Origin of the sequence: Brooklawnia propionicigenes (assembly GCF_030297015.1) — a bacterium.
Classification (GTDB): Bacteria; Actinomycetota; Actinomycetes; order Propionibacteriales; family Propionibacteriaceae; genus Brooklawnia; species Brooklawnia propionicigenes.
This window is the reverse complement of sequence record NZ_AP028056.1, coordinates 3,045,469-3,102,853: the sequence shown is the minus strand read 5'-3', so window position 1 is coordinate 3,102,853 and position 57,385 is coordinate 3,045,469. Positions and strand designations below refer to the sequence as shown.

General features: G+C 65.7%; 53 protein-coding genes and 1 pseudogene (2 of these 54 running past the window's edge). 14 read left to right on the top strand and 40 right to left on the bottom strand.

Annotation, left to right across the window (positions count from 1 at the left end; translation table 11 throughout):
• The 7 genes from gltB to hisI form a co-directional block, all read right to left on the bottom strand.
• Positions 1–3,718 carry the 5' portion of a glutamate synthase large subunit gene (gene gltB / locus QUE25_RS14235; protein ID WP_286266145.1) on the bottom strand. It extends 806 nt beyond the left edge of the window, so only the first 3,718 of its 4,524 coding nucleotides appear in the window; the start codon lies at positions 3,716–3,718; its stop codon lies off the left edge, out of view.
• Between the two features lie 85 nt (positions 3,719–3,803).
• Positions 3,804–4,682: a prolipoprotein diacylglyceryl transferase gene (lgt, locus tag QUE25_RS14230; RefSeq protein ID WP_286266142.1), complete on the bottom strand. Its 879-nt coding sequence runs from the start codon at positions 4,680–4,682 to the stop codon at positions 3,804–3,806.
• Positions 4,679–5,494, bottom strand: a complete 816-nt coding sequence (gene trpA / locus QUE25_RS14225; protein ID WP_286268588.1) for a tryptophan synthase subunit alpha — start codon at positions 5,492–5,494, stop codon at positions 4,679–4,681. Before trpA ends, lgt begins: the two co-directional genes overlap by 4 nt.
• 38 nt (positions 5,495–5,532) lie before the next feature.
• Positions 5,533–6,777 carry a tryptophan synthase subunit beta gene (gene trpB, locus QUE25_RS14220; RefSeq protein ID WP_286266140.1) on the bottom strand — a complete coding sequence of 415 codons (1,245 nt, stop codon included), beginning with the start codon at positions 6,775–6,777 and terminating at the stop codon, positions 5,533–5,535.
• Between the two features lie 2 nt (positions 6,778–6,779).
• Positions 6,780–7,580, bottom strand: a complete 801-nt coding sequence (gene trpC, locus QUE25_RS14215) for an indole-3-glycerol phosphate synthase TrpC (protein ID WP_286266138.1) — start codon at positions 7,578–7,580, stop codon at positions 6,780–6,782.
• Positions 7,577–9,136, bottom strand: coding sequence for an anthranilate synthase component I (locus tag QUE25_RS14210; RefSeq protein ID WP_286266137.1), 1,560 nt, complete (start codon positions 9,134–9,136; stop codon positions 7,577–7,579). The genes trpC and QUE25_RS14210 overlap by 4 nt, the downstream gene beginning before the upstream one ends.
• Positions 9,136–9,531 carry a phosphoribosyl-AMP cyclohydrolase gene (gene hisI / locus QUE25_RS14205; RefSeq protein WP_286266135.1) on the bottom strand — a complete coding sequence of 132 codons (396 nt, stop codon included), beginning with the start codon at positions 9,529–9,531 and terminating at the stop codon, positions 9,136–9,138. The genes QUE25_RS14210 and hisI overlap by 1 nt, the downstream gene beginning before the upstream one ends.
• A gap of 107 nt (positions 9,532–9,638) precedes the next feature.
• Between hisI and QUE25_RS14200 the strand changes: the two genes are divergently transcribed.
• Entirely contained in the window at positions 9,639–10,001 is a 363-nt protein-coding gene (locus QUE25_RS14200) for a PadR family transcriptional regulator (protein WP_286266134.1), read from the top strand.
• The gene (locus QUE25_RS14195) at positions 9,998–11,371 is read left to right on the top strand and encodes a permease prefix domain 1-containing protein (RefSeq protein ID WP_286266132.1); all 1,374 of its coding nucleotides are present in this window, start codon (positions 9,998–10,000) and stop codon (positions 11,369–11,371) included. Before QUE25_RS14200 ends, QUE25_RS14195 begins: the two co-directional genes overlap by 4 nt.
• A 20-nt stretch (positions 11,372–11,391) precedes the next feature.
• Here QUE25_RS14195 and QUE25_RS14190 read toward each other — a convergent pair whose 3' ends face one another.
• The 5 genes from QUE25_RS14190 to QUE25_RS14170 form a co-directional block, all read right to left on the bottom strand.
• Entirely contained in the window at positions 11,392–12,441 is a 1,050-nt protein-coding gene (locus QUE25_RS14190; RefSeq protein WP_286266130.1) for a winged helix DNA-binding domain-containing protein, read from the bottom strand.
• A 43-nt stretch (positions 12,442–12,484) separates the two neighbouring features.
• Complete coding sequence (gene gatB / locus QUE25_RS14185; protein ID WP_286266129.1) at positions 12,485–13,987, bottom strand: Asp-tRNA(Asn)/Glu-tRNA(Gln) amidotransferase subunit GatB; 1,503 nt, start codon at positions 13,985–13,987, stop codon at positions 12,485–12,487.
• Positions 13,984–15,510 (bottom strand): Asp-tRNA(Asn)/Glu-tRNA(Gln) amidotransferase subunit GatA, encoded by a 1,527-nt coding sequence (gene gatA, locus QUE25_RS14180; protein ID WP_286266127.1) that lies wholly within the window; start codon positions 15,508–15,510, stop codon positions 13,984–13,986. The genes gatB and gatA overlap by 4 nt, the downstream gene beginning before the upstream one ends.
• Complete coding sequence (gene gatC, locus QUE25_RS14175; RefSeq protein ID WP_286266125.1) at positions 15,510–15,806, bottom strand: Asp-tRNA(Asn)/Glu-tRNA(Gln) amidotransferase subunit GatC; 297 nt, start codon at positions 15,804–15,806, stop codon at positions 15,510–15,512. Before gatC ends, gatA begins: the two co-directional genes overlap by 1 nt.
• Positions 15,807–15,910: 104 nt before the next feature.
• Positions 15,911–17,326, bottom strand: a complete 1,416-nt coding sequence (locus QUE25_RS14170; protein WP_286266122.1) for a sugar porter family MFS transporter — start codon at positions 17,324–17,326, stop codon at positions 15,911–15,913.
• Positions 17,327–17,445: 119 nt separating this feature from the next.
• Between QUE25_RS14170 and QUE25_RS14165 the strand changes: the two genes are divergently transcribed.
• Complete coding sequence (locus QUE25_RS14165; protein WP_286266121.1) at positions 17,446–18,123, top strand: ACT domain-containing protein; 678 nt, start codon at positions 17,446–17,448, stop codon at positions 18,121–18,123.
• Between the two features lie 16 nt (positions 18,124–18,139).
• Positions 18,140–18,643 carry a hypothetical protein gene (locus QUE25_RS14160; protein WP_286266117.1) on the top strand — a complete coding sequence of 168 codons (504 nt, stop codon included), beginning with the start codon at positions 18,140–18,142 and terminating at the stop codon, positions 18,641–18,643.
• A 30-nt stretch (positions 18,644–18,673) separates the two neighbouring features.
• Here the strand turns inward: QUE25_RS14160 and QUE25_RS14155 are convergent, their stop codons facing one another.
• From QUE25_RS14155 to QUE25_RS14140, 4 genes are all read right to left on the bottom strand, one after another.
• Complete coding sequence (locus QUE25_RS14155) at positions 18,674–18,913, bottom strand: hypothetical protein (protein ID WP_286268605.1); 240 nt, start codon at positions 18,911–18,913, stop codon at positions 18,674–18,676.
• Between the two features lie 20 nt (positions 18,914–18,933).
• Positions 18,934–19,929: a uroporphyrinogen decarboxylase/cobalamine-independent methonine synthase family protein gene (locus tag QUE25_RS14150; RefSeq protein ID WP_286266115.1), complete on the bottom strand. Its 996-nt coding sequence runs from the start codon at positions 19,927–19,929 to the stop codon at positions 18,934–18,936.
• Positions 19,929–21,020: a tRNA 2-thiouridine(34) synthase MnmA gene (mnmA, locus tag QUE25_RS14145; protein WP_286266114.1), complete on the bottom strand. Its 1,092-nt coding sequence runs from the start codon at positions 21,018–21,020 to the stop codon at positions 19,929–19,931. The genes QUE25_RS14150 and mnmA overlap by 1 nt, the downstream gene beginning before the upstream one ends.
• Before the next feature lie 65 nt (positions 21,021–21,085).
• Positions 21,086–22,255 (bottom strand): cysteine desulfurase family protein, encoded by a 1,170-nt coding sequence (locus QUE25_RS14140; protein WP_286266111.1) that lies wholly within the window; start codon positions 22,253–22,255, stop codon positions 21,086–21,088.
• A 108-nt stretch (positions 22,256–22,363) separates the two neighbouring features.
• On the opposite strand from QUE25_RS14140, the gene glgX reads away from it, so the two are divergent.
• Positions 22,364–24,496 (top strand): glycogen debranching protein GlgX, encoded by a 2,133-nt coding sequence (gene glgX, locus QUE25_RS14135; RefSeq protein ID WP_286266109.1) that lies wholly within the window; start codon positions 22,364–22,366, stop codon positions 24,494–24,496.
• A gap of 3 nt (positions 24,497–24,499) precedes the next feature.
• Here the strand turns inward: glgX and glgP are convergent, their stop codons facing one another.
• Positions 24,500–27,025, bottom strand: a complete 2,526-nt coding sequence (gene glgP / locus QUE25_RS14130; RefSeq protein WP_286266106.1) for an alpha-glucan family phosphorylase — start codon at positions 27,023–27,025, stop codon at positions 24,500–24,502.
• Positions 27,026–27,174: 149 nt separating this feature from the next.
• Here glgP and QUE25_RS14125 point away from each other — a divergent pair, with 149 nt between their 5' ends.
• From QUE25_RS14125 to QUE25_RS14115, 3 genes are read left to right on the top strand one after another with little or no spacing between them, the layout of a single operon-like run.
• The gene (locus QUE25_RS14125) at positions 27,175–29,184 is read left to right on the top strand and encodes an alpha-1,4-glucan--maltose-1-phosphate maltosyltransferase (protein WP_286266104.1); all 2,010 of its coding nucleotides are present in this window, start codon (positions 27,175–27,177) and stop codon (positions 29,182–29,184) included.
• Positions 29,185–29,196: 12 nt separating this feature from the next.
• The gene (glgB, locus tag QUE25_RS14120; protein WP_286266103.1) at positions 29,197–31,098 is read left to right on the top strand and encodes a 1,4-alpha-glucan branching protein GlgB; all 1,902 of its coding nucleotides are present in this window, start codon (positions 29,197–29,199) and stop codon (positions 31,096–31,098) included.
• 11 nt (positions 31,099–31,109) lie between these two features.
• Entirely contained in the window at positions 31,110–31,889 is a 780-nt protein-coding gene (locus QUE25_RS14115; protein WP_286266101.1) for an NUDIX domain-containing protein, read from the top strand.
• A gap of 6 nt (positions 31,890–31,895) precedes the next feature.
• Here QUE25_RS14115 and QUE25_RS14110 read toward each other — a convergent pair whose 3' ends face one another.
• Entirely contained in the window at positions 31,896–32,810 is a 915-nt protein-coding gene (locus QUE25_RS14110) for a co-chaperone YbbN (protein ID WP_286266099.1), read from the bottom strand.
• 74 nt (positions 32,811–32,884) lie between these two features.
• Here QUE25_RS14110 and pgm point away from each other — a divergent pair, with 74 nt between their 5' ends.
• The 3 genes and pseudogenes from pgm to QUE25_RS14945 form a co-directional block, all read left to right on the top strand.
• A complete protein-coding gene (pgm, locus tag QUE25_RS14105; protein WP_286266097.1) occupies positions 32,885–34,519 on the top strand; it encodes a phosphoglucomutase (alpha-D-glucose-1,6-bisphosphate-dependent) in 1,635 nt (544 codons plus the stop codon).
• Positions 34,520–34,574: 55 nt separating this feature from the next.
• Entirely contained in the window at positions 34,575–35,018 is a 444-nt protein-coding gene (mce, locus tag QUE25_RS14100; RefSeq protein ID WP_286266095.1) for a methylmalonyl-CoA epimerase, read from the top strand.
• Between the two features lie 92 nt (positions 35,019–35,110).
• A pseudogene (locus QUE25_RS14945) lies at positions 35,111–35,540 on the top strand (DivIVA domain-containing protein); the annotation flags it as partial.
• 1,076 nt (positions 35,541–36,616) lie between these two features.
• On the opposite strand, the gene nucS reads toward QUE25_RS14945, so the two are convergent.
• Entirely contained in the window at positions 36,617–37,330 is a 714-nt protein-coding gene (gene nucS, locus QUE25_RS14090) for an endonuclease NucS (RefSeq protein WP_286268587.1), read from the bottom strand.
• Between the two features lie 140 nt (positions 37,331–37,470).
• Between nucS and QUE25_RS14085 the strand changes: the two genes are divergently transcribed.
• Together QUE25_RS14085 and QUE25_RS14080 are read left to right on the top strand one after the other, a co-directional pair.
• Positions 37,471–37,746 carry a hypothetical protein gene (locus tag QUE25_RS14085; RefSeq protein ID WP_286266091.1) on the top strand — a complete coding sequence of 92 codons (276 nt, stop codon included), beginning with the start codon at positions 37,471–37,473 and terminating at the stop codon, positions 37,744–37,746.
• A 2-nt stretch (positions 37,747–37,748) separates the two neighbouring features.
• Entirely contained in the window at positions 37,749–38,537 is a 789-nt protein-coding gene (locus tag QUE25_RS14080) for an alpha/beta fold hydrolase (RefSeq protein ID WP_286266089.1), read from the top strand.
• Here the strand turns inward: QUE25_RS14080 and QUE25_RS14075 are convergent.
• Positions 38,524–39,264, bottom strand: a complete 741-nt coding sequence (locus QUE25_RS14075; protein ID WP_286266087.1) for a peptidylprolyl isomerase — start codon at positions 39,262–39,264, stop codon at positions 38,524–38,526. The two genes, QUE25_RS14080 and QUE25_RS14075, sit on opposite strands and share 14 nt — an antisense overlap.
• A 45-nt stretch (positions 39,265–39,309) precedes the next feature.
• On the opposite strand from QUE25_RS14075, the gene QUE25_RS14070 reads away from it, so the two are divergent.
• On the top strand, positions 39,310–39,939 hold the full coding sequence (locus tag QUE25_RS14070; RefSeq protein ID WP_286266085.1) for a cob(I)yrinic acid a,c-diamide adenosyltransferase: 630 nt from the start codon (positions 39,310–39,312) through the stop codon (positions 39,937–39,939).
• Here QUE25_RS14070 and QUE25_RS14065 read toward each other — a convergent pair.
• From QUE25_RS14065 to QUE25_RS13970, 20 genes are all read right to left on the bottom strand, one after another.
• Complete coding sequence (locus QUE25_RS14065; protein WP_286266083.1) at positions 39,924–40,973, bottom strand: lipoate--protein ligase family protein; 1,050 nt, start codon at positions 40,971–40,973, stop codon at positions 39,924–39,926. The two genes, QUE25_RS14070 and QUE25_RS14065, sit on opposite strands and share 16 nt — an antisense overlap.
• Positions 40,974–41,003: 30 nt before the next feature.
• Positions 41,004–41,468 (bottom strand): DUF2550 domain-containing protein, encoded by a 465-nt coding sequence (locus tag QUE25_RS14060; RefSeq protein WP_286266081.1) that lies wholly within the window; start codon positions 41,466–41,468, stop codon positions 41,004–41,006.
• Positions 41,469–41,509: 41 nt separating this feature from the next.
• A complete protein-coding gene (locus QUE25_RS14055) occupies positions 41,510–41,935 on the bottom strand; it encodes a F0F1 ATP synthase subunit epsilon (protein WP_286266079.1) in 426 nt (141 codons plus the stop codon).
• Position 41,936: 1 nt separating this feature from the next.
• Complete coding sequence (gene atpD, locus QUE25_RS14050) at positions 41,937–43,391, bottom strand: F0F1 ATP synthase subunit beta (protein ID WP_286266077.1); 1,455 nt, start codon at positions 43,389–43,391, stop codon at positions 41,937–41,939.
• 16 nt (positions 43,392–43,407) lie between these two features.
• Complete coding sequence (locus QUE25_RS14045) at positions 43,408–44,337, bottom strand: F0F1 ATP synthase subunit gamma (RefSeq protein ID WP_286266075.1); 930 nt, start codon at positions 44,335–44,337, stop codon at positions 43,408–43,410.
• 6 nt (positions 44,338–44,343) lie between these two features.
• Positions 44,344–45,978 carry a F0F1 ATP synthase subunit alpha gene (gene atpA / locus QUE25_RS14040; RefSeq protein ID WP_286266073.1) on the bottom strand — a complete coding sequence of 545 codons (1,635 nt, stop codon included), beginning with the start codon at positions 45,976–45,978 and terminating at the stop codon, positions 44,344–44,346.
• Positions 45,979–46,004: 26 nt separating this feature from the next.
• Positions 46,005–46,781: an ATP synthase F1 subunit delta gene (atpH, locus tag QUE25_RS14035; protein WP_286266072.1), complete on the bottom strand. Its 777-nt coding sequence runs from the start codon at positions 46,779–46,781 to the stop codon at positions 46,005–46,007.
• Positions 46,782–46,783: 2 nt separating this feature from the next.
• Positions 46,784–47,374 carry a F0F1 ATP synthase subunit B gene (locus QUE25_RS14030; RefSeq protein WP_286266071.1) on the bottom strand — a complete coding sequence of 197 codons (591 nt, stop codon included), beginning with the start codon at positions 47,372–47,374 and terminating at the stop codon, positions 46,784–46,786.
• Positions 47,375–47,394: 20 nt separating this feature from the next.
• Positions 47,395–47,616, bottom strand: coding sequence for an ATP synthase F0 subunit C (gene atpE / locus QUE25_RS14025; protein ID WP_286026669.1), 222 nt, complete (start codon positions 47,614–47,616; stop codon positions 47,395–47,397).
• 36 nt (positions 47,617–47,652) lie between these two features.
• Positions 47,653–48,426 (bottom strand): F0F1 ATP synthase subunit A, encoded by a 774-nt coding sequence (gene atpB, locus QUE25_RS14020; RefSeq protein WP_286266066.1) that lies wholly within the window; start codon positions 48,424–48,426, stop codon positions 47,653–47,655.
• Positions 48,423–48,659, bottom strand: a complete 237-nt coding sequence (locus tag QUE25_RS14015) for a hypothetical protein (RefSeq protein ID WP_286266065.1) — start codon at positions 48,657–48,659, stop codon at positions 48,423–48,425. The genes atpB and QUE25_RS14015 overlap by 4 nt, the downstream gene beginning before the upstream one ends.
• On the bottom strand, positions 48,656–49,108 hold the full coding sequence (locus QUE25_RS14010) for a hypothetical protein (RefSeq protein WP_286266063.1): 453 nt from the start codon (positions 49,106–49,108) through the stop codon (positions 48,656–48,658). Before QUE25_RS14010 ends, QUE25_RS14015 begins: the two co-directional genes overlap by 4 nt.
• Before the next feature lie 87 nt (positions 49,109–49,195).
• Positions 49,196–50,305 carry an MraY family glycosyltransferase gene (locus QUE25_RS14005; RefSeq protein ID WP_286266061.1) on the bottom strand — a complete coding sequence of 370 codons (1,110 nt, stop codon included), beginning with the start codon at positions 50,303–50,305 and terminating at the stop codon, positions 49,196–49,198.
• The gene (locus tag QUE25_RS14000; protein WP_286266060.1) at positions 50,298–51,038 is read right to left on the bottom strand and encodes an L-threonylcarbamoyladenylate synthase; all 741 of its coding nucleotides are present in this window, start codon (positions 51,036–51,038) and stop codon (positions 50,298–50,300) included. The genes QUE25_RS14005 and QUE25_RS14000 overlap by 8 nt, the downstream gene beginning before the upstream one ends.
• Positions 51,031–51,891: a peptide chain release factor N(5)-glutamine methyltransferase gene (prmC, locus tag QUE25_RS13995; protein ID WP_286266058.1), complete on the bottom strand. Its 861-nt coding sequence runs from the start codon at positions 51,889–51,891 to the stop codon at positions 51,031–51,033. Before prmC ends, QUE25_RS14000 begins: the two co-directional genes overlap by 8 nt.
• Complete coding sequence (prfA, locus tag QUE25_RS13990; RefSeq protein ID WP_286266057.1) at positions 51,888–52,973, bottom strand: peptide chain release factor 1; 1,086 nt, start codon at positions 52,971–52,973, stop codon at positions 51,888–51,890. Before prfA ends, prmC begins: the two co-directional genes overlap by 4 nt.
• Positions 52,974–53,069: 96 nt before the next feature.
• Positions 53,070–53,279 carry a 50S ribosomal protein L31 gene (rpmE, locus tag QUE25_RS13985; protein WP_286266055.1) on the bottom strand — a complete coding sequence of 70 codons (210 nt, stop codon included), beginning with the start codon at positions 53,277–53,279 and terminating at the stop codon, positions 53,070–53,072.
• A 100-nt stretch (positions 53,280–53,379) separates the two neighbouring features.
• Positions 53,380–55,176 carry a transcription termination factor Rho gene (gene rho / locus QUE25_RS13980; protein ID WP_286266053.1) on the bottom strand — a complete coding sequence of 599 codons (1,797 nt, stop codon included), beginning with the start codon at positions 55,174–55,176 and terminating at the stop codon, positions 53,380–53,382.
• A 280-nt stretch (positions 55,177–55,456) separates the two neighbouring features.
• Positions 55,457–56,074, bottom strand: coding sequence for a bifunctional phosphoserine phosphatase/homoserine phosphotransferase ThrH (thrH, locus tag QUE25_RS13975; RefSeq protein WP_286268585.1), 618 nt, complete (start codon positions 56,072–56,074; stop codon positions 55,457–55,459).
• Positions 56,074–57,385, bottom strand: the 3' portion of a protein-coding gene (locus QUE25_RS13970; protein ID WP_286266051.1) for a homoserine dehydrogenase. 11 nt of this gene lie beyond the right edge of the window; the window shows 1,312 of its 1,323 coding nt (coding positions 12–1,323); the start codon falls outside the window, past its right edge; the stop codon is at positions 56,074–56,076. The genes thrH and QUE25_RS13970 overlap by 1 nt, the downstream gene beginning before the upstream one ends.

Genomic DNA, 57,385 nt, shown 5'->3' with positions numbered 1-57,385 from the left:
CGGGCGCGGCGATCTTGATCATCTCCACGTCCAGAGCCTGATCAAGTTCGTGATCTTGCTCGATGACCTGGTGACGAACGGTTCCCTCGGGAACCACCACCTGGTGGAGCACCGGCGACAGATCCAAGCCCCGCGCCTTGTAGTGGCCGACGGCTGCCCGGGTTTCCAGCATGTCGACTCGTCCGACTGCCTCTTCGAGCGTGCGGAAGCCGAGCAGCGCCAGGTATTCGCGCACCTCCTGGGCGATGAACTCCATGAAGTTGACGACGTACTCGGGCTTGCCGGCGAACTTCGCGCGCAGTTCCGGGTTCTGGGTCGCCACGCCCACCGGGCAAGTGTCCTTGTGGCAGACGCGCATCAGGATGCATCCCGAGGTGACCAGGGCGGTCGTCGCGAAACCGAACTCCTCGGCTCCCAACAGCGCCGCGATGATGACATCGCGTCCGGTCTTCAACTGACCATCGCACTGCACCACAATGCGGTCGCGCAGGCCATTGAGCAGCAGGGTCTGCTGGGTCTCGGCCAAGCCGAGCTCCCACGGGCCGCCCGCATGCTTGATCGAGGTCAACGGAGCCGCACCGGTACCACCGTCGTGGCCGGAGATCAGCACCACATCGGCCTTCGCCTTGCTGACGCCGGCGGCGACCGTGCCCACACCGATCTCGGAGACCAGCTTGACGTGCACCCGAGCCGACGGATTGGCGCACTTGAGGTCGTGGATCAACTGCTTGAGATCCTCGATCGAGTAGATGTCGTGGTGCGGCGGCGGGCTGATCAGGCCGATACCAGGTGTCGAATGCCGGGTCCTCGCGATCCACGGGTACACCTTCGGGCCGGGCAGCTGACCGCCCTCGCCCGGCTTGGCACCCTGCGCCATCTTGATCTGCAGATCTCGGGCATAGCTCAGGTACTCCGAGGTCACGCCGAAGCGACCGGAGGCCACCTGCTTGATCGCGGAGCAGCGCTCCGGATCGTGCAACCTCTCGGGATCCTCGCCACCCTCACCGGTGTTCGAGCGAGCGCCCAGCCGGTTCATCGCGATGGCGAGCGTCTGGTGAGCCTCCAGGCTGATCGAGCCGTAACTCATCGCGCCGGTGCTGAACCGCTTCACGATGGACGAGACCGGCTCGACCTCATCGATATCGATCGGCGTGGCAGCGGGCTTCAGCTCCAGCAAGGCACGCAACGTCATGAGCCGCGACGACCGGTCGTCGACCCGCGCGGTGTAGCGCTTGAACACGTCATAGCGTCCGGTCCGGGTGGCGTACTGCAAGCGGAAGACGCTTTCCGGATCGAACAGATGCTGTTCGCCCTCGCGACGCCACTTGTACTGGCCACCGGTGATCAGGGTGCGGTGCGGCAGCGCATTGGTCGCCGGGTAGGCGTTGCGGTGATGCTCGGCGATATCGTGAGCCAGTTCGTCCAAGCCGATGCCCTCGACCCGCGAACTCGTGCCGGGGAAGAACTCCGCCATGAACTCACTGTTGAGGCCGACGGCCTCGAAGATCTCCGCGCCGCCGTAGGACGCCATCGTGGACACGCCCATCTTGCTCATCACCTTGAGCAGGCCGTGCTCGAGCGCACTGATCACGTTGTGAATGGCCTTTTCAGGTGGCACCGTCACCAGCAGCTCGCGGCGAGCCAGATCTTCGGCGCTCTCGAAAAGCAGGTAAGGGTTGACCGCCGCCGCGCCGTAGCCGACCAGCAGGGCAAGATGATGCACCTCCCGCACATCACCGGCCTCGACGATCATGCCGATATTGGCGCGCATCTTCAGCCGCACCAGGTGGTGATGCATGTTCGCCGTGGACAGCAGGGACGGAATCGGAGCCCGCGAATCGTTGGAATGCCGGTCGCTGAGCACGATGTACAGCGCGCCGTCCTCGATGGCCGCGGTGATCTCGTCACGCATCTCGGCCAAGCGATCACGCAGCGCCTCGGGGCCGCCGGCGGCATCGTAGAGGCAGGTGATGACCCTGGTCAGCCCGTTCGGGTTGTCGGCGCGCTCGGCCAGGTGAACGATCTTCGACAGCTGCTCCGAGTCGATCACCGGGGAGCTGATGACCAGCTGGTTGGCCGATTCGGGCCCCGGCGACAGCAGATTGCCCTGCGGACCGGTGCGCACCTCGAGCGAGGTGACCAATTCCTCGCGGATGGCGTCCAGCGGCGGGTTGGTGACCTGAGCGAAGAGCTGGCTGAAGTAGTCGAACAGCGAGCGCGGCTTGTCCGACAGCACCGGCAGCGGAGTGTCGGAGCCCATCGAGCCGATCGGTTCGGCGCCCGTGTTGGCCATCGGCGCGATGATCATGGCGAGCTCTTCGTGCGAGTAGCCGAAGACCTGCTGGCGGCGCGCCACCGAACTCGAACCGTGCACGATGTGGGTACGCTCGGGCAGATCGTTCAAGAAGACCCGGCCCTGCTTCAGCCATTCACCGTAGGGGTGCTCGGCAGCCAACTGGTCCTTGATCTCCTGATCGTCGATCAGCCGGTGGCTGGCCAGGTCGACCAGCAGCATCCGGCCCGGCGTCAGGCGTCCCTTCTCGCGAACCTGTGCGGCCGGCACATCGAGCACGCCGGCTTCGGACGCGAAGATCACCCGGTCGTCGGTCACCCAGTAGCGAGCCGGACGAAGCCCGTTGCGGTCCAGCGTCGCCCCGATCAAGGTGCCGTCGGTGAAGCTGATACATGCCGGGCCGTCCCACGGCTCCATCAAGCAGGCGTGGTAGTCGAAGAAGTCGCGGTGAGCCTGCGGGAGGTCGTCGTTGTGCTGCCACGCTTCGGGCACCATCATCATCACGGCATGCGGCAGCGAGCGTCCGCCCAGATGCAGCAACTCCAGCACCTGATCGAAGGACGCAGAGTCGGAATCACCGGGCTCACAGATCGGGAACAGCCGGTCCAGATCGCCGGGAATCAGATCGCTGGCCAGCAGCGATTCGCGGGCGCGCATCCAGTTGCGGTTGCCCTTGACGGTGTTGATCTCGCCGTTGTGCGCGATCATCCGGTACGGGTGAGCCAGCGGCCACGACGGGAACGTGTTCGTCGAGAAGCGCGAATGCACCAGCGCGATGGCCGAGGTGAAGCTCTCGTCGGTCAGATCGGGGTAGACCTCGGACAGCTGAGAGGTCGTCAGCATACCCTTGTAGACCAGCGTGCGGGCCGACAGCGACGAGAAATAGATGCCCGCCTCGAAACGTGCCCGGCGGCGCAACGGGAAGACCAGCCGGTCGAGATCGATGCCGCTGGCGTGTTTGCGGTCGCTGACGAACAGCAACATCATGTGCGGCATGACGCCCAACGAGATCGGGCTGAGCGTCTCGGTGCGCACCGGCACCTCACGCCAGCCGTGTACCTTGAGGCGTTCCTCGAGGGCGATCTTCTCGATCGAGATCATCGCCATCTCGCGTTCGGCTTCGTCGGTGGGCAGGTAGGCCATACCCACCGCGTACTCCCCCACCGGGGGCAGCATGAAATCGACTCGTTCGCGCAGGAAAGCGTCCGGAATCTGGACGAGAATACCCGCGCCGTCACCGGCCGCCGCGTCGGCGCCGGTCGCGCCGCGGTGGTCGAGATTGGCCAGAGCCGTCAGGCCGTCCAGAACCAGCTCATGGGTGGGCTTGCCGTCGAGCTTGGCAACGAAGGCTACGCCGCACGCGTCGTGCTCGTAGCTGGGATCGTAGAGCCCCTGCCTGCTGGGTACCGAACTTGTCGAAGTCATCTGCACTCCTGTCTGGGCGCCGCCCGGTAGACACGGTCCAGTCCTGAAGAGTAACCCGGATGTGTTACAGGTTGTTTTCAATGTGTTACAGACTCTTTTCAGCGCGTGGTCGAGCCGGTGCCAATCCTGCGCCCGCGGCGGGGAAACCGAAGGGCCACAACATGACACCGGGCCGTTTGCGCAACTGCCAGATCAACAAGACCAGCGCACCGACAAAGCAGATCACCGAGACGTAGCTGTTGACCCGCCAGCCGCCGACATGATTCACCGGGTCGATGCGGACGGCCTCGATGAAGAAGCGCCCGAACGTGTACCACAGGACATAGCAACTAAAAAGTTTACCCCGGCCGAGCTTGAAACGACTCTCGGCCCACAGCAGGACGAAACCGCCGATGGTGTTCCAGACCATCTCGTAGGCGAAGGTGGGTTGAAAGGTGTCGTAGGACTCGTAGCCGACCGGCCGGTACTGCGGATCGACGTAGAGCCCCCACGGCAGATCGGTGGGACGCCCGAACAGCTCCTGGTTGAACCAGTTGCCGAGCCTGCCGATCGCCTGCGCGAACAGCAACCCCGGAGCCAGTGTGTCGGCGAAGGCCGGGAAGTCGAGCCGGTAGCGGCGGCAGACCAGCCAGGCGGCCAGCGCGCCGACCATCACTCCACCCCAGATCCCCAGCCCACCGTTGCGGATGTTCAGGGCCTGCCAGGGATTGCGTCCGGGACCGAAATAGAGCTGATAGTCAGTGATCACGTGATACAGCCGGGCGCCGATTATGCCGGCGATCACGATGATGAAGACCGCCGAATCGAAGCGATCGGTGTCGCCCCCGCGTGCGGCGAAGCGTTTGCGGCTCAGCCAAGCGGCCACCACGATCCCGGCCAGCACGCAGATCGCGTAGAAGTGAATCACCAGACCGCCCAGCGAGAATCCGCTGATCGGCGGTGCTGGAATCTCCAGCGAAATCATCGGCCGGTCCGACGCACTCCGGCCGCCAGATCGGCGACCTTCTCGCGCAGCGGACGAAGGTCGTCGTTGCCCGCCTCTTCGGCGGAGATGAGGCAGCTGACCAGCGCCGAGCCGACGATGACCGCGTCGGCGTAGGCGCCGACTTCGGCCGCTTGGTCGCTGTTCGACACTCCGAGGCCAACGCCCACCGGAAGGCTGGGATCGGCGGCCCGGGCACGCTCGACGATGACCGGGGCGGCCGACGAGGTCTGAGCACGTGCTCCGGTGACTCCCATCACCGACGTCGCGTAGACCCAGCCGCGGCAGGCGCCCATCGTCGTGGTGATGCGCTCATCCGACGAACTCGGCGCGATGAGGAAGATCCGGTCCAGCCCGTGGGCGTCCGAAGCCGCCACCCACTCCCCGGCCTCGTCGGGAGTCAGATCGGGGGTGATCAGTCCCGCACCTCCGGCGGCGGCCAGATCGCGTGCGAAGGCCTCCACCCCATAGCGGTAGACCAGATTCCAGTAGATCATCACCATCGGGGTGGCGCCGGCTGCGGCGACGGTCTCCACCGCGGTGAACAGATCGTGGGTGTGCACTCCGCGTTCGAGAGCCTTGGTGGTGGCGTGCTGGATGACCAGCCCGTCCATCATCGGGTCCGAATAGGGCATGCCGATCTCGACCAGGTCGACGCCCACGCCGTCGGTGCCTTCCACCAGGGCGCGCATGGCCGCAAGCGAACCGGGCACGGTCGGGTAGCCGACCGGCAGGTAGCCGACCAAAGCGGAGCGCCCTTCGTCCTTGGCGGCCTTCAGTACCTGACCCGAGATGCCGAGCCGGGCATCGAGCACGTTCGTACCAGCTGTGTTCACTTCAGGGCTCCCGTCGAATGATCGGCCTCACCGCGGATGCCGAAATACTTCATCGCGGTGTCCACGTCCTTGTCGCCGCGACCGGAGATGTTGACCACGATCACCGGTCTGGTCTGCGGATCCTGCTCGGTCAGCCGCAATGCGAGCCTGCGGGCCCCGGCGACCGCGTGTGCGGATTCGATGGCCGGCATGATGCCCTCGGTGCGGCAGAGCAGCTGGAACGCGTCCATCGCTTCGGCATCGGTGACCGGCTCGTAATGGGCACGCCCGGATTTGGCCAGCTGTGCATGCTGTGGGCCGACGCCCGGATAGTCGAGTCCTGCCGAAATGGAGTGCGATTCGATGGTCTGGCCATCGTCGTCCTGGAGCACGAAGGTGCGGGTGCCGTGCAGCACGCCGACCGAGCCGCCGGTGATGGATGCGGCATGATGTCCGGTCTCGACTCCCTCGCCGCCGGCTTCGAAGCCGTACAGCCCGACCTCGGGATCGTCGATGAAATCGGCGAACATACCGATGGCATTCGATCCCCCACCGACGCAGGCGCAAACCGCATCGGGCAGCCGGCCGTAGCGCTCCAGCATCGTGGCGCGGGTCTCGGTGGAGATGATCCGCTGGAACTCGCGGACGATCTTGGGGAACGGATGCGGGCCCGAGGCCGATCCGATCAGGTAGTGGGTGTTGTCGACATTGGTCACCCAATCCCGCATGGCCTCGTTCATCGCATCCTTGAGGGTGCGGCTTCCGGCTGCCACCGAAACCACCTCGGCGCCGAGCAGCTGCATGCGGGCCACGTTGAGCGCCTGACGCTGGGTGTCCACCTCGCCCATGTAGATGCGGCACTCCATACCGAACAGCGCTGCGACGGTGGCGGTCGCCACGCCATGCTGACCGGCACCGGTCTCGGCGATCACCCGGGTCTTGCCCATTCGGCGGGTCAGCAGTCCCTGACCCAGGACATTGTTGATCTTGTGCGAACCGGTGTGGTTGAGATCCTCGCGCTTGAGCAGCATCTGGGCGCCGCCGCAGTACTCGCTGAAACGCTTGGCCTCGGTGAGCGGGCTCGGGCGTCCGGCGTAGTTGACCTGCAGGTCGCGCAACTCCTCGCCGAACGCCGGATCGTGTTGGGCCTGCTCGAACTCGGCGTCCAACTCTTGCAGCGCTGGGATCAGCGCCTCGGGGACGAACCTGCCCCCGAAGGCATCGAAGTGACCGCGCATGTCGGGGAAATCAGAGAGCTTCATCGTTATTCCTGAGAGTTGATGGAACCGGCGGCGATCATCGCAGCGATCGCCGCCCCGGGGTGGGCGTCGGTGACCAGCGCTTCGCCGACCAGAATGGCGTGGGCGCCGGCAGCGCTGACGCGCGCTGCATGCGCGGGGGACTTGATTCCTGATTCGGCGACCTTGACCACGCCGTCGGGGATGGCCCCGGCGATGCGCTCGAACATCGACAGATCCACGTCGAGGGTCTTGAGGTTCCGGTTGTTGACGCCGATCAGCTCAGCACCCAGAGCCACCGCCCGCCGCGCTTCTTCAGGAGTGTGCACCTCGACCAGGGCGGTCATGCCGAGTTCGGTCGTCAGCTGATGGAGCCGGCTGAGCTGCTTGTCATCGAGGGCTGCCACGATCAGCAGAATGAGATCTGCGCCGTGGGCACGCGCTTCGTAGATCTGGTACGGCTCGACGGTGAAGTCCTTGCGAAGGATCGGCTGATCGACCCGCCACCGCACCAGATCCAGATCGGCCAGCGAGCCGCCGAAGCGACGCTGCTCGGTCAGGACCGAGATCGCCGCCGCACCACCCCCGGCATAGGCGAGCGCGAGTTCTGCCGGGTCGGAGATCTCGGCGAGTGACCCCTTGGACGGGCTGGATCGTTTGACCTCGCAGATGATCGACAGTTGCGGTGCACGAAATGCCGGCATCGGATCGCGGACTGCCGGTGCGGTCTCGATCTGCGCGATCACCTGATCGAGCGGGGTCTGCGACTGGCGGTCCGCCAGGTCGTCGCGGACGCCGGCGATGATCTGGTCGAGCACGGTGCTCATGCATCCTCCTGTTCCCGGTCATCGACGCTACCCGCACTCACCGACAGGGTCTCGTGTCTGCCCGCGCGCGAGACCGCACCGAGAACGGCGGCTGCCTTGTTCTGGGTCTCGCGGTCCTCGCTGTCGGGCACCGAGTCCGCCACGATCCCCGCGCCGGCTTGCACATAGGCAATTCCGTCGCTGATCACAGCGGTGCGGATCGCAATCGCAGCATCCGAATCGCCGGCGAAATCGAAGTAGCCGACCACTCCCCCGTAGGGTCCGCGGCGGGTTGTCTCCAGTTCGTCGATGATCTGCATCGCGCGCACCTTGGGGGCACCCGACAAGGTGCCCGCCGGAAAACAGGACATGGTGACGTCCAGGGCGCTGTGGCCGGGCTTGATGCGTCCGCTGACGCTGGCTTCGAGGTGCATGACATGGCTGTAGCGGTGCACCTGCATGAACTCGGTGACCTCGACGGTGCCCGGTTCGCAGACCCTGCCCAGATCGTTGCGGCCCAGATCCACCAGCATCAGGTGTTCGGCGCGTTCCTTCTCGTCGGCCAGCAGCTCGCGTTCCAGCCCCAGATCCGCCGCCGGGTCGGCACCCCGGGGCCGGGTGCCCGCGATCGGACGCGTGGTGGCCAGGCCGGACTTGACGGTAACCAGTGCCTCGGGGCTGGAACCCACCAGTGCGAACTGCTTGCCGTCGCGCTCGAGTTGCAGCAGGTACAGATAGGGACTGGGATTGGCCTGCCGCAGTTCTCGGTAGATGGCCAGGGCATCGGCGTCCGTGTCGATCTCGAAACGCTGGCTGGGTACCACCTGGAAGATGTCGCCGGCCCGGATGTGCTCCTTCGCCGTCTCAACCATCTCGACGAACTCTTCGTGGCTGCGTTGGCGTCGGACCACGGCGGGCGCTGCGTCGGTGCGGATGGCGACCATGCTGCGGTGCGGTTCGGCGAGCCGGGCGGCCATCTGCTGGATGCGAGCAACGGCGTCGTGCCAGGCCAGCGCGGCCCGCTGTGAGGACGCGTCGAAATTGATAGCATTGGCGATCAGCCAGATCTCACCGGTGTGATGATCGAGGACCGCCAGATCGCCGGCGGCCATCATGACCATCTCCGGCACCCCGATGTCATCGGGATTGCTGTCGGGGATGCGCTCTCGTTCACGAATGAGGTCGTAGGCGAGATAGCCGACCATTCCCGAGGTGAACGGCGGCAACTCGGGATCGCGCGGAGTGTGCAGCAGACGCAGGGCCTGGTCCAGCACGTCCAGCGGGCGTCCGGTTTGCGGCAGCCCGGCGATCGGGCGGTTCAGCGTCCAGGTCGACTCGCCGCGGTCTCCGATCAGGGTGGCGACATTGTTCACGCCGATGAATGACCAGCGCGACCAGGTGCCCTGCTCCGCGGACTCGAACAAGAAGGTGCCCGGCCGATGATCGCACAACTGCTGGAAGGCGCCGACCGGGGTGATGTCGTCGGCGAACAGCCGGACGTAGACGCTGATGACTCGGCGGTCGGCAGCAGCCACGAACTCATCAAGGCTGGGATGGATCTGTGCCTCGTCGATCATTACGCATCGTCCTCGGTGGAGCGGGCTTCGTCCGGGTCGTCGGCGAGCAGTACGCCGCCCGCGTCGAAGCAGCTTTCCGCCCCGGTGTGACAGGCGGGGCCGGTCTGGTCGACGACCAGCAGCAGGGTGTCACCGTCGCAGTCGATGGATACCTCGCGCACCCGTTGGGTGTGGCCGCTGGTAGCACCCTTGCGCCACAGCTCGCCGCGGCTGCGCGACCAGTAGGTGGCCTGGCGGGTGTCCAGAGTGAGCGCGAGCGAATCGTCGTTCATCCAGGCCATCATCAGCACCCGTCCGCTGGTGGCGTCCTGCACTATCGCCGGCACGAGACCCTGAGCGTTGCGGGTGAGCCTGGCAGCGATATCAGGCGAAAGCGGAGGAATCGACTCGGACATATGGCCTATTGTTCCGCATTCGCCGGCGGCTGCCCAACGGCGCTGTCTTCGTGGTCATTCAGATGGAGTAGAGTGCCATACATAGAGGACCTAGGGATAGGGGCGCTATGCATATCGACAAGGACCTGGTGGCCGCCTCGGCGACGCCGCTCGTCCTGGGAATACTCGCCGACGGCGAATCATACGGCTACGCGATCCTCAAACGGGTCAATGAACTGTCCGGAGGTCAGATGCACTGGACCGACGGCATGCTCTATCCCCTGCTGCACCGGCTCGAGCGCCTCGGCCTAGTCGAGTCGTCGTGGGGCACTTCCGATATCGGACGCAAACGCAAGCATTACGCCATCACCTCCGCCGGACGAGCCGCACTCGTCGAACGCCAGGAGCAGTGGACCGTTGTCGCAGACGCTTTGGCACAGGTCTGGCGCAGCACCCAGCAGCCGGACCGCATCATCGAGGAGTGGGCATGACCGTCGACGAGCTTCAGCCCGACCCGCATGAAGGCCTCGAGGCCCAGATCGCGCAGTGGCGCCGCTACGTACGGCGCCGCGAAGCTATCTCGGCGGCCGACGTCGACGAGATGGAAGATCACCTACGCGAACGAATCGATGAGTTGAGCGCTGCCGGCCTGGACGACGAGGAGTCGTTCCTGGTCGCGGTCAAGCGCATGGGCAGCCTGGACGCGGTCTCGCAGGAGTTCGCCCGGGAACACTCCGATCGGCTCTGGAAGCAACTCGTGCTGGTCTCCTCCTCCCCTGCCGGGAGCACCCGCACCAGCCGCGAACTGGCCGTCATGTTGGTCGTGGCCATGGCGGCCGGCCTGGCGACGAAGGCCGGCCTTCAGCTGCTCAGCGCGACATCCTTCGCCCTCAATGCAGCACTGATCGTCCTGCCGTTCGTGGCCGGCTACCTCGGCTGGAAGCGCCGCTTGTCGGGGCCGGCGATCGCGGTCACTGCGGCGATCTTCGTCGTGCCGGCCATCGCAATCAATGTCTACCCCTTCGATGCCGGCGGATCGACGATGATCATCGCCGCCTTGCACACGCCGGTCGTCGCGTGGGGTGCGGTCGGCCTGGTCTATGTCGGGGGCCGATGGCGATCGCAGGATCGCCGGATGGACTTCGTCCGCTTCAGCGGTGAACTCGCGATCTACTTCACCCTGCTGGCGCTCGGCGGTGGAGTGCTGCTGGGCTTGCTGGCGACGGTGTTCGGACTGGCCGAGGTGCCGTCCGGGGTCATCGAGTCCGTCATGGCGGACTGGCTGCTGCCCTTGGCGGTCCCCGGCGCGCTGGTCGTCGCGGGCTGGCTGGTCGAAGCCAAACAGAACGTCGTGGAGAATATCGCGCCGGTACTGACCAAGGTCTTCACGCCGCTCACCCTCATGATGCTGGTGGCCTGCCTGGTTGCGCTGATCCGTGCCGGTAGCCTCGTCGAAGCCGACCGGACACTGCTCATCGTGATGGACGCGATCCTGCTGCTCGTGCTGTGCCTGCTGCTCTACTCCATCTCGGCCCGCGACCCGTTGGCACCACCGCAGTTCTTCGACGGCCTGCTGGTCGCAGTGCTCGTCGCGGCGCTTGCGGTTGACGCGGTGGCCATGACCGCGATGGCGAGCCGCATCGCGGAGTTCGGGGCCAGCCCCAACAAGGTGGTGGCGCTCGGACTCAACGTCTTGTTGCTGGTCCAGTTGGCCTGGTCGGCCGTGCTCGGCGGCGGTTTTTGTGCCGGCCGGCGTCCGTTCGCCCAGCTGTGCGGCTGGCAGACCCGCTTCCTGCCCGCCTACCTGATCTGGGCGGGATTCGTCGTGCTGGTCGTTCCCCCGGTCTTCGGCTTCGCCTGATCGGCCCGGACCGAGCGACCTCAGCTGCCGGTGAATGCCGTCAGACGGTCTGTCTCATCGGCCACCAGCCGGTAGGCCTCGGGGTCCAGGTCGCCATCGATGTTCAGCCGGACGCTCGCTCTTGCCTTGGTCAGGCTCCTCTTCCAGGTGCCGGCATCGGTGGCATCGATCACCACCAGGCCTCCCCCGGCCTCGCTGAACTGCACTCGGGCGTCCCCAGCCGGGTGCCCGCGACTGCGCGGGAAGTTCGGCTTGAGGTAGCTCAGGAAGACCTCGTCGAAGGTGGGCAGCAGAAATGCCCTGCCGCTGCCGTCGTCCCACCCGGCACCGTCAGCGGCCCGCTCGGGCGCGTACCACAGCTCGGTCTCATCGACGCTGATCGAGGTCAATCCGAGGTCTCCGATCACCGCGCGGATCTGGCCGAGTGTCAGCGTGCACCAGCGCGCCAGATCACGAACGCTCGCCGGACCATGCCAGGTGAAGAATCGCCGGACGAGCTCGCGGGTGGCATCCTGCGCGTCGAATTGCGCCCGATCAGGCTCGAGGACCTCGTCCACCAGGGCGTAGCTGTGCTCGGTACCGACCAGCGGCCCGGAACAGATCAGCCCGCGCAGTTCGGCCAGCATCAGCAGATGGCCCACCACCTGCCCGTGCGGAGCCCCGGTGGCCGGCAACAGCGGTGCCAGCTGCTTGCGGGTGAGGTGATTGCGGCCCGCGAGCTCGCGCTGCAGAACCTCGAACCCGCGATCCACCAGATCGTGGTCCACGCCGAGCTGTCGATGCCTGGCCGGCATCGAGGACGCCACCTTCTCGCCGGTCAGCCGCTGCAACCAGCGCAGGTCGTCGCGATGGACGTAATGCCAGGTCGGACGCAGCACATGGGCCCGGACGATCACCCCGGCGTCGATCGACGCCCGGACCCCTGCATCGTCCAGCCCGGTGCGCATGCCGATCGACCAGCGAGCTGTCCCCGGATCCTGGGACTGCACGGCCAGGGCCTCGCTCACGTAGCCCGCAACGGTGCTGGCCGCTCCCGTCAGATGCTGGGTGGCCAACCGCTGCTCGAGCACTCGCCGGACATCCATCCTCGTTGCGCTGCCGGACGGCCCGGGATCAGCCGAGCTTGTCGAGAATCAGTTCGCGGACACGCGCGGCGTCCGCCTGGCCCCTCATGGCCTTCATGACCGCGCCGATCAGCGCGCCGGCGGCCTGCACCTTGCCGTCGCGGATCTTCTGTGCCACGGCGGGATTGGCCGCAATCGCGGCATCGACCGCAGCAGACAGTGCCCCGTCATCGCTCACCACGGCCAGCCCGCGGGCAGCCACCACCTCGGCCGGCTCACCCTCACCGGCCAGCACACCGTCGATCACCTGGCGGGCCAGCTTGTCGGTCAGGGTGCCGTCGTCCACCAGCGCCTGCAACGCGGCGACCTGGGTGGGCGCCATACCCATCTCGTCCAGCGCCACCCCCGCCTCGTTCGCGCGGCGAGCCAGCTCGCTGACCCACCACTTGCGGGCTGCCGCTGCCGGAGCACCCGCTTCGACGGTGGCCCCGATGAGGTCCAGCGCGCCTTCGACGCCGTTGATATCGCGCATCTCGAGGTCGGTGAAGCCCCATTCGGCCTGCAGCCGGGCCCGGCGCTGGGCCGGCGGCTCGGGCAGGGTGGCGCGCAATTCTTCCACCCATTCACGGCTGGGCGCCACCGGGACCAGATCGGGCTCCGGGAAATACCGGTAGTCCTCCGCCTGTTCCTTCGAGCGTCCGGCGGTGGTGTAGCCACCCTCATTCCACATCCGGGTTTCCTGGTGCACGCGGCCACCGGCCGCCAGCACCGCGGCCTGCCGGCAGATTTCGTAGCGCAGCGCGCCCTCGACCGACTTCAGCGAGTTCACATTCTTCGTCTCGGTGCGGGTGCCCAGCCGGGTCGAGCCCTTCGGCATGAGCGAGATGTTGGCGTCGCAGCGCATATTGCCGCGTTCCATCTTCGCTTCCGAAACCCCCAGCGCGCGCATCATCTCGCGTAGGTACTCCATGTACGCCCGCGCCACTTCGGGACCCTTCGTCCCGGTGCCGAGGACCGGCCGGGTGACGATCTCCATCAGCGGGACCCCAGCGCGGTTGTAGTCGACCAGCGAGTGACCGGCGCCCTGGATACGTCCCGCGCCACCGACGTGGGTGTTCTTGCCGGCGTCCTCTTCCATGTGCACCCGCTCGATCGGGATCACGTACTCCTGGCCGTCGACCTCGACGGTGACCTCGCCGTCGACGCACAGCGGCTCGTCGTACTGGGAGACCTGGTAGTCCTTGGGCATGTCGGGATAGAAGTAGTTCTTGCGGGCGAACCGGCTCCAGCCGGCGATATCGCAGCCCAGGCTGAGCCCGATCCGGATCGCCGATTCGATCGCCTTCTTGTTGACCACCGGCAGCGAGCCGGGCAGCCCCAGGCAGACCGGACAGGTGTGGGTGTTCGGCTCGCCGCCGAACTCGGTCGTGCAGCCGCACCACATCTTGGACGCGGTGCTGAGTTCGACGTGCACTTCGAGGCCGAGCACCACATCGAAGCGCTCCAGCGCCTGGTCGTAGTCCATCAGCTCATCGCTGGCGTACACACTCATCGCGCATCCTCCTGGTGAGCCGCCCGCTGCCCAATGTCGGGAATCCGGGAAAGCAATGGGCCGCCCCATCGGTCGTTCAGCGCTGCCTCCAGGGCACCGCCCACCAGATAGCAGCGATCGTCGGCCATCGCTGGAGCCATCGTCTGAAGGCCAACCGGCAGCCCGTCGCCGGGAGCCAGCCCGATCGGGAAGCTCGCCGCGCTGATGCCTCCCAGGTTGGCCGGAATGGTGCACAGATCCGACTTGTACATCGCCACCGGGTCGTTGAGCCGCTCACCGATCTTGAATGCGGTGGTGGGCGCCGTCGGTGAGACGAGCACGTCGCACTGCTCGAAGGCGGACGTGAAGTCCCGCGCGATCAGGGTGCGCACTTTCTGCGCCGACCCGTAGTAGGCGTCGTAGTAGCCGGCCGACAGCGCATAGGTACCGATGATGATGCGCCGCTTCGCCTCGTCGCCGAATCCGGCGGCGCGGCTCAGCCGCATCACCTGTTCGGTGGACGCCGACCCGTCGTCCCCGGCCCGCAGGCCGTACCGCATGCCGTCGTAGCGCGACAGATTGGAGGACACTTCGGCGGGCATGATCAGGTAGTAGGCGGCCAGCGCGTGCACGAAATGCGGGCAGCTGACCTCGACGATCTCGGCGCCCAGACTCGACAGCAGGTCGACAGCCTCGGAGAAGCGCTGCTCCACCCCAGGCGCATATCCTTCACCACCGAGCTCGCGGACGACGCCGATGCGCAGGCCCTTGACATCGGCCTTGCGGGCCGCGGCCGCCATGCCCGGCAGCGGCGCATTGATCGAGGTGGAATCCGCAGGGTCGTGGCCGCCCATGACCTCGTGCAGCAGCGCCGCGTCGAGCACGGTACGAGCGCACGGTCCGGGCTGGTCGAGCGACGAGGCCATCGCGATCACGCCGTAGCGGGAGACGCCGCCATAGGTGGGCTTGACGCCGACCGTTCCGGTGATCGAGGCCGGCTGGCGGATCGAACCGCCGGTATCGGTGCCGATCGCCAGCGGAGCCTCGAAGGCCGCCAGGCACGCCGCCGAACCGCCGCCCGAGCCACCCGGGATCCGCTCCAGATCCCACGGATTGCGGGTCGGACCGTAGGCGGAGGTCTCGGTCGAGGAACCCATCGCGAACTCGTCCAGATTCGTCTTGCCGAGGATCACCAGGCCGGCGGCAAGCAGCCGGTCGACGACCGTGGCGTTGTACGGCGGAATCCAGCCCTGCAGAATGCGCGAGCCGGCCGTCGTGGGCAGCCCCTGATAGCAGAAGAGGTCTTTGACCCCGATCGGCACTCCTGCCAGGGGGCCCAGCTTCTCGCCGGCCGCGATCCTGGCGTCCACCGCGCGTGCCTGTTGCAGGGCGCGCTCGGCATCGACGGCCAAGAAGGCGTGAACGTCGGCGTCCACCTGTTCGATGCGATCAAGACACTCGCGGGTGATCTCTTCGGAGCTTTGTTCCCCGGCGGCGATCCGGCGGCCGAGTTCGGCTGCGGTCTGGGTGATCGTGGACGCCATCACTGCTCCAGATCCAAGATGCGCGGGACGCGGAACTGACCGTCCTCGACGGCCGGCGCTGCCGCCAGCATGGCAGAGGCCGGGAAACTCGGACGCACCTGGTCCTCCCGGAAGACGTTGACCAGAGGTACTGCATGCGACATCGGTGGCACGTCCGCCTCAGCGACCTCGGCAACACTGGCCACCGAGGTCAGAATCACATCCAGTTGCGGAGCCAGCCGGGCCAGTTCCTCCTCAGTCAGTTCGATGCGGGCCAGATCGGCCAGCCTCGCGACGTCCTGCGCGGTCAAAGCCACGAGCACTCCTGTTGTTCGGTCAGCACCACCGTCTGGTGGCGGCCGGGCGGCCCGGGTGGTCGCCGGCTACCGACACATCTTAGAGCGTCGTCCCGCGGTCGCGCTCAAGACGCCTCGGCCGCAGGCATCTCCACGCGGGCGGCCATCAGCTGCTCGATCTCCTCCAGGGTCCGGTTCGAGGTTTCCGGCAGCTTCCGGGCGGCCAGCACCAGGGCGACCACATTGAGCACCGCGAAGGTCATGAAGACCGGGCCGAGACCGACCAGGCCGAGCAGCACCGGGAAGCTGAAGGTGATCAGTGCATTGGCCAGCCACTGCACCAGCACCGACAGGCCGACGCCCAGCCCGCGAATGCGCAGCGGGAAGACCTCCGAGATCATCACCCAGGTCACCGGGGAGACCGCGCCCTGCTGGCCGGTGAGGAAGACCAGCATCAGCGCCAGCACCAGCCAGGTGGCTCCCTGCCCGTCGGTGACAAGGGAGATCACGCCGATGCCGAGCAGCGAGAAGATGATCAGCGACTGGCCCAGGGCCAGCAGCTTCTTGCGCGGCAGCCGGCGCACCAGCAGCAGGCCGACCAGCGCCGCCAGCACGCTGATGACACCGTTGGCGATGGTCGCGGTCAGTGCGGCGTTGGTCCCGATGCCCGTCGATTCCAGAATGCGCGGCGCGTAGTACATGATCGCGTTCACGCCGGTGATCTGCTGGATCACCGACAAACCCATACCGATCACCACGATCCGCAGCACCCAGGGCCGGCGCAGCGCGGCCCAGCCGAGAGATTCCTGCGAGTCGCTCTTGTCGATCGTCGAGCGGATCTCATCGATCTGAGCGTCGACATGCTCCGCAGCGACCCGTTCCAGCGAGCGGCGAGCATCGGCCTCGCGGTTCTGCGCGACGTACCAGCGCGGCGATTCCGGCATCAACCGCATGCCGACCCACAAGCCGATAGCTGGGATCGAGGCGAGCAGCAGCATCCACCGCCACGACGACGATTCGCCGTACAGGTGCGCAATGAGCGCGTTGTTGGTGTAGGCCAGCAGCTGCCCGGTGACGATCATGACCTGATCGACCGCCACGATCGAGCCGCGCCGCTCGGCCGGTGAAACCTCGGCCAGGTAAACGGGCACGGTCGTGGACGCACCGCCCACGGCCAGACCCAGCACGACCCGGAAGAACGCCAGGAAGTGCACGGTCGGCGACAACGCGGCGCCGACGGCGCCGACGAAGAAGATGATCGCCAGCCACAGCAGCATGCGGCGGCGTCCGTAACGGTCGGACAGGTTGCCGCCGAAGACCGAACCGAAGGCGGCACCGATCGGCAGCGCAGCGGTGATGATGCCCTCTGCGACATCGCTCAGGCCGAGGCCGCCCTGGTCGACGGGATGAGCCATGAATGGCAGCGCGCCGGAGATCACACCGGTGTCGTAGCCGAACAGCAGGCTGCCCAGCGTCGCGATCAGCGCGACCGCCCAGATCGGTAGCGGACGAATGATAGAACTGCTTCTGGCCGTCGACATCCGACCGTTCCTCCTAGCTGAAAGCCCTGGTGGCTCCGCTGCAACATAGTAGATGCAATGTCATGTGATCGAAACACGTCCGATTCGTGGCCGGTTTGGCCGGTTGGCAGACTGATACCATGTTCTTGCTTCGAATCCAGATGCCTGATCGCTCCGGTGCTCTCGGTCAGGTGGCCACCGCTATCGGGTCGGTGGGTGCGGATATCCATCTGATCGAGGTCGTCGACAAGGCTTCATCGCAGACCGTCATCGACGATTTTCTGCTGCAGTTGTCCTCGGACACGCTGCCCGAGGACCTCGTGTCGGCCTGCCTGCAACTCGAAGGTGTGCAGGTGCTGTGGCTTTCCCGGTACCCCGACGGCTATGGCATCGAGTCGGACGTCGCCATTGCCAGCGAGATCGGCGACAATCGCGACCGCGCCCTCGAGGTCTTGCTGGAGCGGGTTCCCCAGGTCTTCCATGCCCAGTGGGCTGCGGTGGTCGGGGTCCAGGAGCAGAAGATCTTGATGGGCACCGAGAATGCGCCGCAGCTGGGTGCCGATCAGATCGCCGCCCTCGAGCCGTTCACCACCGAGCATTTCTCGGAGATGTCGGAGGCCTGGCTGCCGGGCTGGGGTTCGGTCGCGCTGGCGGTCATACCTGCCGGCAAGGACCGTCTGCTGGTGGCTGCCCGGCACGGCGGACCCGACTTCCTCGAATCCGAGCTCTACCGGCTGCACCATCTCGTCCGGCTCACCAGGGGTTCGGTCGCCGACGGCGGACTGGCCGGCCCGCCAACCCATCCTGCGGACGAATAGCTGACATGCTGGTGGCATGAGCAATGTCTGGTGGCAACTGCTACTGGCGTTCGGCTACGGCCTACTGGGCTCGCTCATCCCGGTGATCAACGGCGAGGCGTTCGTCGTCGCCGCGATCGCCACCCATCTCATCGGCCCGGTCGAAGCGGGCATCTGCCTGGGGCTCGGCCAGGGTGTGGGCAAGATGATCCTCTTTCAGGTCGTCCGGCAGGCCAAGCGGCTGCCGGTGCTGCATCGCAAGCTGCTGTCGCGTCCCGAACCCCAACCGGGAACCTGGCGCTACCGCTGGTCTCGTGTGATGAGGTGGGGAATCGCACTGGTCGAGCATCCGCGCTGGGGGCCGCTGGGCGTCTTCTTGTCCGGATCGGTCAGCGTACCCCCGAACTATCCCACCACGATCCTGGCGGCGACCACCAAGGCGAACTTCGCCGTCTTCTCGATCTTCATGACGCTGGGCTTCATCACCCGCTATGTGGTGGTCGGGCTCGCCGTCACCGGGGTCTTCCAGCGGTTCTCGTGAGCTCGGCCGCATCGCGCCGACCGGCCGGTCTCAGGCCGTGATCCCCATCAGGATCTTGTAGAAGTAGTTGCCCAGCAGGAACAGCGCGACCACGACCGCCGAGAAGATCCCGGTGACGGTGAAGCGGACACGCTTCTTCTGTTTGGTGGTCGGGACGCGCTGCGGCCCCCACTCGCCCACCTTCGGCTGCACCCGCACCGGGATGTCGGAGTTGAGGTTGAGGTCGCTGAAGATGACGCTCAGCCTGTTCACGATGGACTTGAACCGCATGGTGTCGATGGTACTGGGCGTCAGCCGGCAAGTTGTTCGGTGACGAGCCCACCGGCCTGCTGCAGATTGGTCAGCAGCCGCGCGGCCGACGCGACCGGCCAGCCTGCCAGTCCACAGGCCGGGGTCAGCACGACCTGGGGGCCGAGCACCTCCGGCGGCATCTCGAAGGCCCGCAGGATGCGCACCGTCGCGGTGGTCAATTCGTCGGCCGAGGGCACCCGAACCTCATCGGTGCGGGCGATACCCAGGGCAAGGGTGCCTCCGTCGCTGATCCAGTTGCCACAGGCGTCCAGCTCCGCGGTGCCGAGATAGCGAGCATCCAGCGAAAGCCCGGTGAACCCGGCCCTGCCCGCCATGTCGACCGGCAGACCCTGGCCGCAGCTGTGAATCCAGACGCCGTCGACGCCCTCGACGGCGTGCACCGCGGAGACGATCTGGCGCCAGCTGCTGGTCACCACGCCGCGGTCGGGCACTGGATAGCGGTGCAGCCCCGAGAAGGTCGGCAGTGTGCCGCCCAGCACCGCCCCGATGACCGGCTCGTCGAGCTGGACGATGAGCTGCCGTCCCAACCGCGCCACCAGCCGGGAGGCCAGCTGCGCCACCGCCTCGGCGAGCGCCTGCGTGAGATCGCGGCAGGCCCCCTCGTCGGCAAGAACGTGGGTCATGGTCGGATGAGCGAGCCGCACCGACGTGGCCAGCGTCCAGGGGCCGGCCAGCGCAACCTTCAGCGCACCGCCGTAGTCCTGGGTGAGTTCTTCGATGTCGTCCAGGTCGCTGCTCCACCAGCGTTGGGCGCGCCGCTGCGCCGCATCGGCGCGGGCGGCCAATCGCCAGCCGTCGGCGGTCAACTCGCAGGGTTGTTCGAGCAGCCCGAGGGTTCGCCCGATCATCGCCGAGGACGCGTCCCTGGCGGGCAGTTCGGGCCAGGCCAGCAGATCGGGCAGCAGATCGGCGACGATCCGGGTGGACTCCCGGAAATCGCGTCCGGGCATGGAGCCCAGCGCAGTGATGATCATCAGGCCGCCCTGTTGGCGGAGCGGACGGCCGAACTGATGACCGAACTGCCGATCACCCGGTCGCCGTCGTAGCAGACCGCATACTGGCCGGGTGCCACCCCTCGGTACCCCTCGTCCAGACGCATCACGATCTGCTCGTCCTCCATGCTGATCCACCCATCACGCGGCTCGCCGTGAGCTCTGACCTGCACCTTGCCACGCCAGCGTCCACGGGGGGCGCTACCGGTCCAGGTCGGCCGGATACCTCTCAGTTCATCGACCGCCAGGTCCTCGGCGGAGCCGACCGTCACCTGCCGGGACGCGGGGTCCAGCCCGATGACGTAACGGGGGCGTCCGTCGGCGGCCGGGATACCCAGGTTCAGGCCCTTGCGCTGACCGATGGTGTAGCGGAACGTGCCCTGATGCTCGCCGAGCCGGCGCCCGTCGGCATCGACGATGACCCCGGGCGCATCCCCCAGCTTCTCGGCCAGGAAGCCTGCGGTGTTGCCATCGGGGATGAAGCAGATGTCGTTGGAGTCGGGCTTGTCGGCCACCGCCAGGCCGAGTCCGGCAGCCTCGGCACGCACCTGTGACTTCAGTGAGTCGCCCAGGGGGAACAGCGAATGGGCGAGCTGGTACTGGTCGAGCACCCCCAGCACATAGGACTGATCCTTGCCCGGATCGCGCGAGCGCCACAGCTCGAGCCCGTGATCCCCGTCGATCAGCCGGGCGTAATGACCGGTGGCGACCGCGTCGTAGCCCAGCGCAAGACCCTTGGCGAGCAGTGCCGCGAACTTGATCCGCTCATTGCACCGAAGGCACGGGTTGGGCGTGCGTCCGGCGGCGTACTCGTCCAGAAAATCGCCGATCACATCGTCGGCGAAGCGCTCCGAAAAATCCCAGACATAGAAATCGATACCCAGCCTGTCGGCAACCCGGCGGGCGTCATGCACATCGGCCAGCGAACAGCACCCACGCGAGCCGACCCGCTGGGCGAGCGGGGTGCGCGACAACGCCAGATGCACACCGGTGACCTGGTGGCCGGCGGCGATCAGCCTCGCGGTGGCAACCGACGAATCGACGCCACCCGACATGGCCGACAACACCCGCATCTGATATCTCCTTCGCTGCTTCGCTTTACGCCTCAACCAGTCTAGGTTCGGTCGCAATCCGCCGCTCAGCGCGGCACCCGGCGGGCCCCGGCGACAGCAGCGGGCAGCTCGGCGATCAGCCGATCTACATCGGCTTGCGTCGTCGTCCAGCCGAGGCTGATGCGAACCCCTTCGCGGGCGGCCCGGTCATCTCGTCCCATGGCCAGCAGCACCTCACTGGGGCCATGGACGCCGGCCCGGCACGCCGAGCCCGTGGAGCACCAGATCTGCTGCTGGTCGAGCAAGAACGTGACATCGTCGGCAGAGGCGCCCGCGAAACCGATATTGATGATCGCAGGAGACGCCGGTCCAGTCCCGTTCAGCCGGGCGCCGGGAATCTGCTGGGCAGCTGCGACGATCTGCGCTTTCAGCCCGGCCAGCCGCTCGCTCTCCTGCGACCGCCCGTCGACCGTCTGGCGCGCGGCCGCTGCGAAGCCCACCGCAAGCACCGTGGGTTGAGTCCCCGAACGGATCCCACCCTCCTGCTTGCCGCCCAGCCCGTAGGGCGGCAGTGAAAGCCCCCGGCGCACCAGCAGGGCTCCGATACCGACCGGACCACCGATCTTGTGTGCCGACACCGACAGCAGGTCGACGTCCAGCTCGGCGAAATTCACCGGGTAGTGACCGAAGGCCTGCACCGCGTCGGTATGGAACCAGCCGCCCGCTCGGTGCGTAACTTCGGCAATGTCGGCCACCGGTTGGACGGTGCCGACCTCGTTGTTCACCAGCATCACGCTGGCCAAGCCGACCAGGCCGGCCGGGTGGCCGGCCAGCAACCGGATCGCGTCATCGATGATCACGTGGCCACCCTCGTCCAACCCGATCTGCTGCACCCGCGGCCCCAGCAGGGCCTGAGCCGACTGGACGGCAGGATGCTCGAACCCGCTGATCACGATTCCGGGACGATCAGCCGCCCAGCGGGTCGCCGACCCCGATACCGCTGCCGCGTCCGCTTCGCTGCCGCCGGAGGTGAAGATCACCTCGTCGGGCCGCGCGCCCAGCAAAGCGGCCAGTTCCTCGCGAGCGTCCTCGAGCAGCGCCCGCGCCGCGCGTCCGGCTCCGTGCAGTGCCGCCGGGTTTCCGACCAGATCTGCGTGGGCGGCGAGCGTATCGCGACTCACCGGACGCAGTGGCGAGGTTGCGGCGTGATCAAGATAGACCGGCTTCGCTGTGAGTCTGTCGCGAATTTCGATCATGAGTGCCTATCATTCAGGTTTAACGCTGTAGCATCTTGCGCCAAGGGTAGTTGACTGACACCCGGACGCACAGAGTGCGGCTGACAACAGTCGGGTGAGGAGTCCAATATGCCGGCTCGAGCCACGGGCTTGCCTGGCGCGCATTTGACTCGCGAGGGTTGCGAGTTCCGCTTGCCCGCGCCGCGCGCGAAGGCCGTCGAGCTGGTATTGCTGGATGCCGACATGCATCAGCGGACCTTCCCCATGTCGGTGCTGGAGGGCAGTTGGTATGCGCGGGTTCTGGACGTGCGGCCCGGGCAGCGCTACGGCTACCGCGTCTACGGTGAATGGAATCCTTCCGCCGGGCTGCGCGACAATCCCGCGAAACTGCTCGTGGACCCGTATGCGCGGGCCATCACCAGCGGCGTCGACTACCGGGGTCCGGTGCGCGATCATGTGCCGGACGCCTCACACGTGATGGACGAACGCGATTCCTTCGCGGCCGTCCCTCTGTCGGTCGTCGTGTCCCATACTCCACCGCCGCTGCCCATCGCCAAACGGCGCCCGCTCAGCCAATCGGTGATCTACGAAGCCCACGTCAAAGGCCTCACCCGGCTTCACCCCGAGGTGCCGGAGCATCTGCGCGGCACCTATGCCGGGATCGCCTATCCGGCCGTGATCGACCACCTGAAGCAGCTAGGTGTCACGGCCATCGAGTTGCTGCCGGTACACCACTTCGTCAGCGAGTCGGCCATTGCCGCGCGCGGCAAGACCAACTACTGGGGTTACTCGACGCTCGGCTTCTTTGCACCGCACGGCGCCTACTGTTCGGTCGGAACCACCGGTGAGCAGGTCGACGAATTCAAGGCGATGGTGTCGGCGCTGCACCAAGCGGGCATCGAGGTCATTCTCGATGTCGTCTACAACCACACCTGCGAGGGCGGTATCGACGGGCCGACGCTGTGCTTCCGCGGTATCGACCATCGTGACTACTACCGGCTGCACGCCGATCTGAGCAGTGACTACGACGTGACCGGGTGCGGCAACTCCCTCGACACCTCCAAGCCCGCCGTGCTGGCGCTGGTGCTCGACTCGATGCGCTACTGGGTCACCGAGATGGGGGTCGACGGATTCAGGTTCGACCTGGCCACCACGCTGGTCCGTGATTCGCACCATCACGTCGACCAGAATCACCCATTCAAACGCGTGATCGCCGACGATCCGGTCTTCGACGATATCAAGATGATCGCCGAGCCCTGGGACATGGGACCGTTCGGCTATCAGGTCGGACGCTTCGGCCGCGGCTGGAGCGAATGGAACGACCGCTATCGCGGCTTCATGCGCGACTACTGGCGCGGCACGGTCGGCGTCCAGGAACTCGCCACCCGGCTGAGCGGCTCTGCCGATCTGTTCGACGGATCCGACCGCCCGCCGTCGGCCAGCATCAACTTCATCACCGCGCACGACGGGTTCACGATGCGCGATCTGGTCAGCTACAACCACAAACACAACAAAGCCAACGGCGAGCACAATCGTGACGGCTCCGACGACAACCGGTCCTGGAACTGTGGGGTGGAGGGCGAGACCGACGATGAGGAGATCAACGCGCTGCGCCACCGCCAGGTGCGCAATCTGATAGCGACTCTGCTGCTGTCGCGCGGGGTCCCGATGATCACGGCCGGCGATGAAATGGGCCGCACCCAGTTGGGCAACAACAATGCCTACTGTCAGGACAACCCCACCAGCTGGATCGATTGGAAGTTGGCCGAGGAGTGGTCCGAACTGACCAAGCTGACCAGCGAACTGACTGAGCTGCGGGCGAACTCGCGACTGTTGAACTACGACGACTACCTGTACCGCAGTGAGATTCTCGACGCGCACGGCCAGTCACTGCAGCGCTACAACCTCGCCTGGATGAACGGCTATTCCGGCGAGATGCAGGCCCACGACTGGCAGGATGATGGGCGCCGGTTGCTCGGCATGTACCTGTCGAGCCGCACCGAGGCCATGCTGATCTGGTTCTACTCCGGGGCGCATCCCATCCAGATCGTCATGCCGGGCGGGCCGTGGGGCTGGGACTACAAGATCGTCTCCTCCACCGCTGATCCTGGTGAGTTGCCCACGATCAGCCTGCTGCCCGGCGACTCGATGGCGCTGCCCGGACGCACCGTCGCGGTCATGAAGGTCAAAGTGCCCTCCGATGCCAAGACGCTGCGCCGGGCCATCGCGTCACTCACTCGGAGTCGCGGCAGCAAGCGCTGAGGCCTACTCCGCGACCGCGGCCAAGCCCATCTCGGCCATGCTCGCCAGCAGTGGGTTGTCAGGCACCACGCGGACGGTGTAGCCGATCAGACCGGCAGCCTTGCTCACATCGGTGAGCGTGAACAGCACGCTCTCGGCCGCGGGGTCGCTTCCGGCGGCCAGTTCGAAGCGGCTGATCTGCACATTGCGCAGCTCATCGGTGGCATCCACCTCACCGCTGACCAGTTCGACCGCCACATCGGCCGGCGCCAGCCCATTGAGCCGGACGGTCGCCTCGATGACGTGACTGGAGCCGACCTCGACGGTCTCCGGCAGCCGGGACTCCACGCGGACGACCTCCACACCGGGCCACGCCGCGCGCACCTTCTGCTTCCAGGCGGCCAACTCCTCTGCGGTGCCATTGTCGGCGACCCGTGCCGCCGATGCCGCCGATGGCGCGTAGTACTCGGTGACATAGTCGCGCACCATCCGGGTAGCCCGCACCTTCGGTCCCAGCCCCGACAGCGTCGAGCGCATCATGGCGACCCAGGCGAGCGGGATGCCGTTGGCGTCGCGGGTGTAGAACATCGGGACGATCTCCCGTTCGATGAGCTCGTAGAGCGCCTCGGCCTCGGCTGCATCCCGTTCGGCCTGATTACCGAGCAGCTCCATCGATGGGATGGCCCAGCCGTATTCGGGGTCATACCATTCGTCCCACCAGCCGTCACGAATCGACAGGTTGAACGCCATGTTCATCGCGGCCTTCATACCCGAGGTGCCGCAGGCTTCCAGCGGGCGCAGCGGATTGTTCAGCCAGACGTCGCAACCCGGGTACAGCGGCTTGGCCAGCGAGATGTCGTAGTCGGGCAGGAAAACGATCTTGCCGCGAACATCTTCCTGATCGGCGAACTGCACCATCTCCTGGATCAGGCCCTTGCCGATGTCGTCGGCCGGGTGCGCCTTGCCGGCGATGACGATCTGAATCGGGGTCTCCGGGTCATTGAGCAGCGCCTTGAGCCGGTCGGGCTGGCTCAGCATCAGCGTCAAACGCTTGTAGGACGCACCACGCCGCGCGAAACCAATGGTCAGCGTGTGCGGGTTGAGCGCTGTGGCCACCCAGTCGGACGTCATCCCGCGCGCCGCGGCACTGGCGGCCAGCCGCTCGCGGGCCATCGAGATCATCTGACCGCGCATCTGGCGCTTCAACGTCCAGATATCGGTGTCATCGACGCGGTCCAGCGCATTCCAGTCCCAGCCGTCCAGGATGCCCTCGGCATCGTCAAGCGGCGACTCGAGGATCTTCTGCAGCTCGGGATGCATCCAGGTGTGCCCATGAACGCCGTTGGTGACCGATCCGATCGGCACCTCACTGACATCGAATCCGGGCCACAACGGCTGGAACATCTGCCGACTGACCTCACCGTGCAATTCGGACACGCCATTGGCTCGCTGGCTCAGCCGCAGCCCCATCACAGCCATATTGAACCGGGACGGATCCCCGCCCGGGAAGTTCTCGGCCCCCAGGCCCAGGATCCGGTCGATCGGCAGCGGAGCGAACGAGGCGAACTGCGAACGCACCTGGTCCATGCCGAAACGGTCGATACCGGCCGGCACCGGGGTGTGAGTGGTGAAGAGCATGCCAGCGCGGACCTGCTCCACCGCCGAATCGAAGGTTTCGTTCTCGTTGATCATCCGCTCGCGGATGCGTTCCAGGCCCATGAAGACCGCGTGGCCTTCGTTGGCGTGGAAGACCGTGGGCAGGGCATGGCCGGTCACCCGACAGAACTCCCGGATCGCACGAACGCCGCCGATGCCCAGCAGCACCTCCTGCGCGAGCCGGTGGTCAGTGCCGCCGCCGTAAAGCTTGTCGGTGATCAGCCGTTCGCGCTCGTTGTTGATCTCCAGGTTGGTGTCCATCAGCACCAGCGGGACGCGTCCCACGCTGGCGACCCACAGCTGCGCATGGACGAGCAGGCCCTGGACGTCGATCTTGATCATCACAGGAGAGCCATCGGCGTCGGTCAGCAAGGTGATCGGCAGTTCGTTCGGGTCCAGCAGCGGGTAACGCTCCTGCTGCCAGCCGGAGGTGTTGAGCGACTGAATGAAGTAGCCGTGGTGGTAGAGCAGGCCGACACCGATCAGCGGCACACCCAGGTCGGAGGCCGCCTTGAGATGATCGCCGGCCAGGATTCCCAGGCCGCCCGAATACTGCGGCAAGACCTTGGAGATACCGAACTCCGCGGAGAAATAGCCGATAGCCTCCGGAGCCTGCGCGTTGTTGGCCGCCCAGGTCTGGTACCAGCGCTCGCCGGTGAGGTACTCGGTCAGGTCGTTGCGGACCAATTCGAGATTACGGACGAAGCGGCGGTCACGCGCAAGCACGTCGAGCCGTTCGGGGCTGACCTGGAAGAGCATCTGGAGCGGATCGCCGCCGGTGCTCATCCAAAGGTCGGGGTCTACTGCACGGAAGACCTCTTGAGTGTCGGGATGCCAGCTCCAGCGCAGATTACGCGCAAGGTCCCCGAGGGGCCGCAGCGCCTCCGGGAGCACGGGCTGGACTATGAATCGTCGAATCGCACGCACAAGCTCAGGCTAGTGGAGTCATCTGTGGCATGCCGAGACGTCCCAGATTCAATAAAAACTGCTGGTCTTGCCCCATCTACTCGCTAGCCAGGCGACGGACCGCTAGCGTTGCACACGTGAGTGACCTCGACAACGTATGCCCCTCGCCCACGACCCGATTTGACCAATTCAAGTTCGGGCGTTTACCGATCGGGAAGGTAGCCCCGGTCATCGAACACGGCGCCTACCCGGCCAAGGCGGTCGAAGGCGAACAGTTCCCGATTTCCGCACGCATCTATCGCGAGGGCCATGACAAGGTCGGCGCCACCGTGGTGCTGACGGCCCCCGACGGTCAGCAATCGCACGTCGACATGGTTCAGATCTGGCCGGAGGGCCTGGACATCTGGCAGGCCTGGGTGCGTCTGGATACCACCGGGGACTGGACCTTCCGCATCGAGGCCTGGGCCGACGACTGGCACACCTGGCATCACAACGCAGACATCAAGCTCGCCGCCGGCATGGATCTCGAACTGGTCTGTGCCGAAGGTCACGATCTGTTCGTGGACGCGCTCAGCCGCGCGCGGTCGGCAGGCGCCGACGCCGAGGCCGTCGTCATCGAGGCTGCCGATGCCGGCCTCAAGCCGAGCAGGCCGTTCGCCGAGTTGCACCGGGTCGCGATGGCCACCGATCTGGACGCTGCCATGACGCGCTTCGGCCGTCGCCGGCTGACGACCCCGACGGTCGACTACCCCATCCAGGTCGACCGCAAACGGGCCTTGTACGCCAGTTGGTACGAGTTCTTCCCGCGTTCCCAGGGTGCGACCCGCGATCCGCAGACCGGGCAATGGCGATCCGGCACGTTCAACGACTGCTACCCGATGCTCGAGCACATCGCCGAGATGGGCTTCGACGTGGCCTATGTCCCCCCGATCCATCCGGTCGGCCGTCAGTTCCGCAAGGGCCCCAACAACTCCCTGGTGGCGGGTCCGGATGATCCGGGATCCCCCTGGGCGGTCGGCGGTCCGGAAGGCGGCCATGACGCGATCCATCCGGACCTGGGCACCATCGAGGACTTCGACGCATTCGTGGCGAAGGCCCATTCCCTCGGGCTGGAGGTAGCTCTCGACTTCGCGCTGCAGGCCTCCCCCGACCATCCCTGGGTCACCGAGCATCCGGAATGGTTCACCACGCGACTGGACGGCACGATCGCCTACGCCGAGAACCCGCCGAAGAAGTACCAGGACATTTATCCCATCAACTTCGACAACGACCCCGATGGCATGTACCACGAGGCGCTGCGACTGATCGAGTACTGGGTCGATCACGGAGTGACGATCTTCCGTGTGGACAACCCGCACACCAAACCACTGGAATTCTGGGACTGGCTGACCACGCAGGTGCACCAGACGCATCCTGAGGTGATCTTCCTCGCCGAGGCGTTCAGTCGCCCCGAGGTCATGCAGACCCTGGGCAAAGCCGGCTTCCACATGAGCTACACATACTTCACCTGGCGCTTCACGAAGCAGGACCTCGGCGCCTATCTGATGGAACTGGCTACCGAGACCGCCGACTTCATGCGTCCGAACTTCTTCGTCAACACCCCCGACATCAACCCGCTGTCGGTGCGTTCGGGCGCGCCCGCCGCCTTTGCGATCCGAATGATCCTGGCGTCCATGATGAGTCCGCTGTGGGGCATCTACCAGGGCTTCGAGCAGTTCGAATTCGAGCCCCTGAAGCCCGGCGGGGAAGAGTACCTGAACTCCGAGAAGTACGAGTATCGCCCGCGCGATTTCAATGCCAAGCCGAACCTCAATGAATTGATGCGCCGGCTGAACGAAATCCGTCGTGAGCACCCGGCGCTGCAGCAACTCCGCCGCACTACCGTGCTCAAGACGACTTCAGACGAGATCTTCGCCTTTGCAAAGAATGACGGTGACGACACCGTTATCGTAGTTTGCAGCCTTAACCCTCATGAGACGGTGAGCGGCGAAGTAACTGTGGACCTCAAGGACCTCGGCATCGCAGCCGAGACCTTCGATGTCCATGACGAACTGACCGGAGCAGACTTCGTCTGGGGAACCCGCAACTTCGTTCTCCTGGACCCCGCCCGTCCGGCCCACATTCTCACCGTCCGCGCGCATCACTGAAAGCAGGAAGACATGCACGACAAGTTCGGCAATCTGACCGGTTGGGATCTCGAAGGTTTTCACAGCGGTGGCGACACCGAAGCCTGGCGCAGACTCGGCAGCCATGTGGTCACAGTGCACGATGACGAGCGCGGCGACCTTACGGGCACCCGCTTCGCCGTCTGGGCGCCCAACGCCCGGCGCGTCCAGGTGATGGGCGACTTCAACTGGTGGCAGGGCGACGACATGGAGTTCGTCCCCGGCACCGGGGTCTGGGCGACCTGGAAGGAAGGCGTCGGAGTCGGAACGCAGTACAAGTACAAGATCCAGCACGGCGACGGTTCCTGGCAGGAGAAGGTGGACCCCTACGCCCGCTTCGCCGACACTCCTCCGGGCAATGCATCCATCGTCTGGGAGTCCGACTACGAGTGGGGCGCCAGCGAGCAGGAATGGCTCGACAAGCGCTCGCAGACCAACGTCTATGAATCCCAGATGAGCATCTACGAGTTGCATCTGGGTAGCTGGCGCAAGGGCCTGACCTATCTCGAGCTCGCCGAGCAGCTGCCCGCCTACGTCAAGTGGCAGGGTTACACCCACGTCGAGTTCATGCCCGTGATGTCGCATCCGTTCACCGGCAGCTGGGGCTACCAGGTCACCGGCTACTTCGCGCCTGATGCCCGGCTGGGCACCCCGGACGACTTCCGCGTCCTAGTGGAGGCGCTGCACGCCGAGGGCATCGGGGTCATCCTCGACTGGGTGCCCGGTCACTTCCCCAAGGACGACTGGGCCCTCGGCCGCTTCGACGGCACCGCACTCTACGAGCATGCCGACCCGCGTCAGGGCGAGCAGCCCGACTGGGGAACCTACGTCTTCAATTTCGGGCGCAACGAGGTCAAGTGTTTCCTGGTCTCCAACGCCTTGTACTGGGTGCAGCAGTTCCACGCGGATGCGCTGCGGGTGGACGCGGTGGCGTCCATGCTCTACCTCGACTACTCGCGTGCGGAGGGCGAGTGGGTGCCCAACAAGTACGGCGGCCGCGAGAATCTCGACGCGATCGACCTGCTGCGCTATGTGAACAAGCATCTGTACGCGCGCACCCCCGGTGTGGTCATGATCGCCGAGGAATCGACGAGCTTCGGTGGGGTCACCAAACCCACGAACTGGGGCGGTCTGGGCTTCGGTTTCAAGTGGAACATGGGCTGGATGAACGACTCGCTGCGCTATCTGAGCCTCGATCCGATCTACCGGCAGTACCACCACAATGACATGACGTTCGCAATGGTCTACGCCTACTCCGAGAACTTCATCCTGCCGATCAGCCATGACGAGGTCGTGCACGGCAAGGGATCGATGCTCAACAAGATCCCGCAGGACGACTGGCGCAAGTTCGCCACGCTGCGCACCTTCTACTCGTTCATGTGGAGCTTCCCCGGCAAGCAGCTGCTGTTCATGGGTCAGGAGTTCGCCGAACGGGCGGAATGGAACGAGCAGGAGGGCCTGGAGTGGTGGGTCGACTCGCTGCCGGGTCACAACGGCGTGCGTCAGCTCATCCGGACCATGAACGAGCTGCAGGCGATTCATCCGGCCTTGCACCAGTTGGATTGCGAGCCCGAAGGCTTCCGCTGGATGAACGCCAACGATGCCGCTCACAACACCTACAGCTATGTGCGGCTGGACCGTGACGGCGAGATCATCGCCTGCCTCGCGAACTTCTCGTCGGAGCCCTACCCGGAGTACTCGGTCTTCTTGCCGAAGGCAGGTGCCTGGCGCCAGATCCTCAGCACCGATGCCGTCGAGTTTGATGGCACCGGCCTCTACGAGAACGTCGAGCCGGTCATCGCGGTGCCGTCGGAGACCGACGATCCGGACGCTTGGGCGAGCGCGACGGTGTCGGTGCCACCGATGGGCGGCGTGTGGCTGCGCTATGAAGGCTGAGGCCTGACCCGTTGGATGACGCGTTCGAGATCAAGCTGACCGTCAACGACGGCATCGGCATCCTCGAGTGGGCGGGCCAGACTGATCAGGCGACCTTGGATCGCGGGGTCAGCCTGGCCGCCGACGACGCATTGATCGGACGCGGGGTCGACCGCCTGGAAGTGCAGATACCGGCCGATGATCAGATGGCCATGCGCGCGCTGCATCGTGCGCGTTTTCGTCGCGAGGGACGCCGTCGCAAGGCGGTGCGCGGGCCCGATGGTAGCTGGCGCGATGTGCTGGTCTACGCCAGGCTGGCCATCGATCAGGTCTACGGGCCGGACGGCTTCAGCGGCGTGATGAACACGGTGCTGCCCACTCACCGCATCATCGGGCATGTGCTGTTCCGCGATGAGGCCGGGCGCATCCTGCTGGTCGAAACCACCTACAAGGACGATTGGGAGCTGCCCGGCGGCGTCGTGGAGCCGAATGAACCACCCCGGGTGGGTGCCGAACGCGAGGTGCTCGAAGAGCTCGGGATTCATGTGCGGCTCAACCAGCCCCTGGTCGTCGACTGGATGCCGCCCTATCTCGGCTGGGACGACGCCGTCGAGTTCATCTTCGACGGCGGAGTGCTGGACCAGGCGACCATCGCCCGGATGCAGCTGCCCGAGACCGAGATCCGCGCCTTTCGTTGGGTCTTCGAGGACGAGATGGACGCACACATCTATTCGTTGTCGGCCCGGCGGCTGCACCGGCTGCTGGCCGGGCCGACAACTATCTACACCGAGGACGGCCGGGAACTCGACTAGCAGGGATCAGAAGAGCGCCATCGACAGCGCCCGGCGGGCCTTCGTAACGGCTGGATCGGCCGGATCGGCGGTCTCGAACAGCTCCACCAAACGGACGCGTACCTGCTCGCGCTCGTCGCCCGAGGTGCGGCGCACCAGATTCACCAGCCGCGTGAACGCCTGCTCGGCATGGCCGGTGACCAGCTCCAGATCGGCGGCGGCCAGTTGCAGGTCGATATCGTCAGGAGCCGCGTCCGCCTTCGCGATGGCAGCCGGGTCCACTTCGGCAGTGCGCAGTAACAACGACGCCTGGGCGCGTCCGGCCTGTGCCTCACTGTCGCGGGGATTGGCCTTCAGCAGCTTGTCGAACTCCTGGACGGCCTTCGCGAAATCACCGGCCTGCAGGGCCTCGTCGGCGGCCGCGAAGCGCGGGTCGACGGCCGGCTCACCATTGGTCTGTTCGGGTGCGGGGGCGGCCGCCTGCGGCTGAGCACGTCCGGTGAGTCCGTTGGCGACGGCGATCTGGGCGACCTGGTCGAGCAACGCCTTGATGTCGGCCTTGTCGCGGGTGCCCTGGAACAGCGGGGCCAGCTGGCCACCGATCAGCGCGACCGCTGTCGGCACGGCCTGCACACCAAGGGCCTGCGCGATGCGCGCCTGGGCGGCAACGTCGACCACGCCCAGCACCATGCGTCCGCCAAGACCATTGACGAGCTCGGCAAGATCTGTGGCTACTTGCTGACTGGACCGGTCGCCGCCCGAGACGAAGACCAGGATCACCGGGTACTGCATCGACTGCTGCGCCACCTGTTCGAAGACCGCCTCGGTCACCTCGAGCACGTAGCTTCCGCCGGCACTGGCGGGCGGCTGAGTGGCCGCGGAGGCAGTCAGGGAGGACAGGTCAATGGCTCCGGGACGCGAAAAACTCTGATCAGCGTTCATGGGCCTATTCTTCCACCGTCGAACAGTGCCCACGAACCGCTACGAAACCTGCGCCGAGGCGGCAAGATAGTCTCATGGCTCATCCACGTGCAGGCCAACTGGCCGACCCCTCGGACTTGATCAATATCGATGAAGTTCTCGGCGCCTATTACGACAAAGTGCCTGATCCCACCAACCCCGACCAGATGGTCTCCTTCGGGACCTCCGGTCATCGTGGGTCAAGTCTCGATACTGCGTTCAACGAAGCGCATATCGCGTCCATCACCCAAGCAATCATCGAGTACCGCGCCGGTCAGGGCACCACGGGTCCCCTGTTCATCGGCAAGGACACCCACGGGCTTTCGCTGCCTGCCTGGAAGACCGCCATCGAGGTGCTGGTCGCCCAAGGCATCGAGGTACTCGCCGAGCGCGAGGACGAGTACACTCCGACCCCCGCCGTGTCGCGAGCGATCATCCGCTACAACCGCGAGCATGCCGGTGGGCCCCAGGCCGACGGCATCGTCGTCACCCCGTCGCACAATCCCCCACGCGATGGCGGCTTCAAGTACAACCCGCCCAATGGTGGCCCCGCTGACACCGATGCCACCGGCTGGATCGCCGACCGTGCCAACGAACTGCTGGCCGACTTCCGGACGATCGCCCGGGTGCCCTACGAACAGGCCGCCGGCAAGGTCGTCCGCTTCGACTACCGCACCCCGTACTGCACCGAGCTGGCCCTGGTCGTCGACATGGAGGCGATCAGGACGTCCGGGCTGCGGATTGGTGCCGACCCGATGGGCGGCGCCTCGGCGCAGTACTGGGAGTACATCTCGGAGAACCTGCTGCCCAATCTGACCGTCGTGAACAAGGTCATCGACCCGACCTGGTACTTCATGACACTCGACACCGATGGCAAGATCCGGATGGACTGCTCCTCGCCGAACGCGATGGCGTCCCTGGTGGCCAACCGCAACGCCTACGACATCTCGACCGGCAATGATGCGGACTCCGACCGGCACGGCATCGTCACTCCCGACGCCGGCCTGATGAACCCGAACCACTACCTGGCGGTGGCCATTCAGTACCTGTTCGGCAACCGCCCGGGCTGGCCCGCGAGTACCGCGATCGGCAAGACCCTGGTCTCCAGCTCGATGATCGACAACGTCGCCAATCTCCTCGGACGCACACTGATCGAGGTGCCGGTCGGCTTCAAGTGGTTCGTTCCCGGCCTGATCTCGGGCGAGCTCGGATTCGGCGGCGAAGAGTCCGCGGGAGCCTCCTTCCTCGAATTCGACGGCTCGACGTGGACGACCGACAAGGACGGCCTGATTCTCGATCTGCTGGCCAGCGAGATCACCGCCAAGACCGGCAAGACACCGTCGCAGCACTACGACAGGCTCGTCGATCAGTTCGGCACGTACTTCTACGCACGCATCGACGCCGAGGCCAACCGCGAGCAGAAGGCCCGTCTCAAGGCGCTGGCGCCCGACGACATCAAGGCCGCGGAACTGGCCGGTGATCCGATCACCCACGTCTACTCGCATGCTCCGGGCAACAACGCAGCCATCGGCGGCATCAAGGTGACCACCGACTCCGGCTGGTTCGCGGCCCGCCCGTCGGGTACCGAGGACAAGTACAAGATCTATGCCGAGAGTTTCCGCAGCGCGGAGCACCTCGCGGCGATCCAGGATGCCGCCAAACAGGTGGTTTCGGAGGCCCTCGAGGGCTGACCGGCAGGCCCAACCCAGATGTATCGTCCACAACTCACTATGAAAGAATCAGCGCATGGAAAACTCTGATCTGTTCGTTTGTATCGATCATGTCGCCTACGTCGGCCCGGACAACGAAGATGCCGTCAAGTACTACACCGAGGTTCTTGGCTGGCATGAACTGCACCGCGAAGTCAATGAAGAACAAGGTGTCTTCGAGATCATGGTCGCTCCCGCTGCTGAGCTGACCGAGCACATGACCCAGGTTCAGCTCATTCAGCCGACCCGTCCGGACGCCACCACGGCCAAGTGGCTCGAGAAGAACCGCCCCGGCCTGCACCACATGGCATGGCGCGTTGCCGACATCGACGCCGTCTCGGCGACGTTGCGTGAGCGCGGCGTCAGGCTGCTCTACGACGAGCCCCGCATCGGTACCGGCGGCTCGAAGATCAACTTCATGCACCCGAAGTCGGGCAAGGGCGTGCTGATCGAGATCGTCCAGCCGGGTACCGGTCACTGACCGATCGCTTTTGGTTGAGTGTCCGTGGGGTGTCCGAAAGGGCACCCCACAGACGTTCTTGCTAACCTCGATGGGGACGTGAGGAGATCGCGATGACCAACACTGCTGACGAGGAATACACCGAGGACACGGGCCTCAATCTGTTCGATGACAGGGCCAGCGCCGCTGGCAGTTTCCCACACGCGATGTTGGGCTACGACCGTCCGACCGTGGACAACTATGTTCGCGACATTGAGCAGCAGGTCTCCACGCTGCGCCAGCTCACCCGCCATCTACGCGCCGAGGTCGCCGCGGCCCAGCGCGAGCACGGCGACAGCGATTTCACCAGGCTGGGCTCGCACGCTACCCAGATGCTGCGGGCCGCCGAGGCCCAGGCCTCCGACCTGATCAGCAAAGCGGCCACCGAGGCAGAGCGCATCAAGGAAGAAGGTCGCCGAGTCGCTGCCGACCTGCGAGCCGCCGCGCAGACCGAAGCCGACGACATCCGCGTCGAGACGCTCAGCAACTTGCGGGACATGCGTGAGCAGCTGGACACCGAAATCTCCCAGGCTCGCGAGGCCACCCAGCGCGATTGCCAGGCGTCCATCGAGGCCGCCAAAACCCAGGCCAAGGGGTTGATCGACGAGGCATCGCACAACAGCGCCCTGGCCAAGTCTCAGGCCATCATGACCGCCCGTCAGCTGTCCGAACAGGCGGCCCGCGATGCCGAGGAGACGCGCGCCAAGGCCCGGAGCGAATCCGACGAACTGCTGCGCAACGCCAAGGCCGAATCCGACAAGCTGCTGCACGATGCCAGGACCGAATCCGACAAGCTGCTGCACAACGCCAAGGCCGAATCCGAGCGACTCCTGAATCATGCAAAGACCGAGTCCGACGAGTTGCTGCGCAAGGCACGAGCAGAGGCCGACGAGATCAAGCAGACCAGCCATGACGAGGCGCAGGCCCAGATCGGTTCGGCAAACGCTGAGGCGAAGGCAGTCGCAGAGAAGGTGGCCGCACTGATGGCGGACGCTAACGAGCAGCACGCCAAGGCAACCGCAGAGGTCGCCGAGGCCGGCAGCCAGGCGGGCAAGATCCGCGCGGATGCCATGGCTGCCGCAGAAAGCCTGCGCGCCAATGCGGCAACCGAGGCGGAAAGCCAGATCGCTGCGTCCCATCGACAGGCCACCATGATGAAGGACCGGCTCGAAGAGCAGTTCGCCTGGCGCAAGGAGCAGCTGGAGCGCGAGATCGCGGTCCTGCTGCAGCGCAAGGACTCGATCATTGCTCAGATGGCCAACCTGCGGCAGATGGCCTTGGACGCCACCAATGAGTACCCGAATGCTGATCCGTTCGCCGCGGTGGCAGCCGAGGCCGAGAGCGCTCAGGACGAGGACTCGGACTCCAACCAGCAGTGGCTGTCTCAGGCCCCCGAGCAGCCGGTCGGACAACCCAACGAGCCCACCACGGTGATCCGCACCGACCAGGACGCCTCCGCGACCGCGGTGATCCCCGAGGTCACCGGTGACGAGGACGAGTCCGCTGGAGCGAACACCACCGCCATCATTCCTGCCGAGAGCGCCGAACCCACGAAGGTAATCAAGAAGGGCTGACCGCCTTCAGAAAAGCCGGTCCTCCGCGTGGTCCAATCCGCGCAGCGCGTCGTAGTCGACCACCAGGCACGAGATGCCGCGATCGGTTGCCAGCGTGCGCGCCTGCGGCTTGATCTGTTGGGCTGCGAAAACTCCGCGCACCTCGCCCAGCAGTGGATCGCGATTCATCAGATCGAGATAGCGCGTGAGCTGCTCCACGCCGTCGATCTCGCCGCGGCGTTTCACCTCGACCGCCACATAGCAGCCGAGTTCGTCCCGGCAGAGCAGATCGACCGGGCCGATCGCGGTCATGTACTCGCGTTGCACGACGCTCCAGCCTTCACCAAAGGTCGCCGGGTTCTCGGCCAGCAACGCCTGCAGGTGGGCTTCCACCCCGTCCTTGCGAAGGCCCGGATCGATGCCCAACTCGGTGGTGTAGTCCAACTCGATCTCCCCGACGCTGATCTGCAGGAAATCGCCGCTCTTGGAGCGGATCATCCACACCTCGCGTACGCGCGGATCGATGTCGGCGGTCGTCGCACCCAGATCGGCCTGGGCAGCGGGAGTGATCGTCGTGGTGCAGGGTGGGCTCATCCAGTTCAACGGCTTGTAGGCGCGGTCGTCGGCATGCACCGAAACCGATCCGTCCGCCTTCACCACGATCAACCTGCGCGCCATCGGTAGATGAGCCGTCAACCGGCCGCCATAATCCACCTGGCATTCCGCGATCACCACACGCACGGCGTCCACCGTACCCCACCCGTCGCTCCCCCGCCTCCCCCCGTTCCCGCGCCCCGAATCCGAAGATGCGCCCGATATATCGGGCGCGGGGTCCGATTCGGGGCGCAGGAGCACGGGCCGCGCCGCGCTAAGGTGAGCGAGTGGCCAAACGTCGCAGCAAACACACTCGTGCGCCCCGCCCATTGAGGCTGGATACCTTCAACACCTCGGCGTCCAAGGCCGACGGACTGTGGGTGACGCGCCAGATCCGTGCTGAGAACGCGACGAAGACTTACAGCTGCCCCGAATGCGGCAATCCCATCCCGCCCGGCACCCCGCACATCGTGGCTTGGCCGCACACTCCCCCGATCGGGTCGACCTCGGGAGTCGACTACCGCCGCCATTTTCACAGCTACTGCTGGGAACGGAGAAGATGACGATGACACGCCTGAATGCCATCGAGATGGGCCACGGCCCGGTCCAGCTGGTCTTTGCGCACGGTGTCTTCGGTCAGGGCAGGAACTTCGGCAATGTCGCGAAGCTACTTGCCGATCAGACGACCAGCGTGCTGCTCGACCTGCCCAACCACGGCCGCTCGCCATGGACCGACAGCTTCGATTTCGACCTGTTCGCCGATCTGGTCGCCGACGAATTGCGGGCCCGAGGTGCACAGGAAGCCCCGATCACCCTCGTTGGTCACTCGATGGGCGGCAAAGTCGCGATGCGCCTCGCGCTGCGTCATCCGGAACTGCTGAGCAGGCTTGTCGTCGCCGACATGTCGCCGGTCGCCCGAAGCGGCAATGACGATTTCCAGTACCTCATCGACTCACTTCTCAGCCTCGACCTCGACCGGCTCGGTTCCCGCAAGGACGCCGACGATGCGCTCGCCGAGAAGATCCCCAATACCGCCGTCCGGGCCTTCTTGCTGCAGAACCTGCATCGCGGCACGTCGGGCGACGGCTGGCAGTGGCTGGCCAATCTCGGGCTTCTGCAGCGCTCGGTCGACAAGCTGATCGACTGGCCGCCCATCAGCGGTCAGTGGGACGGACCGGTGCTGTGGCTGCGAGGCGAGAACTCCGATCACGTTCAGCCCGGCGACGAGCCGATCATGCGGGACTACTTCCCTGCTGCCGATCTCGTCACCATTCCGGACGCCGGGCACTGGCTGCACGCCGATCAGCCCCAGGCGGTCGCCCAGGCCATCGGCGAATTCATCAGCCGAAGCTAGCCCGGGTGATCTTCGCCTCGGCGATCGGATTCGGCGAGGCATCCTGTGAAACACCACGAGAAGCGATCGTCGTGATGACCTGAAGAGAGTCGTCGTCGATCGTCCCGAAGATGGTGTAGTCGGGCGGCAACGGCGAATCGGCCCAGACAATGAAGAACTGCGAGCCGTTGGTGTCGGGGCCTGCATTGGCCATCGCGACGACTCCGGCGGTGTACTGCTCGCTGCCGGTCAGCTCGTCCGCGAAACGGTAGCCCGGACCGCCGGACCCGATGCCCGTCGGATCACCGCACTGCAGGATGTAGATGCCCTGGTCGACCAGCCGATGGCAGCTCGTGCCGTCGTAGAACCCCTGCTTGACCAGTGCCTCGAACGAGTTGACGGTACACGGCGCCTTGGCGCGGTCCATGGTGATCGCCACCGGACCGGCCGTCATGTCGAGAGTGACGGTCAGCGTCCCCGTCGCGGGCACATCGGTGGCGGGCGGCGGATCGACAGGCTTGGCGCGTTGGCCACCGGCGACGTACTGGCAGCTGACCGTCGCGTTCAGCGCGCTGGCGGCCGTCGTGCCGGTCGGCTCGCCGGATGGCGATGCGGAGGTCGCGGTCGAAGTCGCGCTGGCCGGGCTGGACGCCCCGCTCGTCTGGCCGGGCTGGTTGGCGCAGCCCGCCAAGGCCATCATCGCGCCGGCTGCCGCCACGCAGACCGCTGCCCGTCTGCTCACCGTCATATACTCGTCTCCTCTTGGGTGCTTGCTGCCGGGTAGGCTTCAGCCATGGTCCACCTCACACGTATCTATACCCGCACTGGTGATGCTGGCCAGACCCGGCTGTCCGACAACTCGGTGGCTCGCAAGACCGATCCGCGAGTTGAAGCCTACGGTAGCGTCGACGAACTCAATTCTGCCATTGGGGTCCTGCTGGCCAATCACGACGTGGACGATGACGCGCGCGGCGCCCTGCGGATCATCCAGAACGAGCTCTTCGATCTCGGTGCCGACCTGTCGAACCCGGTGGCGCCGAATCCGAAGTGGGAGCCGTTGCGCATCATCCAGCCGAGTATCGACCGGCTCGAGGCCTGGTGCGACCAGTTCAACGAAGACCTGCCGAACCTGGATTCGTTCATTCTTCCCGGCGGTTCGCCCGCCAGCGCCCAATTCCATCTGCTGCGGACGATGGCCCGCCGGGCAGAACGTCAAGCCTGGGCCGCCGCCGAGCAGTACGGAATCGAGGATGGCAGCACCGAGGCCTCGGGCGGGTTGAGCCCGCTGCCGCTGAAGTACCTGAACCGGCTCAGCGATCTGTTCTTCATCCTGGCCCGACGAGCCAATCTGCTCGCCGGGGTCACCGATGTGCTGTGGCTGCCCGGTGGGGAGCGGAATCCCGGCCGTCAGGGCACGCGGTAGGTCCACTCGTCGGCGGCAAACTTGGTGCGCACCAGTTCTGCCGCGCGGCCGAGCTGATCGTCGCTGTAGCCTGCCTCGACACAGCGATAGCGGGACGTGAAGGACGCCAGGAATGAGGCCATCACCTGATCGCGCGACATGGTGGTCTGCGAGCACATCGGATCGACCCATTTGTTGGCGCTGGCCGTGCCCTTCTTGCTGATCGGCTCCCGGCCCAGCCGCAGCACCTGCGCCAGCAGCCCCATGTCCATCGCATAGGCGCTGGTGACGTGATGCAGCACGGTGCCGTCGACGAACCGCCGCTGCGCTGCTCCACCGATCTTGCCCTTGTCGGATGCAATGTCGTTCAGCGGCAGATAGCGGGCCCGGACGCCGACCGCCGCCAGCGCGTCCAGCACCCAGGCGTCCAGGAACGCGTAGGACTGCTCGAAGCTCAGTCCCTCGGTGAGGGAGCCCGGAACCGTCAGTGAGTAGGTGATGCAGGTGCCGGGCGGCATGAACATCGCGCCGCCACCGGAGATACGCCGCACTACCCCGAAGCCGTACTTGGCGGCGTTGTCGGGATCGACCTCATTACGCACGGATTGAAACGAACCGATGACCACCGCCGGATCGTCCCACTCCCAGATCCGGAAGGTGGGGTTGCGGCGTCCCGCCCTGACATCGTCGGCGATCACCTGATCGAGTGCGACATGGGTCGCCACCGGGAGGTTCACCGGGCCGATCACGTCGAAGGTCAGGTCACCCCAGCTCGTGGTTCCCCGTGCGGCGCGACGCACCGCAATCGCGATCGAGGTGGCCAGCCCACCAGCGGATCCGGGCCACACCTTCTCGATGATCCCCGTCATCGTGCGCACATCCACATCGGCGGCCAGACCCGTCAACGCGGCGACCACCGGCGCCAACCGCTCTTCCCCTGCATCGCCGGCGCCAGCAGAACGGGCCGTCAGACTGAGCCGGGACAACTGCCGGTCAGCGATCTCGAGATCAGCGGTCACTGCGACCCCATCACTGCCCACATACTCGCCGCGCACGGTCCTCCATCCTCACTGGTTCGAGCGCCGTCAGTCGTGCCGCCGCCGGTAGTCACCTTGGCCCGGCGGCGCCGACTCCAGCCAGCTCACCAGCCCCATCGCCGAACCCTCACTGAGCGCAAGCTCCCAATTCTGCTGGGGTCTATCGGGCGGTGCCGCGGTTACGTGCAACGACAGGATCGTCGAGAACCCGTATCCGAGGTTAGCCTCCGCACTGCTGGTCTCGCGGAGCCCATTCACCTCGCATTCACCGCGGACGAACACCCGAGAAGGCCTCGGCCAGACCCGCCACAGCAAGTACCATTCAAAACGCTCGCCGGAATAGCGGGCCAGCCCGGAGCGCCAGCGCCCAGTGCCGGCCAAACGCAATCCACAATCAAAAAGACCGCCTCGGCGGCTCAGCCAGACACGGCGCGCAAAGACGATCAGCAGATAACCCAAGCCAGTCACGAGAACGACGGTGGCCAGCCAATTCAGCCACTCGGGTTCGCTCATGAGCAGAGGTTAGCGCAAATGATCATGGCGGCGCGGTGCATCTAGGGATTCCGCTTGATCAGTTCGTGGTACTTCTCGCCAGCCTTGACCTGAGACTGCAGCTTGCGGTATCGGCGGATCTCGCGTTCGTCGGCCTCGGCGGCTTGCACCTTCGCGTGTAGCGCGGCCAACTCGACCCGGGCCTCGTCCACCGAGATCTCCTCGGCCAGCTCACCGAAGGCCGACAGCACGGAGACGTGATTGGCGAATACGGACAGGAACCCCGAATCGATGGCGATGACGTGCCGCACTCCATCCGCCGTGACGACCTCGGCACCGTGCGGCACCAGCACCGCCATCAACGGCTCGTGACCGGCCAGAATGCCGATATCGCCCTCGACGGTACGCACCAGGACGCTCAGCGCGTCCCCCTGCCAGACGAGCCCGTCGGTGGCGACGAACTTGACGTTCAGTGGGCCGGAGGCCATCTCAGGCCTCTTTCTTCATCTGATCCCACTTGGCCCTCACGTCGTCCATACCGCCGACATTGAAGAAGGCCTGTTCGGGAATCTCGTCGCATTCGCCCTCGCAGATCATCTTGAATCCGGCGACGGTTTCCTCCACCGGCACCGTCGATCCGGGCACACTGGTGAACTTCTCGGCGACGTAGAAGTTCTGGCTGAGGAACTGCTGGATACGACGCGCCCGGTTCACCAGGATCTTGTCGTCTTCGGACAGTTCGTCAATGCCCAGAATGGCAATGATGTCCTGCAGTTCTTTGTTGCGCTGCAGAATCTGCTTGACCTGGGTGGCGACATCGTAGTGCTCCTGGCCGATGTACTGCGCGTCGAGAATGCGGCTCGTCGAGGTCAGCGGATCCACGGCCGGGTAGATACCGCGTGACGCGATCGCGCGGGAGAGTTCGGTGGTGGCGTCCAGGTGCGCGAAGGTCGTCGCCGGAGCGGGATCGGTGTAGTCGTCGGCCGGCACGTAGATCGCCTGCATCGAGGTGATCGAGTGGCCGCGGGTCGAAGTGATCCGCTCTTGCAGCTGGCCCATCTCATCGGCCAGGTTCGGCTGGTAGCCCACCGCTGACGGCATCCGGCCCAGCAGCGTGGAGACCTCGGAGCCGGCCTGAGTGAACCGGAAGATGTTGTCGATGAACAGCAGCACGTCCTGGTTCTCGACGTCGCGGAAGTACTCGGCCATCGTCAGCGCCGAGAGCGCGACGCGCAGGCGGGTGCCCGGCGGCTCGTCCATCTGGCCGAAGACCAAGGCGGTGTCCTTGAGGACGTCGGCGCCGGCCATCTCGTAGATCAGGTCGTTGCCCTCGCGAGTACGCTCACCCACGCCCGCGAACACCGAGGTGCCACCGAAGTTGTGCGCGATGCGGAAGATCATCTCCTGGATCAGCACCGTCTTGCCGACACCGGCACCGCCGAACAGGCCGATCTTGCCGCCCTGCACGTACGGGGTCAGCAGGTCGATGACCTTGATGCCGGTCTGCAGCATCTGGGTTTCGGGCTCCAGTTCGTCGAACGGCGGCGGATCACGGTGGATCGGCCAGCGTTCGGTGATCTGCACCGTCGCAGGGTCGGCGTTGAGCACCTCTCCGGTGACGTTCCAGACGTGACCCTTGGTCACCTCACCCACCGGCACGCTGATCGGGGCGCCACTGTCATGCACCGGCTGACCACGGCGCACACCGTCGGTCGGCTTCAGCGAGATGCAGCGCACCTGATTGTCGCCGATCTGCAGCTGAACCTCGATGGTGATCGGCCGCCGCTGGTCGCCGACCCCGGCGTCCACGGTGAGCGCGTTGTAGATCGCCGGAATGCGATCGGAGGGGAACTCGACGTCGATGACCGAGCCGATGACCCGTGTGACACGGCCGTCGCCGGTGGTCGAGCCCGACGCGGCGGAGGCGAAAGTGGTGGCTGTCATGGATTCAGCGCTCCTATCACGACGCCGACAGCGCGCCCGCGCCACCGACGATTTCGTTGATTTCCTGGGTGATCTCGGCCTGACGCGCCTGGTTGGCCTGCCGGGTCAGCTCCCGGATCAGCTCTTGGGCATTGTCAGTGGCCGAATGCATGGCCTGTTGGCGACTCGCCAGTTCGGACGCGGCCGACTGGCGGAGCATGAATTTGATCGAGTCGATGATGTACATCGGCAGCAGGGCGTTCAGCACGGTCTCGGCGTCCGGCTCGAAAGCGTAATCGGGGACCAGGCCCTCGGGGGAGGACAGATCGGGTCCGAGTTCCTCCTCGCCCTCGTCCTGGTCTGCTTCCACGACCTGCAACGGCAGCAGACGCACGATGCGCACCCGCTGCGAGACCAGCGAATTGAACTGCGTGTAGACCACGTGCAGTTCGGCGACCCCGCCCTCGTCCTGATGATGGGTCAGGAACCGTTGCATCAGCACCTGGCCGATCTCGCGGGCGTGCTCGTAGTGCGGGGCCTCACCGAATCCGTACCAGGACTGCTCGACCGGCACGCCCCGGAACGCGAAATGCTCCATGGCCTTCTTGCCCACGGTGAACAGCTGGACGGTGATGCCCTTGGACTCCAGCAGGTCGATCAGGCCCTCGGCCGCCCGGCTGACATTGCCGGGATAGGCCCCAGCCAGGCCGCGGTCGCTGCTGATCACCAGCACCGCCGAACGCTTGCGTTCACGATGCTCGCGGGTCAGCGGATGCTCCACCTGGGCGAAGGTGGCTACCGCGTTGACCGCACGGTGCAGCTCCAGGGTGTACTCGCGAGCCGACTGTGCCTTGAGCTCGGCGCGGTTCACCCGTGAGGCGGCGATGAGTTCCATCGCCTTGGTGATCTTCATCGTCGCGGACACCGAGTTGCGACGTTCCCTCAGTTCGCGCAGCGTTGCCGCCATGGATCATCAGCCCCGATTCCGCTTGACGATCTGCTGCTGCTCGATGTCGGAATCGGTGACCTCGTCGGCATCGGGCTCCCCCAGCAGGACGCCCGAGGCGGTACGGAAGGTCCTCTTGAACGACGCGATCTGCGCGCCGGCGAGCTTGAACTCGGCGTCGCCCACCGTTCCCGTCTGTGCGATGGTGGTCAGCAGATCGGAGTTGTGCCGCAGGTAGTCGAGGAACTGCTCCTCGAAGCGCTGGACGTCTTCGACCGGTACCTCGTCCAACTGGCCGGTGGTACCGGCCCAGATGACGGCCACCTGCTCCTCCATCGGCATCGGGCTGTACTGGGGCTGGCGAAGCAACTCCATCAACCGCGCGCCGCGCTCCAGCTGACGCTTGGAGGCATCGTCGAGATCGGAGGCGAACATCGCGAAGGCCTGCATGTCGCGATACTGCGCCAGCGAGATCTTCAGGGTGCCCGACACCTTCTTCATGGCCTTGGTCTGAGCTGCGCCGCCCACCCGAGAGACGGAAATGCCGACATCGACGGCGGGTCGCTGGTTAGCGTTGAACAGATCCGACTGCAAGAAGATCTGGCCATCGGTGATAGAGATCACGTTCGTCGGGATGTAGGCCGAGACATCGTTCGCCTTGGTCTCCACGATCGGCAGACCGGTCATCGAGCCGGCCCCCAGCGCATCGGAGAGCTTGGCGCAGCGCTCCAGCAGACGGGAGTGCAGATAGAAGACGTCGCCGGGATAGGCCTCGCGGCCCGGCGGGCGGCGCAGCAGCAACGACATCGCTCGATAGGCCTCGGCCTGCTTGGTGAGATCGTCGAAGACGATCAGCACGTGACGGCCCTGGTACATCCAGTGCTGCCCGATCGCCGAACCGGCGTACGGCGCGATGTACTTGAAGCCCGCGGGGTCGGATGCCGGAGAGTTCACGATCACGGTGTAGTCCATCGCGCCGCGCTTGCTCAGCGTCTCGTGTACCTCGGCGACCGTGGAGTTCTTCTGCCCCACCGCGACATAGATGCAGCGCACCTGCTTGGTCGGGTCACCGGTCTCCCAGTTCGCCTTCTGATTGAGGATGGTGTCGATGGCGATCGCTGTCTTGCCGGTCTTGCGGTCGCCGATGATCAGCTGGCGCTGACCTCGACCGATCGGGGTCATCGCATCGATGGCCTTCAGCCCGGTCATCAGCGGCTCGTTGACCTCCTGGCGGTCCATGACGCCGGCGGCCTGGAGTTCCAGCGGACGACGTTCGGTCGCGCCCTGAATCGGTCCTTCACCGTCGATCGGGTTGCCCATCGCGTCGACAACGCGTCCCAGGTAGCCGTCGCCGACCGGAACCGAGAGGATCTCGCCGGTGCCGACGACCTGCGATCCCTCCTCGATGCCGTTCGAGTCTCCCAGGACGACCACGCCGATCTCGCGGGCCTCAAGGTTGAGTGCGATACCGAGCGTGCCGTTCTCGAAGCGCAGCAGCTCATTGGCCATCGCCGACGGCAGGCCATCGACCCGGGCGATACCGTCACCCGAGGTGATGACACTTCCGACTTCTTCCCGGGCCGACTGAGTAGGTTCGTACTTCTGCACGAACTCGTTCAGCGCATCCCGGATCTCGTCGGGGCGAATCGTCAGTTCCGCCATCGCGGTCTCCACTCCTTGTTTTCGCGTCAGCCGATCAGGCGACGAGCTTGGTTGAGTCTGGTTTGGATGGTGCCATCGATGATCTCGTCGCCCACCTCGATACGTACTCCACCGAGTACTTCGGGATCGACGTCGACCCGGACATCGATCGCGACACCATAGATGCGCACCAACTGAGCTTTGATGCGGGCAAGCTGATCGGCGGTCAGTGGACGCGCCACGCTCACCCTGGCGATCGTGCTGGCCTGCACCAATGCGGCCAGCTCGACATAGGAATCAAGGGTCTTCACCAGTGGCCGGCCGCGCACGGCCAGCGCACGATGAATCAGCGCCAGCGTCTGCGGACGCACCTTGGTGCTCGCCAGCGTGTCGACGAGCTCCTGCCGGGCGGCCAGATCCACCCGCGGATCGGTCAGCGTGACCTGCAGCCTCGGATCGGCCTCCACGGTACGGGCGAAACGGAACAACTCTTCGGCCACCGCGTCGATCTCGCCGTCGTGCTGCAGGACGGCCCGGATGGCGATCCGTTCGACGAGCGCCTCAAGATCGCTGGGCCCCTTGCTGCGCGCGGCGGCGGCACCGACCAGTTCGGCGACCTTGGCGCTCACCCGTCCGCTCAGCAAGGTGGCTGCCAGCTGGGCACGCTCGTCGCCGCGCAGCGCGGGATCGCTGAGCGCGCCGCGCAGCCGGGGCTGGTCGCCCAATGCGGCACTGACCGCGACGAGTCCGTCGGTATCGGCCTGCTCCAGATTGAGCCCATCGGCCATGGTGTCCAGTTCGCGTACGCGAGTCTCCGCTTCCATCGCTACTGTGTCCCCGCCCCTTCAGGTCCAGCCAGCGAGTCGGGCACGTAGTCCGGCACAACTCGCGACGGCTGGGCGTCCAGTTCGGCGAGGAACCGGTCGACGGTTCGTCCGACGGCTTGCGAATCGGACAAAGACTCACCGACAACACGTTCCGAGAGCTGCACCGCCAAGCGGCCGATGTCGGAGCGCAGAGCGTTGTAGGCCTGATCCCGTTCGTTGCGAAGATGCAGTTCGGCAGACCGGCGGATGCGCTCCGCTTCCGCCTCGGCTTCCTTGCGCGCGTCGGCAATGATCTGCTGGCCCTGGGCCCTCGCCTGCTCGCGCAGCGCGGCGGCCTCCTCGCGGGACTGGGCAAGCTGCTCCTGGTAATGCCGCTTGGTCTCTTCGGCCTCCTGTTGGATCACCTGGGCACGGTTGATGCCGCCCTCGATCGCATTGGCCCGCTCGTTGAACATCTGCTCGAACTTGGGGACCGCGATCTTCTGCACACCCACCGCGACGATGATCGCCAGGACCAGGCCGACGATGAATTCTTCCAGATGCTCCGGAGCCAGCGGACCCAGGGAGAACTCCATGGGTATCAGTCCCACACCGATCATGGTGGGCCCAATCACTGGATGACGAAGGCGAGCACGAAGCCCAGAATGGCGAGGGCCTCAACCACGGCGAAGCCGATGTAGGCCGTGCTCATCATGGCTCCCTTGGCCTCAGGCTGACGCGCAGTGCCGTTGATGACCGAGGCGAAGATCCAGGCAACACCGATGCCAGGGCCCAGCGTGGCCAAGGCGTACCCGATGACGTTGATCGAGCCGGCCAGTTCCATGGGGGTCATTCTTCGTTCCTTTCGTTTGCAATGAGACTGATGTCGTCAGTGACTTTCACTGATCGATGAAGAGATGTACTGCGCGGTCAAGATCGTGAAGATATAGGCCTGCAGAAAACCGATGAACAGCTCGAAGCCGAGCATGACGAAACTGAAGAGCAGCGAGAACCCGCCGCCGATCTTGAGGACGATGCCGTCGGCCTGAGTCAGCAGGTAGGTACCACCGACGACGAAGACGAGGATCGTCAGGTGCCCGGCGAACATGTTCGCGAAGAGACGGACGCCGAGAGTCAACGGCCGGGTGATGAAGTTCGACAAGAACTCCACCGGCACGATGATCGGGTAGAGATACCACGGAACGCCCTCGGGGATCAGCGCCTTGCGCAGGTAGCCCGGGCCATGGGCACGGAAACCGGCATAGACATAGACGACGAAGACCATGGCAACAGCGCCCCACGAGTAGCCGATATTCGACATCGTCGGGAACATGAACAAGAAGAATTCACCGAACCAGTTGTTCAGCAGGATGTAGGTGAACAATCCGACGAGCAGACCGATATAGGGACGAAACCCCGGCCCGAGGATATCGCGGCCGACGCCGTTGCGGATGAACTCATAGAGGTATTCCATGAGGAACTGGCGCTTGTTCGGCACCGTGCTCAAACGCCTGGAGGCCAGCCACCAGATGACGAGCACTGCGATCGCGGCGATCACCGCCTGCAACATGGGCTTGGTGATCCAGTCGGTACCGAACAGGCCCGGGAACTGGAAATCCTCCACACCCGGCGAGGTGTAGCCCCCGCCTTCCATCGGGATCATGCGTCTCTCCCGTACCGCTTGATAATGATGTAAAAGCTGATGATCATTCCGGCGATGAAACCGACGACCATCAGGAATGACGTGTGCAATAGGTTGTCGGCCAACCAGCCAAGACCACCGTACAGCCCAATGCCGGTGAGAAGGTAACTGAGGATGATCATCCCCTGATCTTTCCCCTGCATCTGCTGCGCCGGCTCCGCCGATCGACCCAGACCGGTCTTATGGCGGCTCATTCGTCCCACCCGGCGGGTGCCTGATAGGGCCGGTCGTAGACGGCGATGCGCGCCCGTGAATGCCGGACGATCAGTCCGCCCAGCCAGCCGACCACCGCCGCGAGCGCACCTGCACAAACCCAGACCGGCGAGACCAGCGAGGCCACCGCAGGACTGCTGAGCGCCCATCGCAGGATCAGCCCGAGCAGCAGGACGCGTACCAGGTAGCCCGACATGATGAGCACCATGCCTTGGCTGTTGGCCAACTGCATCGCGATCCGCTCCACCAATTGACCACTGAAGAAATACGCCAGCACCAGTGCCACTGCACCCAGCGCACTGCCCAGCCCTCGGGTCTGATCGATCAGGGCGGCCACCACAGCACACAGGCCGCCGGCCAGCGCGCTGACCATCAAAGCTGAAGAAGTAAACCGGCCGAGGCTGTCGATTGCAGTCGATGCAGACGCCACCGTACCTCCTCTTTGATGAACCGTGCGGGCGACAACCCTGAGTTTAGGGCATCCGGGCGGGCTGCCGCCCGCACCCCGTCGAGTCTGTCAGGCGTCGGCCTGCGTACGGTGCCGCTGCCCCGGATTCACCGTGACGAGCGTTGCAGCGGCTATCCCCGCCGCGATGAGCAGCAATGCCACCGGCAGCCGCACCAGCCCGAAAGCGATCACGCCATAGGCGATCACTGCGCTCCACAGGTACAGAATCCACACCGCGTTGACCACCGAATGGCCCCGCTGGATCAGCCGGTGGTGGAGATGCTGCTTGTCGGCGACGAACCACCACTTGCCATTGATGGTGCGCCGGATGTAGGCAGCGACCAGGTCGATGAGTGGCAGCGCCATGATCGCAAACGGCAGCACCAGCGGCAGCCAGTAGGGCAGCATCCCGGTGCCTTCGGGGTTCAGCGATTGGGAGTCCATCTGGCCGGTGAACGACAGCGACGAGCACGACAGCAGGAGTCCAAGCAGCATCGAACCGGCGTCGCCCATGAACATGCGGGCCCGGTGAAAATTGTGCGGCAGGAAGCCCAGACAGACCCCGGTCGTGGTGGCGGTGACCAGACTGGCCGTGGTCGCCACCACGAGGTTCTGCTCGCGGGCGAGCACATAGGTGTAGGTGAACATCGCGGACGCACCGATGGCGACCACTCCGGCGGCCAGCCCGTCCAGCCCGTCCATCACGTTGATCGCGTTCACGCAGACGAAGATGAAGACCACCGTGATGATGATCGAGGTCGCCTGATCGAGCGCGATGATCTGGTTCGGCAACGAAATCCAATACATCCGCACACCGAAGAGCACCGCGACACCCGCGGCGAGCACCTGGCCGGCGGCCTTGGCGATCGCCGGCAGATCGATGATGTCGTCGATCACGCCCACCAGGCAGATCACCGCCCCGGCCGCCAGGATGCCGAGTGAGTCGCGGGAGACGACCTGGTGGCGCCCGAGGAAAGGCATCATCGACCCCAGCAGGAAGGCCATCGCCACCCCGCCGAACATCGCAACACCACCGAGATAGGGCGTCGGCCGGGTGTGCATGTCACGGACCCGGATCTGCGCCTCAATGCTGAATCTGATGGCGATGGCGCGGCACAGCCCCGACAGCAGGTAGGTCGTTGCTGCCGCGGTGAGCATCACCAGCAGGTATTCACGCATCCGGCGTCTGCCCGCCGTCGGACGCCACCGCAGGATCGGGTTCGGGGGCCGCTGGGGTGATGTCGGCCAGCTTGGGCATCACGACGGCAAGCGCAGCATGGCCCAGCACACCCGCGCGGATGATTCGTCCGCTCGGGGTGCTCGCCAGGTCGATGATGGTGGATGCGGTCGGCCCCGGGGTGGCACCGGCGTCCAGGTAGACCGCAACCGAATCCCCGAGTTGGTCGATGGCCTCGTCGATGTTGGTGGCCGGCGGCTGGCCGGAGACATTGGCACTGCTCACCGCGAGCGGTCCGGTCTGGCGCAGCAGCGCACGGGCGTCCGGGTGATCGGGCACCCGGACGGCGATGGTGCCCTCGGTCTTGCCCAGGTCCATCCTCAGCGTCGGCTGGGCTCTCATGATGAGGGTGAGCGCGCCCGGCCAGAACCGATTGATCAAGGCATCCACCTCGACCGGGACGTCGACCACCAGTGCACGCAGCATGGCGGGCTCGGCGATCAGCAGTGGCGGCGGCATGTCGCGGCCGCGGTGCTTGGCGTCCAACAGGCCCTGCACAGCGGCCGGCTGCAGCGCGTCCGCCGCGATGCCGTAGACGGTGTCGGTGGGAATGACAACCAAGTCACCGTTCGCGAGAGCATCCTGGGCCGCTGCCAGGCCCTCGTCACGTTCGGTGGAAAGATCGAAACGCCGCCGGCGCGGCTCATCGGATTCAGCGTTCGACAGCTCACTCACCGTCCCATCCTGGCACGCGTCTGCCCGTGACGAAACGTGGACGCCCCGACAGGTCGAGGTGATCGGCCTGATCGCCGAAGCCGGCCCGAGCCATCTCGTCGAGCACGGCAGGGCCCTGGTCGTCGCCGTGCTCGATCACCACCAGGCCGCCAGGACGCAGCAGCCGGTGCGCAACAGCGATCACGACGCGGATGGCGCCCAGGCCGTCATCCTCGGCGAACAGTGCCGCCTCAGGATCATGCTCACGCACTTCGACGGGCAGCCCATCACGTTGCGACCAGGGAATATAGGGCGGATTGGCGACCACGACCGCGGCCTGAGCGTCACGATCGGGCAGCGCGGCTGCCATATCGGCCTCGACTACCTCGGCGGAGGTGGCGGCCAGATTGCGGCGCAGCCACTGCGCGGCCTGGGCATCCTTCTCGACGGCGATCACCCGAGCGCCGGGGGCCTCGTCGCAGACCGCGGCGCTGATCGCACCTGAGCCGGCACACAATTCGACTACCAGCGAGCCCGGCTGCTGCTTCCGGACCTCGTCGATGGCCGCCCCGGCCACCAGCTCGGTCTCCGGGCGAGGAATGAACACGCCCGGGCCGACGGCCAGCCGGACATTGCGGAACCAGGCCTCGCCGGTCAGATGCTGCACCGGTACTCCGGTGGCCCGTTGGGCGATCAGTTCATCGAACCGCGCGGCCACGAGATCATCGATGGCAACAGCGGTGAGCAGCTGGGTTGCCGACAGGCCGCCGGCGTGCATGAGCAACAGCCGGGCGTCGGTCATCGGCGAGGCGGCGCCGGCGTCAGCCAGCCGCGCCGAAGCCCCGGCGAGCAGAGTCATCGGACGCCGGGTCACTGCGCATCCTGCTCCCCCACGTGCGACAGCCGCTCCTCCAGATCGGCGGTCTGCAAGGCCGCGATCAGGTCGTGCAGGTCGCCGCCCAGCACCGCATCGAGATTGTGTGCCTTGAAACCGATCCGGTGATCGGTGATGCGGTTCTCCGGGAAGTTGTAGGTGCGGATGCGCTCGGATCGGTCGACGGTGCGCACCTGCGACTTGCGGGCGGCGGCGGCCTGCTGGGCCTGTTCCTCTTCGGCCTTGGCGACCAGCCGGGCACGCAGGATGCGCATCGCCTGCTCCTTGTTCTGCAGCTGACTGCGCTCGTCCTGGCAGGTCACCACGATGCCCGACAGCAGGTGGGTGATCCGCACGGCCGAGTCGGTGGTGTTGACGCCCTGGCCGCCCTTGCCGCTGGACCGGTAGACGTCGATGCGCAGGTCGTCCTCGTTGATCTCGATCTCGTCGTCCTCGACATCGGGCATCACCAGCACGCCCGCGGCCGAGGTGTGCACCCGGCCCTGCGACTCGGTGACCGGCACCCGCTGCACCCGGTGCACGCCACCCTCGAACTTCAGCACGCCGTAGGGGGCTTGGCCGGGTTCGGGGGTCTTGGACGCCTTGATGGCCGCCGTGACCGACTTGTACCCGCCCAGGTCGGTCGATTCGGCGTCGAGCACCTGCAGCTTGAAACCGCGCTGCTCGCAGTAGTGCGCGTACATGTTGAGCAGGTCGGCGGCGAACAGGGCGGATTCTTCGCCGCCCTCCCCCGACTTGATCTCCATGATCGCGTCGCTGTCGTCGTTGGGGTCGCGCGGGGCGAGCAGAGCGGTCAGCTTCTCGGTGACCGCTTCCAGACGGCCGTGGATCTCGGCTTGTTCCTCGGCGAACCCGGGGTCCTCGGCCGCGAGATCGGCCGCCGCCTGCTCGTCGGCGGCCAGCGTGTCGTACTCGTCCAGCGCCTTGACGATCTGGGCGAGTTCGGCGTACCGGCGCCCGACCACGCGGGAGCGCTTGACGTCGGACAGCACCGCCGGATCGCTCATCTGAGCTTCGAGTTCGGCGTACTCAGCACGCATCGATTCGGCGGCTTCGAACATCAGTCCTCCTGAGGGACGTCGGCAGCTAGCAGTTCCTGGCAATGAAAGAGGCGCCGACGGCGGGTATCTCCGCCGCCAGCGCCCGCTGGAAGACTGCTACTTCTTCTTGCCGTAGCGGCGCTCGAAACGAGCAACGCGGCCACCGGTGTCAAGAATCTTCTGCTTGCCGGTGTAGAACGGGTGGCATTCGGAGCACACGTCGACGCTCATGACATCCGACTTGATGGTGCTGCGCGTCTCGAACTGATTCCCGCAGGTACACACGACCTTCACCTCGTGGTACTCAGGGTGAGTCGACTGCTTCATGGTTTCTCCTAGTTATCGTGCCGGGTCGCCATGTATCGAGGGCGTGAACCGGCGCCGTCGCGCGATCTTACCGCGCGCTGTGGTATTACCCAAATCTCACTCAGACCGCTCCGGGCGTGGTCTTGGCGATCGAAACGATGAACTCCGGATTGTTTGCGGTCTTCCGCATCCGGCTCAGCAGGGTCTCCAGGGCCTGCTGATCGTCCATTCCGGCCAGCACCCGGCGCAGTTTCCAGATGATATCGAGTTCGGCGCGCCCCATCAGCAGCTCCTCACGGCGGGTACCGGAGGCGTCCACATCGATGGCTGGGAAGATGCGCTTGTCGGCGAGCTGACGCGAGAGCTTCAGCTCCATGTTGCCGGTGCCCTTGAACTCCTCGAAAATCACCTCGTCCATCTTCGAGCCGGTCTCCACCAGGGCGGTCGCGAGAATGGTCAGCGAGCCGCCGTTCTCGATATTGCGGGCCGCACCGAAGAACTTCTTCGGCGGGTAGAGCGCCGCCGAATCGACACCGCCGGACAGGATTCGTCCCGATGGCGGCGCGGCCAGGTTGTAGGCACGGCCCAACCGGGTGATGCCGTCGAGCAGCACGACCACGTCGCGGCCCAACTCGACGAGCCGCTTGGCACGCTCGATGGCGAGTTCGGCGATCGAGGTGTGGTCTTCGGCGGGACGGTCGAAGGTGGACGCGATGATCTCGCCGGTGGTCGTCCGCTGGAAGTCGGTGACCTCCTCGGGACGCTCGTCCACGAGCACCACCATGAGGTGCACCTCGGGGTTGTTCGCGGTGATCGAGTTGGCGATGGACTGCATCACCATCGTCTTGCCGGCCTTCGGCGGGGAGACGATCAGACCGCGTTGGCCCTTGCCGATCGGGCTGACCAGGTCGATGATGCGGCCGGTCATGTTCTGCTGGGTGGTCTCCATCCGCAACCGCTGCTGCGGGTACAGCGGGGTCAGCTTGGAGAAATCGGGACGATCCTTCATCTTCTCGGGCGGCTGGCCGTTGACCGTGTCGAGACGCACCAGCGGGTTGTACTTCTCGCGACGCTCCCCCTCGCGGGGCTGACGGATGGCGCCGGTGATGATGTCACCCTTGCGGAGTCCGTTCTTGCGCACCATCGACAGCGAGACGTAGGCGTCGTTGGGTCCGGCCAGGTAGCCACTGGTACGCACGAAAGCGTAGTTGTCGAGGACATCGAGAATGCCGCTGATCTGGATCAGCACATCGTCGTCATGCACCGACTCGTCGACGCGCTCGGCCTCGTTGCCGGCGCTTCGATTGCGGCGACTGCCGCGCTCGCGCTGACGGCGGTTGCGGGAGCGGCGCGATCCGCTGGGTTGCTCGTCCTCGCCGGTGCGCGACGGTGCCTCGTGGGTCGGCGCACTCACCTGCTTGGCGACCGCCTGGGCCACCTGTTCCTGCTTGTCGGAGGCCGAGCCGCGGGTGGTCTCCCGTTCCCGCAGACGCTCGCGGACCTTCGGATCCTGGCCGAGGGCTGCGAGCCGGGCGCCGACGCTGTCCTCCAGGCTCTGCTCGGTCTCGTCGCGAGTTGGTTCGGCGACTGGACGATCGACTCGTTCGACCACCGAATGCTCGCTTCGCTCAGAGCGCGCGATCGCCGGGTGCTCGGTGCCTCCGGTCAGTTCTGCCTGCGGGGCCTGCTCGGCGGCGCGCTGGCCGCTGTCCGCGCTGCGCTGACGACGACTGCGGGTGCGGGTGGGGGGTTCGGTGGTGGGCGCCACAGACGCGGCGCCGGCTGACTTCTGGGGGGTGGCAGGGTGGCCGCTGCTCTGGTTTCCGCTGATCGCGGCGATCAGATCGGCCTTACGCATGGTGCTGGCACCTTTGATGCCCAGACCGGCGGCAACCTTCTTCAGCTCCGGCAGGAGCATTGTCGACAGTCCTGCCTGGGGGCCCGATGAGGTTTCGCTCACAAGATTCCTTTCCGCCACAAGGCGGCTCACATGAAAAATCGGGTTTGCCCGAACTGGCACAACCTGAGCACGGTTGCGTCTGCAGACCACGTCATGATCCGACAGGCTTGTGAGTGGGTTGTCCCGTTACGGACGCATGTGCCTGAACTACCAGACTCATGACGGCTGTTTAGTACGCCGCGCTTCAGCTACTTTACCAAAGGTTGCATGAGAAACGCGACACCGCCGGTTCGTGAGCTCAGCGAGTCGCGATCTTGGCGCTTGCCCTGGTGAAAGCGGCGCGCAGTCCGTCGTAATCGGTGGTCGACTCGAACTGCCCGAACTCATCGATCACCCGCTGCGGCGCATCGAACAAGATGCCCGCTTCGGCCTGGCCGAGCATCGATGTGTCGTTGTAGGAGTCACCGGCCGCGATACACGAGAAGTTGAGGCCCTGGAAGGCCTCGATCGCGTGCCGTTTCTGGTCGGGCATCCGCAGCTTGTAGCCGGTGATCTGACCGTCCTCGGCCACCTCGAGACGGTGGCAGAACAGCGTCGGACGTCCGAGCTGGATCATCAGCGGCTCGGCGAACTCATAGAAGGTGTCAGACAAAATGATCACCTGGTAGCGCTCGCGCAACCAGTCGAGGAAGTCACGGGCACCGGGCAGCGGCCCCAGCCCGGCGATGACCCGCTGGATCTGCGGCAATTTCAGTCCGTGGGCGTCCAATACACGCAGCCGGTGGGTCATCAGTTCGTCGTAGTCACTGACATCGCGTGTCGTCAGGCGCAGCTCGTCGATTCCGGTGGCCTCGGCGACGGCGATCCAGATCTCCGGAACCAGGACGCCTTCCAGGTCAAGGCAGGCCAGCTGCATCACATGCCCTCCACTCTCAAGAATCGGACCTCACTGCGCACCTTCGGGTTGGCCTTCAGTTCGCTCAGGCAGGCGAGCAGATCGGATTCGGTTGCCATGTGAGTCATCAGACTCAGCTCGGCCGATGCCCCGTCACGAACTCCGGACGAATCGGCCGGAGTCTGCAGAACGGTCTGCACCGATATCTTGTGGTGGGCCAGGATCGCGGCGATCGTGGCCAGCACGCCCGGCTCGTCCACGACTCGCAGCCGCAGGAAGTAGCGGGTCTGCACCGCGCCCATGTCGGCAACTCGAAGTTCGTTGTAGATGGTCTGGTTGGGTCCGGCAACCCCACGCGCCCGGTTGCGGGCCACCGTCACGAGGTCACCGGTCACCGCACTGGCCGTGGGAGCGCCACCGGCACCCGGCCCGAGGAACATCAGCCGTCCGGCAGCATCCGCCTCGACGAAGATCGCGTTGTAGGCCCCGCCCACCGCTGCCAGCGGGTGGCCGAGCGGGATCAGCGTCGGGTGCACGCGCACCGAGATCTGATCGTCGTCCAGTTGTTTGGCGATGGCCACCAGCTTCACGACGCAGCCGACATCGCGGGCGGCCCGGATGTCGTCCTGCACGATGCGGGTGATGCCCTCGGTGTGCACCTCGTCACCGTTCACCCGCGTATGGAAGGCCAGGCTGGCCAGCAATGCGGCCTTGGCGGCCGCATCGTAGCCCTCGACGTCGGCAGTCGGATCGGCTTCGGCGTAACCGAGGTCCTGTGCCTGCACCAAGGCAGCCTCGTAGTCGGTCTGCTCGGTGGTCATCTTGTCGAGGATGTAGTTGGTGGTGCCGTTGACGATGCCCATCACATGGCGGATCGAATCGCCGACCAGCGATTCGCGCAGCGGCCGGATGATCGGGATCGCGCCGGCCACGGCAGCCTCGTAGTACACATCGACACCGGCCAGCTCGGCGGCATCGAAGATCTCCTCGCCGTGTGCTGCCAGCAGGGCCTTGTTGGCGGTCACCACGGAGGCACCATGCTCGATCGCCGACAAGATCAACTGCCGAGCGGGATCGATTCCGCCGATCAGCTCGATGACGATGTCGGCCTCGCCACGGTCGATGAGCCCTTGCGGGTCGTCGGTGAACAGGCCGGCGGGCAATCCGGGGCGCTGGCGGGATAGGTCGCGCACCGCGATACCGATCAGTTCCAGGGGTCGCCCGATCCGGGCGGCGAAGTCGTCGCCGTGCTCGAGAATCAGCCTGGCCACCTGTGTGCCGACCGTGCCGGATCCCAGCAGAACCACCTTCAGCGGCTCATCACCGTCCTGA

What these genes read in the sequence shown, in the direction of transcription:
- pgm (WP_286266097.1), top strand. Translation starts at nt 32,885, where the DNA reads ATGGCTCATCCACGTGCAGGCCAACTGGCCGACCCCTCGGACTTGATC.
- hisI (WP_286266135.1), bottom strand. Translation starts at nt 9,531, where the DNA reads ATGTCCGAGTCGATTCCTCCGCTTTCGCCTGATATCGCTGCCAGGCTC.
- atpB (WP_286266066.1), bottom strand. Translation starts at nt 48,426, where the DNA reads ATGATCCCGATGGAAGGCGGGGGCTACACCTCGCCGGGTGTGGAGGAT.
- QUE25_RS14110 (WP_286266099.1), bottom strand. Translation starts at nt 32,810, where the DNA reads ATGAACGCTGATCAGAGTTTTTCGCGTCCCGGAGCCATTGACCTGTCC.
- atpA (WP_286266073.1), bottom strand. Translation starts at nt 45,978, where the DNA reads ATGGCGGAACTGACGATTCGCCCCGACGAGATCCGGGATGCGCTGAAC.
- QUE25_RS14070 (WP_286266085.1), top strand. Translation starts at nt 39,310, where the DNA reads ATGGTCCACCTCACACGTATCTATACCCGCACTGGTGATGCTGGCCAG.
- QUE25_RS14075 (WP_286266087.1), bottom strand. Translation starts at nt 39,264, where the DNA reads ATGACGGTGAGCAGACGGGCAGCGGTCTGCGTGGCGGCAGCCGGCGCG.
- QUE25_RS14165 (WP_286266121.1), top strand. Translation starts at nt 17,446, where the DNA reads ATGTTCTTGCTTCGAATCCAGATGCCTGATCGCTCCGGTGCTCTCGGT.
- QUE25_RS14060 (WP_286266081.1), bottom strand. Translation starts at nt 41,468, where the DNA reads ATGAGCGAACCCGAGTGGCTGAATTGGCTGGCCACCGTCGTTCTCGTG.
- QUE25_RS14210 (WP_286266137.1), bottom strand. Translation starts at nt 9,136, where the DNA reads ATGATCGACGAGGCACAGATCCATCCCAGCCTTGATGAGTTCGTGGCT.
- prfA (WP_286266057.1), bottom strand. Translation starts at nt 52,973, where the DNA reads ATGTTCGAAGCCGCCGAATCGATGCGTGCTGAGTACGCCGAACTCGAA.
- trpC (WP_286266138.1), bottom strand. Translation starts at nt 7,580, where the DNA reads ATGAGCACCGTGCTCGACCAGATCATCGCCGGCGTCCGCGACGACCTG.
- atpH (WP_286266072.1), bottom strand. Translation starts at nt 46,781, where the DNA reads ATGGAAGCGGAGACTCGCGTACGCGAACTGGACACCATGGCCGATGGG.
- QUE25_RS14015 (WP_286266065.1), bottom strand. Translation starts at nt 48,659, where the DNA reads ATGAGCCGCCATAAGACCGGTCTGGGTCGATCGGCGGAGCCGGCGCAG.
- QUE25_RS14155 (WP_286268605.1), bottom strand. Translation starts at nt 18,913, where the DNA reads ATGCGGTTCAAGTCCATCGTGAACAGGCTGAGCGTCATCTTCAGCGAC.
- gatA (WP_286266127.1), bottom strand. Translation starts at nt 15,510, where the DNA reads ATGGCGTCCACGATCACCCAGACCGCAGCCGAACTCGGCCGCCGGATC.
- atpE (WP_286026669.1), bottom strand. Translation starts at nt 47,616, where the DNA reads ATGACCCCCATGGAACTGGCCGGCTCGATCAACGTCATCGGGTACGCC.
- mce (WP_286266095.1), top strand. Translation starts at nt 34,575, where the DNA reads ATGGAAAACTCTGATCTGTTCGTTTGTATCGATCATGTCGCCTACGTC.
- QUE25_RS14140 (WP_286266111.1), bottom strand. Translation starts at nt 22,255, where the DNA reads ATGATCGAAATTCGCGACAGACTCACAGCGAAGCCGGTCTATCTTGAT.
- QUE25_RS14170 (WP_286266122.1), bottom strand. Translation starts at nt 17,326, where the DNA reads ATGTCGACGGCCAGAAGCAGTTCTATCATTCGTCCGCTACCGATCTGG.
- rpmE (WP_286266055.1), bottom strand. Translation starts at nt 53,279, where the DNA reads ATGAAGCAGTCGACTCACCCTGAGTACCACGAGGTGAAGGTCGTGTGT.
- mnmA (WP_286266114.1), bottom strand. Translation starts at nt 21,020, where the DNA reads ATGCGGGTGTTGTCGGCCATGTCGGGTGGCGTCGATTCGTCGGTTGCC.
- thrH (WP_286268585.1), bottom strand. Translation starts at nt 56,074, where the DNA reads ATGCAGCTGGCCTGCCTTGACCTGGAAGGCGTCCTGGTTCCGGAGATC.
- QUE25_RS14080 (WP_286266089.1), top strand. Translation starts at nt 37,749, where the DNA reads ATGACACGCCTGAATGCCATCGAGATGGGCCACGGCCCGGTCCAGCTG.
- QUE25_RS14200 (WP_286266134.1), top strand. Translation starts at nt 9,639, where the DNA reads ATGCATATCGACAAGGACCTGGTGGCCGCCTCGGCGACGCCGCTCGTC.
- QUE25_RS14160 (WP_286266117.1), top strand. Translation starts at nt 18,140, where the DNA reads ATGAGCAATGTCTGGTGGCAACTGCTACTGGCGTTCGGCTACGGCCTA.
- QUE25_RS14005 (WP_286266061.1), bottom strand. Translation starts at nt 50,305, where the DNA reads ATGCGTGAATACCTGCTGGTGATGCTCACCGCGGCAGCAACGACCTAC.
- glgX (WP_286266109.1), top strand. Translation starts at nt 22,364, where the DNA reads ATGCCGGCTCGAGCCACGGGCTTGCCTGGCGCGCATTTGACTCGCGAG.
- QUE25_RS14150 (WP_286266115.1), bottom strand. Translation starts at nt 19,929, where the DNA reads ATGATCATCACTGCGCTGGGCTCCATGCCCGGACGCGATTTCCGGGAG.
- QUE25_RS14195 (WP_286266132.1), top strand. Translation starts at nt 9,998, where the DNA reads ATGACCGTCGACGAGCTTCAGCCCGACCCGCATGAAGGCCTCGAGGCC.
- QUE25_RS14045 (WP_286266075.1), bottom strand. Translation starts at nt 44,337, where the DNA reads ATGGCGGCAACGCTGCGCGAACTGAGGGAACGTCGCAACTCGGTGTCC.
- trpB (WP_286266140.1), bottom strand. Translation starts at nt 6,777, where the DNA reads ATGAAGCTCTCTGATTTCCCCGACATGCGCGGTCACTTCGATGCCTTC.
- gatB (WP_286266129.1), bottom strand. Translation starts at nt 13,987, where the DNA reads ATGAGTGTGTACGCCAGCGATGAGCTGATGGACTACGACCAGGCGCTG.
- atpD (WP_286266077.1), bottom strand. Translation starts at nt 43,391, where the DNA reads ATGACAGCCACCACTTTCGCCTCCGCCGCGTCGGGCTCGACCACCGGC.
- QUE25_RS14055 (WP_286266079.1), bottom strand. Translation starts at nt 41,935, where the DNA reads ATGGCCTCCGGCCCACTGAACGTCAAGTTCGTCGCCACCGACGGGCTC.
- lgt (WP_286266142.1), bottom strand. Translation starts at nt 4,682, where the DNA reads ATGATTTCGCTGGAGATTCCAGCACCGCCGATCAGCGGATTCTCGCTG.
- rho (WP_286266053.1), bottom strand. Translation starts at nt 55,176, where the DNA reads ATGCTCCTGCCGGAGCTGAAGAAGGTTGCCGCCGGTCTGGGCATCAAA.
- glgB (WP_286266103.1), top strand. Translation starts at nt 29,197, where the DNA reads ATGCACGACAAGTTCGGCAATCTGACCGGTTGGGATCTCGAAGGTTTT.